The organism is Rahnella sp. AN3-3W3 (assembly GCF_003263545.1).
Taxonomy (GTDB): domain Bacteria; phylum Pseudomonadota; class Gammaproteobacteria; order Enterobacterales; family Enterobacteriaceae; genus Rahnella; species Rahnella variigena.
Window position 1 is genome coordinate 1 of sequence record NZ_JYDG01000023.1, and the last position, 45533, is coordinate 45533.

Sequence of the window (45533 nt, forward strand, 5' to 3'; positions counted from 1 at the left end):
CTTTGCTGTGCCTGTTGCAGATAATAGTCAGAGCTGCCGGACGCTGCACCCTGGACACTTTCTGTCGGCGCCTGTGGTGCCTGACCGGAACAGCTGGCGAGAAGCATAGCCACGATAATGGCAGGGAGTAAACGTCCCGAACGGGTACGAAAGGTCATTGAGGAAGGCATTCAGTTTCCAGTGATGTTTTTTCAAGATGCTCAATATTAAATCGGCAATCCGGATGAAACAATGAATCAAGACGATCAAGCAGATATTTCTGCCTCAACGCTGTATATCGTACCGACGCCAATTGGCAATTTAGGGGATATTACCCAACGCGCGCTGGCCGTACTGAACAGTGTAGATTTGATTGCCGCAGAAGACACCCGCCATACCGGATTGCTGCTGCAACATTTCGCGATCACCGCCAAAATGTTCCCGCTGCACGATCATAATGAACAGCAGAAAGCCGAGCATTTGCTGTCAAAATTGCAGGAAGGCCAGACCATTGCGCTGGTGTCCGATGCCGGTACGCCACTTATCAACGATCCAGGTTACCACCTGGTGCGTCGTTGTCGTGAGGCAGGTATCCGTGTGGTGCCGTTACCGGGTGCCTGTGCGGCGATCACCGCATTATGTGCCGCAGGTTTGCCTTCTGACCGTTTCTGTTACGAAGGATTTCTGCCTGCCAAAACCAAATCACGTAAAGATACGTTGCAGGCATTAATCGAAGAGCCGCGCACGTTGATTTTCTACGAATCGACTCACCGTCTGATCGACAGTTTACAGGATATGGTGGAAGTGTGGGGGCCGCAGCGTTATGTGGTGCTGGCGCGCGAACTGACTAAAACCTGGGAAAATATACACGGTGCGCCTGTGGGCGAACTGCTGGCCTGGGTACAGGAAGTTGAAACGCGCAGACGCGGTGAAATGGTGCTGATTGTTGAAGGGCATAAACTCGATACCGAAGCGTTACCGGCGGAAGCCTTACGCACACTGGCGTTACTGCAAAAAGAACTGCCACTGAAAAAAGCCGCCGCGCTGGCCGCGGAAATCCACGGCGTGAAAAAGAATGCGTTGTATAAATACGCGCTTGATGAGCAAGAGGGTGACAAATAGGACGTAATACCCTATTATCCGCCGCGGAGTTGACCAGACAGTCGCCGCTTCTTTGCCGTCCCTTTCGGGGGAGACAGAAGGAGGGGAGGAAAGTCCGGGCTCCATAGGGCAGGGTGCCAGGTAACGCCTGGGAAGCGCGAGCTTACGACAAGTGCAACAGAGAGTAAACCGCCGATGGCCCGCGCAAGTGGGATCAGGTAAGGGTGAAAGGGTGCGGTAAGAGCGCACCGCGCGGCTGGCAACAGTTCGTGGCATGGTAAACTCCACCCGGAGCAAGGCCAAATAGGGGTTCACATGGTACGGCCCGTACTGAACCCGGGTAGGCTGCTTGAGCCAGTGAGCGATTGCTGGCCTAGACGAATGACTGTCCACGACAGAACCCGGCTTAACGGTCAACTCCCTCGTCAAAAGAAAGCCCGCGTAGTTAACACTACGCGGGCTTTCGTCTTTTTCCCGTCATCATTTGGGATACACCCACTTCTCTTTTTTTCTCTTCAGGACATTTTTTGTAACCGGTACCTGCCATTCTTCAAAATCACTTTATAATCGCCGAAAACTCTCTGATCAGCACTGGCATAGACTGTTTTTCCGTTATACCTCACCATCACTTTTTCCTGACCGGCTATTTCAGTCACCAGCATAATTCTCGGTACGGAAATTGTCGAAACACTGACGTCGGCAGCCTGCCAGTATGAAACATCGGAAGATGAAAGCAGCTTCGCCGCGTCCATTGCCTGTCCCTGATATATCAACTCAAAATGCAAATGTGGCCCCGTGCTGCGTCCGGTATTACCTGAATAAGCGAGGATATCGCCGCGAGCTATCTTCTGTCCGGCGATAACGTTTAGTCTGGTCAGATGCAAGTAGCGGCTTCTCCACCCCTGCGGGTGGCTTACCACCACGTAATTTCCGGCGGTGGGATGATACATCGCTTCCACGACAATCCCTTTTTCCGTGGCGAATACCGGTGTTAAAAGCGGAGCTGCATAATCAGTGCCTTCATGCCGGGAGAAACGATGCATGATGGGATGCCAGCGCAGACTGAATGCGGAAGTGACCCGCAAAGGAATATTCATTGGCGAGAGAAAATGCGGGTAGCGAATCGGTGAGGTTCCTGTTTTTAGCAGACTTGCCTCTGATGTTTTCTCTTCTCTGGTCGTAAGCAGCGTCGTCGGAGAAAAATAATTATTATTCACCTCCAAATCGGAACGCGTAGCATGAATCAATGCCAGCGTGACAGCCGCATTGCCAGCAGCCTGTGCAAACAACGGAATGAGCAGCAGGAAAGGCAGTGTCCGGTGCATAGCTTAAAGTTGCTCAATAAAAAATATCACCAGTCCGGCCATGCAGATTGAAGGGCCGAAAGGGATGTAATGCTTTTCAGCGGTGGGATTATCTTCATCCAGCGACCGCCGCTGGTTCAGCAGTGTACAGAGCAGATACACCATCATTCCTGAGGCCGCCGACCCGATAATCAGTTCCGGGATTTTTTCCATTCCCAGCCAAGCGGTGATTGCAGCTAACAGTTTGACATCGCCATAGCCCAGCCCTTCACGCCCGCGCAATTTCTTATATGCCGCCATCACGACATAAAGTAATAGCCATGCTGCCACCGCGCCAAAAATAGCAGAGCGGGGTTCGATATCGGTGATACCTGATACTGAACAGAGTAAGCCACTCCATAGCAGTAAAGACACCAGACTGTCTGGCAAAATCAGATGCTGAAAATCAATCACCGACAAGCTGTAGAGCAAACAGAAATACAGAAAGAAACTGCAAATCTGAATTTCTGTGAACTGCGGCAGAGCAATAATTGCCATGCCGGTGAAGAAGACTGCACACAGGATTTCGGAAATCAAATACTGTGCGGAAATTGCACTTTCGCAATGGCGACATTTTCCCTTAAGCCATAACCAGCTCAGAACTGGAATATTGTCACGCTTCAAAACCCGCGCACCACATGCCGGGCAATGAGAGGGGGGCCACCAGAGACTGACTTTGACAGCATCAGGCTCAGTGCCGCATTGTGCAAAAATCATTAACGGTAACCGGTAAATTAACACATTAATAAAACTGCCGATAAACAGGCCGAAAATTAATGCCATGAACGGATAAAACCACAGATAAAATGTAATCATAATAATCTCATGCTATTTCGATAATTATTTATCGCGGTGTGACGTCAGTATGTAATTCCATAAAGTCAGTATCTGTGTCAGGTCCACCAGATAGCGTATGGATCCTAAGACGTGAAGAAAATAGCTGCGTCCCGTTAGTGTCACATATATAGGCATTATTAGGTGACGGTGGTTTATCAAACATTTCTTCAAATCTGAATCCTTTTCTTCCCTCCGGAAGGTAGTATTTTTTCTGCTGTTTTATAATTGTCTTTAAAAATGGATCCGGGTATTCAAACTTTGATAAATCAGTATAATCATCTACAGAATCTTTACCTTTGGCACCGTTCATACAAATAAAGATATCTCCTCCACGTGCCCATCCCAATGATTCATGCCAGAGACTTGTCCATTTCAATCCTCCCCCAATCCGTGTATGAACTGCAGCAACTTCATTAATAGGCACAGACTCATTCATTTGTTGGTTCAATAATCCTATACCAATGAAACCATTAAACGCATCAGGGTTTCCGGTTGAGACAAATGCTGGAGCGGGATAATGGCTCTGACTGTTACCCTCAGGCCCTTTATAATAGGTGAAGCTTTCACCGTCATTACTTTTTAATGTCCATGCAGTGAGTACCTGATGCATACCCGACGTTCCTTCCAGTAATATCGCCTCCAGATGGATCAGTGACATATGTCTGTGCGGAAGGTAAACCACTAATTCATGCCCCTCGCCACCTGTACCGATACTACTGGTAGAACCCTCAGGACCTGCAGAAGCGCGTGGAAAAACCAGGGTGCCAACCCACAAGGTCTTATTTTGTTTTGTCGCAACATCAAGAAGTTCATCGTATAAAGAAAGTGTGCGCGAGCCTGAAGTCATGCCGGGCTTACATTTGTAACGCTGTTCTTTAAGTGTTGCCGGCGTCCCGGAACAGGCGGTAATCGCCGGAAACGGATCATTTTTTGTATAGGGTTTTGCATTAATAATGGGCAATCCCCAGTCGCTTTCCTTACCTCCGCTGACCCAACTGTATTTATCACCTGATGCATAATGAAGATAATGTTGTGAAAAATCATAATTGTCATCGGTGATCTCTGGCAAGCGTGATGCAGGGATTTGCATGTCATCTGATTCGATATACATAATATTGACAGCGATCGGAGAGGAACTTTTTTCATCATAATAATAAGAATTGCCACTCACTGCATAACCAAAAAAATTGGCAACAGGCAATGCCAGCGGCATGTCCAGGGGGTGTGCGGCTCCGCCACCCCCATCAGCTTCAGTAAATTTGAAAACGCCACCCTGAGGTATCGTTGCAGAGAATGCACTGATCGGCAGCAAACAGAGTGTTGCGAAAATAAGCGTTATTTTTCTCATAGTATAATCCTTTAAAAAGAGCCGCTTGCACCCATTTTTCCCAGTGTGTCTGACAAGGCGAAAAGGGCAGCAAAAACCCAAACTACACATCCTCCCAGTATCAATGTAGAGAGTGACTTCAATAACCCGGATAACTTTTTTATATATTCCTGAACATGTTCACGGGATTTAGCCGAGACGGAACTCAGTACTTCATTAAATGACGGTAACTCGGCGTACAGGCTAATATTTAGCAGTGTTTCAGGTCCAAATAATCCTGTGTTCAGCGCTTCACCGTAACCCAGCCCATTTGCCATGTTCTCGCGCATATTATTAATGTGATGTTTTAACCATCTGTTTGAGTTTAATAAAATAATGGCGAGGCCGTCATTTAAAGGGATGCCGTTCTTCAGCATCAGAGCCAGATTGTTTATAAAGATCGACGCCACAATTTGCTTGTATGTAGAGAAAGGGAGTATCCGATCAAGGAATTTGTTTCTAAGCGATCCGCTGAAATTTGAGATGACCATTTTAATGGTAAATACAACTGCTGCGATAACAATAATGATATAAACCCACAAGCCCGCCACTAAAGAATTTCCGAATGTATATAATGATTTTGTTATTCCGGGCCATTTACTAACAGGAACCACACTTTCAAAAGCAGGGAATACTTTCATTGAGTATCCTGCAATAACAATAAGAGACAAAATTATCATAATGACCGGAAAAAGCACTGCCGAGATGAGTTTACTCTTTAATTCGCTGTTATAGTTTATGATATTAACTAACGTCATAAATCCATCAGCAAGGCTTCCGCTTTGTTCGGCTGCATTAATAACACTGAGTTCGCTTTGCGGAACAAGCCCCTCAAACATCACAGCAATAGATGCCCCTTTAAGTCCAGCCTTCATATTATGAGTTAAATTGGCGATATTTTTGGCAAAACCCGCACCTAATAAGCTCTTGCCCTCAAGCTGAAGTTTTACCAGAGAATCATAAAGAGGTAACTCTGTCCTGATCATGTCAGCACAGAACTTATAAAGAAATAGCCTTTGTTTTTTACCGAACTTTGCCATGGATAATCTCCCTATTATCTTTATCTACATCGCCAAATTCCATATTGAACCAAGTCGCACACACCCGGCCTTGCAGAACCTCAGCAAATACCTTTTCTTTTATTTCAAAGCCTTCGCTCATTCCTGGTGCCGAAAGGCGTTTTTCCCGCCATAGCGTGTAGACTTGCAACCACTCTTGCTTAGATATTGCGGCCAGCTCATCGTAGGTCGGTCGCATATATTCCATCACCAGTTGCCTGCCACTGATGCCGGTATATTTACATCTCTCACAGCCATCCTCATATTGCTCGTACAGAGACATCAACTCCCCACCGAATGATATATCGACAGGGCGATGACAATGGGAGCAAATAACGGGGACAAGTTTTTGACATTGCAGTCCGGCAATGAACCCTGGCGTGGAAAGCTTATCGCTGGTGATACCCATGGCAGATAAGCGTTGTAATAAGGAGACAATATTCCCCGCATGAACTGTGGTGAAACAATAGTGACCACTTTCCACAGCCCCGGCCAGAGCGTTGGCAGATATGGTGTCGCGGATTTCGCCGACCATCAGAACATCTGGATCACGTCGCAATGCGGATTTGATGGCTGAATGGAAGCCGCCTCCTTCAACACTGACCACTGAGCTTTGTTTCGCTCCGTATATCTGATATTCGACAGGATCCTCAACCGTGAGAAAGCACCCTTTATTGCCATAACGATTGATTTGTAACCACTCCATCAGGTTCTTCAATGTTGTGGATTTGCCCGATCCCGTGGTTCCTGCAATAAAATAGGCACCATAAGGGTTACTGAGGATCTTTTTGAGATCGTCTAATTCTTCATTCGATATGCCGAGTTTATTAAGATTGGCGACTGCACTTTTTGACAATCCGGAAGGAATAATACGCAGCACCGCGTGGTAACAATCGTTCGTTTCACCAAAAATCGGAAAGTGGGCATAGCGGAAGCGAAAGCTTAATGCGTTCAGCGTATAGAGAATATTGGCACTTTGCGGAATAGTGCGGTTCCAGGTGGTATCGCGGGTACTGGCTTGTACGTTATACAGAACAAATACCAGCTCATCACATTTGCTGGCAGGCATCTGCATCATGGGCAACAGCATACCGTTAACCCGAACCTCCAGTTGCGCAAGAATATCATTGCGTGTGATGTGAAGGTCACTGGCCCCCATATTCACGGCTTCAATCAGTATGGCTTCGAGTTCTTTCTGCGTTTCACTAATATCCAGCGCGACACGACTCAGTTTCTGCAAAGAAACCAGTTCATAGATTTTGAAATACACGGCCTCGGTGACGCCCCCGATCCCAGCAATCTTATGATGATGGATATCATTCATCTTACGAACTTCATACTGCAGAATATGCAGCTCTTCGATTAATGAACGCTGAGAAACGAGATACTCCTGCGTACCCGTGCGGGCAAGCAGCATACGATCTTCAATTTCAGCAAAAATCCATTCGCCACTGTGAATGGAATCCTCCGTAAGCCGTATGAAATCCAGGATCACCGGGAGACTTCCCTTACAAATGACTGTTGCGCGTTACTGCCCTGATGGACAGCATAGCGCTTACCGTTCGCCGTAAAAATTTCGCCAATACGTACAAATACGGTTTTTGAACCTACAGCTACTGCGGCTTGGGTGATGCCCGCAATCTGCGATAACATCATAATTCTGGGCTCTGCGGCGGCAGGTAACGGTGTGGGTTGAATATCTTTGTCCGCAGATTCATTATTCATATTGAGGATTGGCCCTTGTGTCAGGTCGGCCGCCTCACTTTTTATTTTTGCCATTTCGAGGCGCAACTTGGCGAGTGTCAGCTGCTGTGAAAGCTGATGCTCGGCCTGATTAAACGCTACGTCATCTTCCATCAACCTCGATATATGCTCCTGAATGGGCGCAGGAAGCCCCCCGGCATTCTCGACAGTGGCTTGAATGTCATCGGCAAAACTGCCAGAAGAAAACAAAGTCATCAGTGCAGTTATTATTAATTTCCGGTTTTGCATACCATAACTCCTGTAATTTTATTATCCTTAACGCTGTCTATTTTCTGGATGATGAAAGCATCCCTGAAAGCTTGTCTCTCTAACAGGCTGGCGGTGTACAATAGCGCCATATAGTTTTTAGACTGTTTAGGGATTTCCATTTCCCAACTCAGTACATTAATCCCATAATTTTTCCCCCTCCCTTTTGCTGCTATTTTATTTTCGATAGCCTGTACAGCAGAGCCTGGTGGTGAGACGATCTTCACGATTTTCCTGGGGTCAGATACTGAGTTATAAGAATAAAGATAGTTCAGCACATCACCGCAAGAGGGCGGATAAATATCCTTTTTATTCTTGTATGCAGACAATATCGGGTTGTCATCCAGTCCTGATTTAATTCCTGTAAAATCAATGGAAGTATCTGAAAAACTGGCAGTATAAACTTCATCAAAAAATATTTTTTGTGCGAGCGTAAACACACTACCTTTTTTTAATTGATAACTGAATGAACAATTTTTTGCATCGCAGGTATAGACTTCATTGACGTAATTAAAATCAGACAGAATACGCTGACTTTTGGAAATCTCTGCAGCTAATGTTGTAAGTTTTGAAATGCTCCCGCCTGACAAATTACTCAAATAGAATTTATCAACCGTACTTATGTCATTAGCTAACTGCTGCGCTTCGCGACGTTTTATCTCATCTCGTTGTTTCGCGGGTTCATAAGCAAAAAAATACCAGCCTGCAATACCGCCGGCAATGAGGAGTAATAGCACTCCGATGGCAATCCCAGCTTTGATTCTGCGGGAAACAGGCCGGGAATTTTTGCGTAATTTAAGTCCCTTTATCATATCGTCATCCAGAAATTATACTGTACAAAAATATTGAAGATGCAATGAGTAGAATTAATACACCACAGGCAACACCGGACCAGAACAGCCTTTGTCTTTTTTTATAAATTAGTTGGTTTTCTTTGCATGATTCAGCTATGCAGTCCAGTTGTGCCGGCGTGATTTCCGATACCTGTAGTCGTGAGTATTTCGATGTGGGTAAGGTTTCCACGATTTCAGTAAAAAAATTCTCTGTAATGATGCAGTCGCTTCCACTAATGATGATGCCATCCATAATCATTAATAGATAAATTTTATGATCACCTGCATCGAAATGATAAATACCATCGCCGTAAAGGTTTCGGAGATGAACTGCAAAAGATTCGCAGCCTGGTGCTGTCTTTACAGAATAGCCAATCAGTTCATTTGTATTAGCTTCATCCTGTACGCGGTAAACATACATGCGGTGACTTCGCCGTATATTCACCATCCACCTCATATAACCGGCATCCATATTGTCGTGACCGGATGGTTCCCAGATTAACCCTGTCAATATATTATTACGTGACAATGTATTTAACATGATAGCCATCTCAATAAATTAACGATTTAAAGGCGCACGGTAATAGTCAATTCCTACGACCATGACAACAGTATGTTCATTGTCCTCAGCACTTTGTCCATAACCCAACATCTGGTACTGTTTATTTTTATTCAGTTCGTTCATTTCATATTTTGCAACCATGAGTAAACTGCCAGGGTTAACCGCCGTGGAGTTAAACATTTCCGTCGTTGTCACATTAGGTAACTGTACGGTATCAAATACATCTATCGAGTTTAACTGGCTCTTGGTAAATCCACTGGTGACTTCCACACGGCCATCCGTCATGACACGCGGAGTGATAATAAAACTGGTGCCGGTGATTATTTCAGCTGTTTCGATCTCGACATCTTCATCACCGCTGTCTTTATTCACCGTCCGTGTACGTCCGGAGACATAGTGCTGAGAATTGGTCATATTGAGCGGGATTGGGGTGTTATTCCGTGTTACAAATGAACCACTTTGCAACACTTTGCTCCCGGTAAGTGAATACAGTGCGTTCAGTTTAGCGTCGATGCTCAGTGCGCGATCAGCCCCGCCCGCGATGGTCATGCCCCCTCCCAGCATATCCATTATTGCTGTATCGATTATGACGCTGCTGCCCCCATCAACGTAAGACATATTCAGGCCGGCACCATATTCTTCCATTTTTTCTTTATTAAGAGTGAAGATTTTGTAAGTCACGACGAATTGACGGTTATTATCATCCTGGTATTTTTTTAATACATCACTCAATACCTTATATTCTGACGGGCGACCGGTCAGCGTAACGATTGAAGCATCCTTAAAGACGCTGTACATGCCGCTTGAAACATATTTTTCTGCCATATCCTCGACATCATCCCAGAATGAGGATTCAAACTTAGTTTCAGATTTTCCTTCCAGGCCACCGCTACTGACTGCGTCATTGGATAAGTCCAGGCTGGCTTCGAATTTGTTATTTTCGCCGTAAAAATCAAGCTTGATAGCATAAACACTAAACGCATCAATCTTAAGAATATTATTCTCATCCAGATTGGTTTTAACGTCATAAAGGGCAGAGATATAGCGCATAAATTCCTCAAAGGTGCCAGTGAAATTAATGCTATGCGCTTCAATATTGACTTTTCCGGCATCGGCACCTTTTACACCCGGGATGTCTAAATTAACACGATGGCTGACTCCTGTTTGTGCCAATAAAATATCCAGAACGGTGTTCAGGTCTGTAGGTTCATAAGAGTTTATGGCGACTTTTTTAGCAAGCAAGTGCTGACGTGTTGAACTGTAGTCAACTTTCTTTCCTAAATAAGCTGTGTCATATTTAATATACGGTTTGACCTTCATTTCATCTGCGGACGTCGCACCCGGCAAGGCATCTTTAACATTGCCGCGTGAAAAATGTTTATTAAAACTTCCCGCGCAGCCCTGCAAAAGAAGAGTCAATATCATAAATCCAATTTTGGTTTTCATATCCCTATCCTGAACTTTTCAGTTACATATCATCAATAATTAGTACGCGATTCTTCTGATAGTTTTTTATAATCAATCCATAGTTTTCAGAAGAAAATAGCTTGCCTAGCTCTGTCAGTACTTCGTCATCATCTTTACCGGCGAGAATGATGTGGCTATAAATCAAATAATCATTTTTGCTCTGCCAGAGAAGCTTATATCCCAGACTGTCTGCCCATCTTTTAATTCCCTGACTCAAAAGTTCACCACTGTTGAGTGTCAGAGGAAATGTCAATGGAACCGGTGCGGGCGACAACATCGTTGTAGTAGTCGTTGAAGTGGCTTTGGCAGCGGCATTCTCTCCACCAGAGAAAGGATTGTGTGGTGTCTCTGGCGAGATATTTGCGGGAACGGGCGTCAGGTTTAAGTCCGCATTAACCGCTGCCTGAGCAAATTGCCCGAGGGACAGTAATAAAGTAATAAACCATCCCAGTAATCTAATTTTCATTTTCTTCATCCTGAAATTTTCAAAAATATACTTACAACCCGTTGGTGATATTCAATCAATTTGGCGGCATGGGTATGGAATCATTTAACTCTGGTTGTTTTATCGAACTACACCATGAGGTCAGTACAACGGAAAGTGAACTCGGGTTAATAACGCTAACACCTTGCCCCGTCACATTGTCAAAAACACCGCTGGTTGCACTGATCACCCAGTAATCGCCTTTGGCATCATCTTTAATAAGATTTACTTGCACGGCGACGCCACTTAAATGATCTAATACACCTGTAGTGGTTCTCCGGTTATCTTCACTATTGGAAAAGTCGGTGAAGTCTCCACCGTCTTCATCTTCGCCTTCTGATGTTTCCAGCTTACCCACATCAGCCGCTATAGAAGAAATGGCGGCAGCCATTCTTGGATAAAGCTGTCGCGGCACTTTCTGCGGGTCAGCGGGATCGGGCGGAGCCTGAGGGCAAGTTTGTACGGGAAGCTTGATGTGGCCTGGTTCATCAGTGACTTTTTTATTGTAATCATCCGGGTCATTAACAATGACATCATTGGTACCGATGTCCTTTTTATTGCCAAAGGATTGGTAGGAAACCACCGGGCTGGTCATTAATGCGACGACATTCCCTTTTTCCGGGTCAAATGCCTCACCTTCAAAAATGACATTGGCCATCAACGTACCTGTGACTATCTGATTATTCGCATTTTTAGCTGTCAGATGCATCACGCCCTCATCCTGATTGCGTCCTGAGCCGTTCTCAACTTCAAGACAGTGAGTCATCATATTTTCTTGATAATTCCAGCACAGTTTGTTTACACCGACTGAGCCGTCCGGCTTGACGTTTTTCCCGACGCCCGCCTTGAAACTGAAACGGACGCCCATTTGCCCTATATTTTGATTAATATCATCCAGATAAGACGCCATATTGCCAAATGGAACGGCATTATCTGCTGCCTTGGCATTATTTGTTTTTAACAACTTCCAGCCGGTACCAAAGTTTGTGGCTTTTGTATTTTTTTCATCGTTACGATAGAGATAGTCGGCCTGAATGAACGTCAGATCGTAATGGGAAAATGCCTTGCTAAAGGCGGTGGCATAATTTTCGATGGAAAATTTATCAACATCACTTTTACCATTACGTCCTGGATGAAAACTAATGAAAAAATCTACCTGATCAATGGCACGTGAGTCATTCGGACCGATCAGATCGACGCGTTCAAGTACTAAATATCTGTCCTGACTGTCCGCAGGTTGCTTACAGGGCAAGTCCTCCGTATTGAATTCGTCATCTGCAACTTTCTGATTCGTTGAGCTGTAGCAGCGGTGGCTGGTGAAATAACCTCGTGCCTGAGTATTGTCCCATTTAATGTAATCATTCTTATCACCCGGTTCTTCATTCGGCTTATTATTAAAACGCGTAGCGTAAGCTTTTCCTTTTTCATCGGAAGTTAAAATGTCAGGGTTATAGAGAGGGTTAACGATAAAATCTAATTCACCATCCGCATCGCTATCCGTGGTGAGTTGCAGATTATCTTTATTAACAAACTGTAAGAAACCATGAATTTCACCTGCGAGTACATTGGTTAGGTTCTCCCTTGCAACCGATTCGATCTGTTTTTTCTTATAAAGAGAGAATGAGGTGAATACGACACCCATAATACCCATGACGATAATCATTTCCAATAAGGTAAACCCTTTACTGTTTCTTACCCCTGGCATACACATTCTCATCATTTCAATGTCATCGAAAATGAGCCTGCAACAATAATCGCGGCAGGCTCCTGTTTTAATAAAGGATAGTTTTAACGCTTTACTTATTTACTGCCTAACACCAGCGCGTTGTCTGAACCGACGGAACTATCACAAAAACCAGTGCCAACAATGGTTTCTGGTGTTAATTTGTCTTCAGTCAGTGTCTTAAGAATCGGCGCTGTAGCTGTGCCTGATAATGACGTTGGCGCCGATGCTAAATCTCCACCTGCAGCAACTTGCGCGGAAGCAACATAATCCCATTGTCCGCCAATCTGAGAGGCAATATTACGGCAATCTTCTGTATCAAGGCCATTAATGACAAGGTAGAAACCTTTCATCTTCGTATCAGCAGTCGCGTACTTAACGCCACCCAATTCGAACGGGTCATTTGATATACCATTGAAAGCTTCCCCAACCGAAATTTTACCCATTTTAACCAGAGTAGAAATGATTGAGCCTGTTGTATCGGTTGCACTACCGATATCCGATTTAGTCAGTGACGCCGCAGACGCAGTAGCCGGATATTCAGCGCTGTCTTTATAAGCTTCTGTTGTCCCCACGCGGACTGAGTTAGTATTATCGGCTAATTCACTGATGTCCTGTGCTGTGAAGGCACGGTTTGCCAACACAACTACACCGGCTGCTATAATACCGATAATGCCCAGAACGATGATGATTTCCAGTAAGGTAACACCACGCTGTTTTTTAAGTTCCTGATACTGATTTGCTTTACGCTTTAATGCAGTAATTGCATTTTTCATACCTTAATCCTTAGGCTTGAAATAAATTTTATAAATCACGTAGTAATACGATCCCGCTGGAAAAGAGCAAGATTCTTATAAATAAGAAATATATATACTAACGTCTTAATGTTATTACTAACGTTTTAAAGGCAGTAGTTCATGGCCATTCCCTTTATAAAAAATCAATCCCATTAACCAGCGCCTGAAATCATAGAGCAAAAAAAAGAATGCGTATAGATAATAAATCGGATCAAACGAATTAAATGTTATTCATATGAACTATTAGGAGGTGTTAATAATAAGATCATTTTTATGAATATTATATCTATAGTCATTGCCTGACATTCAAATATAATTTTGAGTGATCATTCAGGGTTGGCCTTCACATGAGGACAAGGTTTTTTTTGTGCGGTATTATCAATGGGATAGAGGGTTTTTGATTCGTTTTCTCATTCCGTTTGAACGAGTGAGTCTATCGGGTAACGACTGCTGTCAGATGACTCATTTATTACGTATTTTCATCACTCTTTTTATGGAATAATGTTATTTGAGCATTTAAAAAACGCCGGACAGGTTGCCCTGCGCGGCGTTTTATTTTCTTCGTGTTCCTCAAAATTCATACCGGCATATCAATTAGCAGTGCGCGTAACGGTGTAATGGCGGAAACCGTCAGACTGTTTTCCTGATGGATAAATGCGCCATCACCACAGGCCAGTTTTTGTAGCTCGCGGCTGACCGAACCCTGTGCATCTATCTTCCCGTGAATCGATTGCAAATAGGCGCGCGGTCCGCGTAACGGCAGCGTGATTTGTTCACCCGCTCCTAAATCCAGATGATGGATCCACACGTTTTGCCGCAGTTGCAGGCTGCCCTTTTCACCGTCCGGTGAGGCCAGCAGAAAATGCGTGGTGTCCGGCAGCGTCATTTTCTGGGTGAGTGCATTTTCATGCTCGGGACAGGCATCCAGCCACAACTGCATCCGCGTTAGCGGCTGACTGGCGCTGGTGTTCAGTTCGCTGTAACTGACATTGGGCTGTGTCGATAATAATGCCGCTTCACCGGCTTGCGCCCGGATGCTGTTGCCTGCGCTGTCGCGATATTCCGCGGCGCCCTGCAGGATGATATTCAGAACATCAACTCGCGGGTAGGTACGTGGCTGGAAACTGGCACCCGGCGCCAGCACTTCCTGATTCAGGACGCGCAGTGACGCATAGCCCATGAGCTTCGGATCAAAGTAGTGGCCAAAGGAAAATGTATACCGTGCCTGGAGCCAGCCAAAGTCAGCGGTACCGCACTCTTTTGCCGTTCTGCTGGTGATCATGGCGGTCGCCTCTCTTAAAAATTTCGATGTATAAATGGTAAGCGTCTGGACGTGTGATTGTTAGCCAGTTAATCTGGTCGCTATATTCAAATTTCCTGAAAGAGAAAAGAATGGCTAAGGATCGCGCACTCACACTTGAAGCCTTACGGGTCATGGATGCCATTGACCGCCGGGGCAGTTTTGCAGCTGCCGCCGATGAGCTGGGCCGCGTCCCGTCTGCATTGAGCTATACCATGCAGAAGCTGGAAGAGGAGCTGGATGTGGTGCTGTTTGACCGTTCAGGTCATCGGACAAAATTCACCAACGTAGGCCGGATGCTGCTCGAACGCGGACGTGTGTTACTGGAAGCAGCCGATAAGCTGACCGTCGATGCCGAAGCCTTAGCGCGCGGCTGGGAAACCCACATCACTATCGTGTGTGAGGCTTTATCGCCTGCTGCGCAATTGTTCCCGCTGATTGAAAAGCTGGCGCTGAAAGCCAATACGCAGGTGTCATTGATAACTGAAGTGCTGGCCGGTGCGTGGGAGCGTCTCGAGCAGGGGCGTGCGGATATCGTCATCGCGCCCGATATGCATTTCCGCTCTTCCACCGAAATTAACAGCCGCAAGCTCTACAAACTGGTCAGCGTGTATGTTGCTGCGCCGGACCATCCCATCCATCTCGAAGCCGAGCCGTTATCTGACGTCAGCCGGGTCAAATACCGTGGCATTGCCGTGGCGGATACCGCCCGTGAGCGTCCGGTGCTCACCGTTCAGTTGCTGGATAAACAGCAGCGCCTGACCGTCAGTACCATTGAAGAGAAACGCAAAGCGTTGCTGGCAGGATTAGGCGTGGCGACGATGCCTTATCCAATGGTCGAGAAAGACATCGAGGAAGGGCGTCTGCGGGTGGTCAGCGCGGAATATAACCGTGAGACGGATATTATCATGGCGTGGCGCCGTGACAGCATGGGCGAGGCAAAAGCCTGGTTCCTGCGTGAAATTCCAAAGTTACTGGCGACGCGGGAAGTGAAGTAAATTTTCCTTCCCCTTTTGTGAAAGGGGAAGGCGCAGAACTCAATCAAAAACGCGTATCGCGGCCGTGTTCAGACTCTAAATCCTGTGCCGGTCCGGTCGAGATTATGCCGTAAGGATTGATGGTCGCGTGGCTGCGGTAATAGTGATTACGGATATGGGCAAAATCCACCGTGTCACGAATGCCCGGCATCTGGTAGATATCGCGCAGGAAACCGTACAGATTCGGGTAATCGCTGATCCGGTAGCGGTCACACTTGAAGTGCGTGACGTACACCGGATCAAACCGCACCAGCGTGGTCCACAAACGGAGATCGGCTTCAGTCAGCTGATTACCGGTCAGATAACGGTGTTTACTCAGCAGTTCCTCGGCCCGTTCCAGCGCCGCGAAAACACCGTCAACCGCTTCATCGTAAGCGTCCTGAGACGTCGCAAAACCCGCCTTATACACACCATTGTTGATCTGCGGATAGACCCACTCATTAATCTCATCAATTGCCGGACGTAACGCCCCGGGATAATAATCTCCGGCTTTTGCACCCACGGCATCAAACGCGCTGTTAAACATGCGGATGATATCGGCGGACTCATTGCTGACGATGGTTTGCTGTTTTTTATCCCACAGGATCGGCACGGTAACGCGACCCGTATAATCATTCTGCGCCCGCAGATAGATCTCATAGGCATAGTTGAGATGATACAAATCATCGCCGGTTGCCGCCGGGAAATCAGTGCCGAAAGTCCAGCCATGTTCCAGCATCAGCGGATGAACGACAGAAACCGGAATAAACTCTTGCAGCCCTTTCAGCGTGCGCATCAACAATGTGCGGTGCGCCCACGGACAGGCCAGTGAAACATACAAATGGTAGCGGTCGCGCTCTGCGGCAAAACCGCCCACGCCGTGCTCGCCAGGAGTGCCATCCGGCGTTATCCAGTTGCGAAACTGTGCTGCTGAACGTTTGAAATGACCGCCGGTCGACTTGGTGTCGTACCAGGTGTCCTGCCAAACGCCATTGACGAGTTGTCCCATATTTCCTCCTTCCCCGTCATCCTTCGAGCCGTAACCCGAATGATTCAGGCGAGATTTACAGATAACTAATAAAAAAGGGCGAGGTGATAAATCACATCGCCCTGCAGGTCACTCTTTTGTCTTATTTAATTATAGCGTGGATGTTGCTCCCTGGTGCCGGGGCAATTACCAGTTTTTCTTGATCAGACGGTCGATGCTGAATGCGCCCGGGCCGGAAGCGAACAGTACGAAGAAACCACCGGCGATGGACAGGTTTTTCATGAACATCATCTGGTTCACGCCCTGTGCGAAATCAGTGTGGAAAATCAGTGCAGTCAGAATGGTGAAGATTGCAGTGATCAGCGCCGTAGTACGGGTGAAGAAACCAAACAGAATCGCCAGACCGCCGCCGAATTCAAGCAGGATAGTCAGTGGCAGGAAGAAGCTTGGCACGCCCATAGACGTCATGTAACCCGCAGTCGCGGTGTAACCGTTGATTTTGCCCCAGCCTGCAACGATGAACAGGATTGGCATCAGAATACGGGCAACCAGCAAAGCAGTGTCTTGTAACTTGTTCATTTTCTACTCCAGATTAATATGCCCAAGGCGGGCTAAAATGTTACCGGTCCGGTCAGAAAATGTTTCATGCCGTTACCGCATCAGTTGATGACGAGATAATAAGTCGGATGGTTACGCTTTGTTAGCAAGTAAAACTGTTGGAATGCTTCAAATAAATTGAACAGCTGAGAGATTGTTATTCAAAAAGAAAAGGGCTGATTGTTTTCCAATCAGCCCTTTTAACAGGAGGAGGTTGAGGCTATTTGTTGCCGATGGTTTTACGGAACAACCTGACGGTGCCCCAGATGCCAAAAGCACGCCGTGACCAGCGGACGACCGCACTGGGATGGCGGATACCATAAACTGCCAGCAGGCTTGAGCCCACGACCAGATATTTACGTATATCTACCAGTTTTACCCAGTAATGGTCTACTTTCGCGGTGGCCTCCAGCCAGTCAGAACCGGCCTGAGAAAGCTCGCCACGCTGACGCTCGATTTTGCGCAGCAGTCTGACTTTTTCGATAGCGCGGTCCGGAATACTCATTGCTCGTCATCCTTTTCCAACAGGGCGCGATCAACGTCCAGTTGCTTGCGGGTGAGGCTGAGCAACGTGGAGCGTTTGGCTTTCGCCAGCGTCATTGCGCCAAGGATCACTGCCAGAAGCAGCAATACGCCCGTCGTCGTGGCTATCGCCGTAAGACGATAGGCCGGATCGATGGCCCAGAACAACACCACCAGCAAACTCATCAGACCAAAAGCGGTAAGTATCAGGGTAATCCCGACCATGAGCAGTAATTGGAAAATATTGGCCTTTTCCTCTTCCAGCTCGATAACGGCCAGCCTGACACGCGATTCAACAATGCTCACCATGACAGTAGCGATGCGTGAAACGATGTCAAACAACCCTTTTCCTGGTCCTTGTGGTGCAGGTTTAATTGGCTCAGCCATAATTAGCGGCGGGCTAACAGAACGCCGATGACAACGCCGACTGCGGCACCAATACCAACGCCAGTCCAGGGTTTTTCATGTACGTAATCGTCGGCTTTACCGGCAATTTCTTTAGTCTGATAGGCAATCTTATCGCCCGTATCGCTCAGACGTTCGCGGGTATCTTTAAGCAGGGATTCTGCTTTGCCACGCAGTTTATCGAGTTCAGCTTTCGGCTTATCGGTAGAGGTCTGAAGAACTTCTTCCAGCGTATCTGCCAATGACTTGAGTTCAGCGCGCAGTTGTTCTGATGTATTACTAGCCATGTGTAAGTCACTCCATACGTTAACTGATTCGAACTTTTAACATAGCGGATATTCAGGTTATCGCAAATACGAATTATCTGTTAACACCCACAGAAACCCTGAAAAATCCGCTATATCGCGGTAAATCTAACTACGGAAATCGACTCTGGCAGAAAGGATTACTTCGCTTCAGCTTCTTTCAGTTCAGACTTCGCTTCGTCCAGTTTATGCTGCTTTTTGATGACTTTGTCATGATCGCCTTTCGCCTGAGCTTCTTTCAGCTCCTGCTCACGTTCTGCGACTTTTTCACGTTTTTCTTCAATTTTTTTCTGCTTTTCAGCTTGCAGACCGGCTTCGGTGCAATGTTCTTTATTCTCGCGCAGCGCTTTCTCCAGTCCGTCTACACGGTTCTGATTGTTGTGCGCACGAGCTTCGTCGATTTGCTTCTGGATTTCGTTTTGCTTAGTGGCGCAGGTTTCTGGCTGCGATGCCGCAAAGCTGGCCGTGGTGAACAACAGGGCAGGGGCGAAAACGAGGGCGGTTAATGTCAGTTTCATCTTGTAGCTTCCTTTTAATGATTAAGTGAGTGTGGCACTTAATTTCCTAAATGATTAGTTGAGTGAATAACTCGCTTTGAATGATATCACCGCTGAATGGGCGGTGATATCAGATGAATCCCCTTTTGTCGCTAAGGGAATTATCCAAATTTCAGACGGTCGCGATCCAGTTTATGGATCCACGCTTTAGCGGTCGGCTGCTCGTAGTACTGAATCATAAATCCCGGCGGCAGAATATCCTGCAAGGCTTCTTCTGCCAGTTTGCGCTCAGATGAAGAATCAAGCTGAACCACCAGCCCGTCATTGAGCGGCGTAATGCTTTTGATATGGATGCCCCGCTGACTGAGGCTCTGGTAAACATAAAAGCCGTCAGGCAGTGACGTCCCGGTTCTGGCAGGGCGAATTTGCAGTGCGCTGGCAGGCACCGGCAGGTGCCATAATGCCAGTCCGAACATGGCCACAATCGCGACCAGCATCAGCATCCCCGGCCAGATGAATGACCGGCTTTTCAGCCTCTGGCTCATGATGCGCTCTTACCTTTGTTCTGACGGTCTGCATGTTTTTTCCGCCACAACACGACGATTGATCCCACCAGTCCGCCGATTAACAACAGCACTGGTAACAGCATCAGGCAATTCATGACCTGATCTTCATACTTGAGGAACAGCGGCGTTTTACCGAGGAAATATCCCAGCGAGGTCAGGATCAGGATCCACAACAAGCCGCTGACCCAGTTGAAAAACTGAAAACGACTGTTGCTCAGTCCTGACAGGCCGGCAATCGTTGGCAAGAGTGTGCGGACAAAGGCCAGAAAACGGCCCACTAACAGCGCCGAAAGGCCGTGCTTATGGAAAAGAGCATGCGCGCGTTCGTGATAATGCACGGGGAGATGTGCCAGCCAGCTTTGTACTATTCGCGTATTCCCCAGCCATTTTCCCTGCGCGTAACTGAGCCAGCAACCCAGGCTCGCCGCACTGGTGAGCAGGAACAGCGTTAACGGGAAATTCATCGCGTCTTTGGCTATCAGAACACCGACCAGGATCAGCAGGCTGTCACCGGGCAAAAAAGCCGCAGGAAGCAGGCCGTTTTCCAAAAAAATGATCATGAATAAAATCAGGTACAGCGCCCAGACCAGTGAAGGGTCCGCGAGGGTTTTATAATCTTGTTGCCAGAGGGCATCGATGAGTGAGGTGATAATTTCCATCTGTCTTGTGAAACTCCATCATTTTCAGTGAGTCAGCAAAAGCATCAGCGGAGAAAATGTCTCGACGCTGCCTGCCTGGCTGATAGGGTAGCCAAGTCCCTGGCGGGTTATTTGTTCTGATGCCGTTGTTTCTGATCCCATTAGTTTTGATGGCATTGTATTTACGCGCCATTTTGCTTTCTGAAACGTGACCCAAACGGGTAAAAAAAGTGGTCTAACTGTAACAAAATACCAATAGCTCAGACAGGTAAATATAGCGCGTTGAGGCCGATCATTTAAGTCTGAAGCGCGTTTGGGAAAGGGTTTTACATTGGCTGACACTACTCGACAGTGTCTGACAGGTTCTGCGGGCGAGCGGGGAGAAAGTGTAAAACGGCAGGTTGGGGAAATTAACCTGCCTTAAAGGGAATTATTTGGTGTTGAGCAACGGCGGATCGAGATGCACGACCGGGTTTTCTGAGTACAGATAACGGTCTACGTTGAACTCGAAATCATCACTTGTGGCGCGGAAAAGCATTTGCTTGGTGTTTTCCAGATGCTGCCACATCGCCAGTTTCGCCGCGTGCGGATCACGGCGGATCAGCGCTTTCAGGATCAGGTCATGATCTTCGCACCAGCTTTCAATCGACTTCTCGTCGATATGCTCATGCAGTTTGCGCCAGTAAGGATTGTGTAATCGCTGGCTCCACATCTTCTCAACAATGGTCGCCAGTGCGCTGTTTTGTGTCGCCTGTGCAACCTGCACATGGAATTTCAAGTCCCACTCAGAATCACGAAAACGGTCTTCCTGCCGCGCATGTTCCTGAATTTCCATCAGACGCATGATGTCTTGTTTCGTCACCTGAGTCGCGGCGAATTCAGCGATGTTACTTTCTATCAGCTGACGCGCCTGTAAAAGCTCAAACGGACCGGAGGTTCCAAACTCACTACCACAATCCGGCACCACCAGATGGCGCTGCTGGTTTGACATGACATGAATGCCCGACCCTTTACGCACTTCCACGTAACCTTCAACTTCGAGCATGATAATCGCTTCACGCACCACGGTGCGGCTGACATCCATTTCATCAGAAATCAGTCGTTCGGCCGGTAACTTCTCACCAACCGGGTACAAACCTGTTTCGATGCGTTCCTTGAGCGTAGCAGCCAGTTGTTGATAAAGGCGTCTGGTGTCTGTGGATTCCATATGAGTGCTCTTTAAAGTAGTGAAACCTGTAAGAAGTAAGTGTCGGACAGACCTGTGAACTTATTATACAAGTGCCAGTATACGATTTACGAAAGGCTGTTGCACCGTGCATTGGGCAGAAAGGCTTTGGAGAAATGTCAGAAAACAGCAAAGCCCGGTAAAAGCATTACCGGGCTTTATTACGATGGATCAGGCTTTTGCGGTTTTGAGCGGAGCCGGAGCCACTTCTGCTGCTGAGCGGTTTTGCAGCACAGTCCAGATGATGATTGCACCGAGCAGGTCAAAGACCGCGAGCGCTGCAAACAGCGGGCTGAAACCAATGGTATCGGCCAGCGCACCCACCACCAGAGCGAACATGGTACTTGCCATCCAGGCCGCCATCCCGGTCAGGCCGTTGGCTGTCGCCACTTCGTTACGACCGAACACGTCAGAAGACAAGGTGATCAGCGCACCGGACAGTGACTGGTGAGCAAAGCCACCGATACACAGTAAAGCGATGGCTGCGTAAGGGCTGGTGAACAGGCCGATCATGCCAGGGCCAATCATCAGAACCGCACCCATGGTGACCACCATTTTACGGGAAACGATCAGGTTAACTTTGAAGTATTTCTGGAATAACGGTGGCAGATAGCCGCCCAGGATACAGCCGAGGTCAGCAAACAGCATCGGCATCCAGGCAAACATCGCGATTTCTTTCAGGTTGAAGCCATACACTTTGAACATGAACAGCGGGATCCAGGCGTTGAATGTCCCCCAGGCAGGTTCAGCCAGGAAACGTGGCAGCGCGATGCCCCAGAACTGACGGTTACGCAGGATCTGCATGGCAGACATTTTCTTGCCGTTGTCAGTCTGATGCTGTGCTTCCTGACCTTCCAGAATGTAATCACGTTCTTCAGTGCTGAGTTTCTTCTGATCTTTAGGATGCTTATAAAACACCAGCCAGCCCAGTGCCCAGACCAGGCTTAACGCACCGGTAATGATGAAGGCCAGCTGCCAGCTGTGCATCACGATACACCAGACGACCAGTGGTGGCGCAATCATCCCGCCGATTGAGGAACCGACGTTGAAGTAACCGACGGCAATTGAACGCTCTTTGGCCGGGAACCATTCGCTGCTGGCTTTCAGACCGGCAGGGATCATGGCGGCTTCGGCCATACCGACCGCACCACGGGCGATAGCCAGGCCACCCCAGCTGCTTGCCAGCGCGGTTGCCATACAGAAAATGGCCCACATGATAGCGAACATCGCGTAACCGACTTTGGTGCCCATTACGTCGAGCACGTAACCCGCCACCGGCTGCATCAGGGTATAACAGGCGGAATAGGCGGCGATAATATAAGAATATTGCTGTGTGCTGATGTTCAACTGGCTCATCAGCGTAGGTGCTGCGGCGGCAATAGCGTTACGTGTCAGATAACCCAGTATCGTGCCGCAGGTAACCAGCGCGATCATGTACCAGCGTAACCCTTTAATCTTAGCCATTTAACTCTCTCCCAGTAAATAATCCGGCGATGACAGCGACAGGCTGTCAGGGCGTTTTTCGCACCACCTGAATAAGCGTGGGGTTCTGGCTTTCCTTAACGTTTTCCGGGTACCACGCCGCCAGAAGATTTCACTGGGAGCTGCCCGATGCTTAACGCACTGCTTTATTGTTATTTGTGCGTTTGGATCCGATGAACGTCCTGGACACCAGAAAGATTGCTTCGCCATGGTCTGATTGAGCCCGGGAAGTGATTTGCCCGGGCAACAGCGAAAGGACGTGGCAGGTAATCTCTGACGCTCTTGTCCGAGCGAAGCAAAGATAACTTGTCATACAGATTTAAAATTTGAATGACATCACAAAACCACATTTATATTGTGTGGTTACTTAACTTTTTTAACTACAGAGTTATTTACTTGATTTTACAATGAAAAGTGCATTTAACATGATGCGCTTCACATTTTTCAGAAAGTGATTAACAAAGATATCGAAATTATCGAAACGAAATTGGTGTAACAACTTTACCGAATGATCACATTTAATCTGAACAGTTAATGAACAGGATTGTTTTTCCAAAATGACTGATAAGTTGTCGGTAAGAGTAAAAATGCATTAACAAAGCCCTGAGCAGCAGGCTTCTGGTGCGATATGAAGCGCAGACGGGAAATGAGTAAGGGGCAAAACGCTGATTTGTCACATCCGGTAAGAATTAACTTGTCATACAGATTTAAAGTTTGAGTGACATCACAAAATGACACTCTGATTGTGAGGATAATAGGCCACAGCGGTTTATAGCTTTAACGCTATTATTTTACAGAGAGTTAGTGGGTTTTTATGGTCTCGGATCGCCCGCTTCTGCAGGGTTAACCCCCTAAAAAGAGCTGGACGACAATCTAAATTGGTGTGATAACTTCGCACCATTGAGTGATAACTCTACAGAATTCATGATGAGGAACCTAAGATGGCGCAGTTTTTAACGGAAGACTTCCTTCTCGACACAGAATTCGCACGTCGCCTGTATCACGACTATGCGAAAGATGAGCCAATTTTCGACTACCACTGCCATTTGCCGCCTGAGCTGATTGCACAGGACTACAAATTTAAAAACCTGTATGACATTTGGCTGAAAGGCGATCACTACAAATGGCGCGCGATGCGTACCAACGGTGTGCCTGAGCGTATGTGTACAGGTGATGCCAGCGATCGCGAGAAATTTGACGCCTGGGCTGCAACGGTTCCTCACACTATCGGTAACCCGCTTTACCACTGGACGCACCTTGAATTGCGCCGTCCGTTTGGTATCACCGGCAAACTGCTTTCCCCGTCTACCGCGGGTGAAATCTGGGAACGCGGTAACGAACTGCTGGCGCAGGATGACTTCTCTGCCCGCGGCATCATGAAACAGATGAACGTGAAAATGGTCGGCACTACTGATGACCCGATCGATTCTCTGGAACATCATAAAGCGGTGGCACAAGATCCCAGCTTTGATGTCAAAGTGCTGCCAAGCTGGCGCCCGGACAAAGCCTTCAACATTGAAGCGGGCACGTTCGTCGATTACATGAAGAAACTGGAAGCGGCGGCAGATGTCTCCATTACCCGTTTCAGCGATCTGCGTGATGCCCTGAAAAAACGAATGGATCACTTTGCGGCGCACGGTTGCAAAGTCTCTGACCATGCGCTGGACGTAGTCGTTTACGGCGAAGCGGACGACGCGACGCTGGACGGTATTTTGTCCCGTCGTCTGAACGGTGAAACGCCGACAGCGCAAGAAATTGCTCAGTTCAAAACCGGTGTTTTGCTGTATCTGGCTTCTGAATATCAGCGTCGTGAATGGGTACAGCAGTATCACATTGGCGCGCTGCGCAATAACAACACCCGTATGTTCCAATTGATTGGGGCAGATGTCGGTTTCGACTCCATTAACGACCAGCCGCTGGCAGAACCGCTGTCAAAACTGCTGGGCGCGCAGGGTCTGGCCGGTGGCCTGCCAAAAACCATTCTGTACTGTCTGAACCCGCGTGATAACGAAGTGATCGGCACCATGGTCGGTAACTTCCAGGGCGAGGGGATGCCGGGCAAAATGCAATTCGGTTCCGGCTGGTGGTTTAACGACCAGAAAGACGGCATGCAACGTCAGATGACACAGCTTGCCAACCTGGGCTTACTGAGCCGCTTTGTCGGCATGCTGACCGATAGCCGCAGCTTCCTGTCCTATACGCGTCATGAATATTTCCGCCGCATCCTGTGCCAGATGATCGGTCGCTGGGTGGAAGATGGCGAAGCACCGGCAGACATCGAACTGCTGGGCAATATGGTGAAAAACATCTGCTTCGACAACGCCAAACAGTATTTCAAGATCGAACTGAACTGATCTGCATGAACTAAGCAGTCATCACTAAACAGTAACGGAGCGCAGATCCCTGCGCTCCTGAAACAAAATCATAAATAACAAATAATTATCCCAACAAAGAACGACGGCCACGGGGCAATTTTTCCGCCCTCAAAGACCGGAGTCTGAGCAAATTAAGGTGAATGTGAGATGCAAAGGTTAAATCGCCGTGACTTCCCTGGCCGTCAGCACCCGGACAAAATTATTCAATTTGGTGAAGGTAACTTCTTACGTGCGTTTGTTGACTGGCAAATCGACCTGCTGAATGAACATACTGATCTCGATGCCGGTATCGTAGTGGTGCGTCCGATTGATACTGATTTCCCGCCTTCACTGAGCACTCAGGATGGTTTGTATACGACCATCATCAGCGGTTTGAACGAGCAGGGTGAAACAGTGCGTGATACCCGCATCATCCGTTCCGTTAACCGCGAAATTAATATCTACCATCAGTTTGATGAATATCTGGCGCTGGCCCGCGACCCGAATATCCGCTTCGTGTTCTCCAACACCACCGAAGCCGGTATCAGCTATGTCGAGAGCGATCGTCTGGAAGATGCACCTCCGGCAAGTTTCCCGGCCAAGCTGACCCGTTTGCTGTTCGAGCGTTTCACGCATTTCTCCGGTGCGGCTGATAAAGGCTGGGTTCTGCTGCCTTGCGAACTGATCGACTACAACGGCGAGGCATTGCAGGAACTGGTGCTGCGTTACGCGCAACAATGGTCGCTTCCGGCGGCATTCACCCAGTGGCTGGAAAACAGCAATACATTCTGCTCAACGCTGGTTGACCGCATCGTCACCGGTTATCCACGCAGTGAGGTCGACAGCCTGCAGGAAGAACTGGGCTATCAGGACAGCTTCTTTGACAGCGCGGAGCACTTCTACCTGTTCGTCATTCAGGGGCCAAAAAGTCTGGCTCAGGAACTGCGTCTGGACAAACTGCCGCTGAATATCCGTCTGGTTGACGACATCAAACCGTACAAAGAACGCAAAGTGGCGATCCTCAACGGCGCGCACACTGCGCTGGTGCCGGTGGCCTTCCTGGCAGGACTGAATACTGTGGGCGAGTCGATGAATGACGCGCAAATCAGCCGCTTCGTCGAACTGGCGATCGCCGAGGAAATCTCGCCGGTGCTGGACCTGCCGCAGGATGAACTGACGTCGTTTGCACAGGCGGTGCTCAGCCGTTTCCGTAATCCGTTCATTCAGCATCAGTTGCTGTCGATTGCCCTGAATGGCATGACCAAATACCGCACCCGTATTTTGCCGCAACTGCTGGCGAGTCAGGAAAAGAATCAGCTTCTGCCTCCTCGGCTGACCTTTGCGCTGGCGGCGTTACTGGCGTTTTACCGGGGTGAGCGTAACGGTGAAGTTTATCCGCTGCAGGACGATGCACACTGGCTGAGCCGTTTCTCCGGCCTGTGGAGTGATGTGCGTAACGGCAGCCTGCCGCTGATCGGGCTGGTCGAAACTGTGCTGGCGGATGAAGAACACTGGGGACGTGACCTGAATACCGTGCCGGGTCTGACCGCGAAAGTGACCGAGCAATTGCAGGCGATTGATGATCGCGGCATGCGTGATGCGTTGGCGGCTTACAGCTAAGAGAGCAACTATGCAAAGTATCATTCAAATTCATACCGCTGATAATGTCGCTGTGGCCTTACGCGATATCGACGCGGGCGAGCAGGTTGAAGCGGGCGGGTATTCTGTTGTTCTGGCTCAGCCTGTGGCGCGTGGTCATAAGTTTGCCCTGCGCCCGATTGCGGCCGGGGAAAACATTGTTAAATACGGTTTGCCGATCGGGCATGCGCTGGCGGACATTGGGGCGGGTGTGCATATTCACTCGCAAAATGGCAAAACCAATCTCAGCGATTTGGACGAATACCAGTATCAGCCTGATTTCGCCACTGTACCTGAACAGATGGCGGATCGTGATGTGCAGATCTACCGCCGTAAAAACGGTCAGGTCGGGATCCGTAATGAACTGTGGCTGATCCCGACCGTTGGTTGCGTCAACGGGATCGCCCGTCAGATCCAGACACGTTTCCTGAAAGAAACCAATGATGCGGAAGGCACCGACGGTGTTTACCTGTTTACGCATCCGTTTGGTTGCTCGCAACTGGGTGATGACCATGTGAACACCCGCACCATGCTGCAAAACATGGTGCGCCACCCGAATGCGGGCGCAGTGCTGGTGATCGGCCTCGGTTGTGAAAACAATCAGGTGGATGTGTTCCGTGAAACGCTGGGCGACGTTGACGAAGAGCGTGTGCGTTTCATGACGCTGCAAAAATTCGACGACGAAGTGGAAGCAGGACTGGAACGTCTGCGCGAGCTGTATGCCGTGATGCGTGACGATAAACGCGTGCCCGGCAAACTCAGCGAGCTGAAATTTGGCCTGGAATGCGGCGGTTCTGACGGCTTGTCAGGCATCACCGCTAACCCGCTGCTGGGACGTTTCTCTGATTACGTGATCGCCAACGGCGGGACTTCCGTGCTGACAGAAGTGCCTGAAATGTTTGGTGCGGAACGTATTCTGATGAGCCGTTGCCGCGATGAAGGCACGTTTGAGAAAACCGTTCACATGGTGAATGATTTCAAACAGTACTTCATCGAACATAATCAGCCAATTTACGAGAATCCGTCTCCGGGTAACAAAGCGGGTGGTATCACCACGCTGGAAGAAAAATCGCTGGGCTGTACGCAGAAAGCCGGTCAGAGCCCGGTGATGGACGTGCTGAAATACGGCGAACGTCTCACCACGCCGGGGCTGAACCTGCTGAGTGCGCCGGGTAACGATGCCGTCGCCACCAGTGCGCTGGCGGGTGCCGGTTGCCATATGGTGCTGTTCAGTACCGGCCGCGGTACGCCATACGGTGGTTTTGTTCCGACGGTGAAACTGGCAACCAACAGCGAACTGGCGGCGAAAAAACCGCACTGGATCGATTTCGATGCCGGACAACTGATCCACGATGTGAGCATGGATCAGCTGCTGGGTGAATTTGTGGATCTGATCGTGGCGATCGCCGATGGCCGCAAAGCCAAAAATGAACTCAATGATTTCCGTGAATTAGCCATCTTTAAAAGCGGTGTCACATTGTAACCGCTCAGGTTTATCGTTAGGATGAAACGGCGTTTCAGTTATGAAGCGCCGTTTGCTTTTGCAGCGCAAGACCTCCACGTATGAGACTCCTGACAAATGACGTATTACTGGTTTGCCCAGTCAGTTGGTGTTGTGGCCTTCGTGGTCGGCATCACGATGTTTTTCAACCGCAGCGACCGTCGCTTCAAACAACAGCTTTCTGCCTACAGCGCCATCATCGGCGTGCATTTCCTGATGATGGGCGCAGCCCCCGCAGGCATGAGCGCCTTACTGAATTCCCTGCGCACGCTGATTTCACTGCGCACCCGTAATCAATGGATCATGGTAGTTTTCATTGTGCTGACGCTGGTGTTAGGGCTTAGCCGCGCACATCATTGGGTAGAATTATTGCCGGTCGGCGCGACAGTGGTCAGTACCTGGGCGCTGTTTCGCACCAGCGGGCTGACCACGCGCTGCATTATGTGGTGCTCAACCTGCTGCTGGGTAGTGCACAACATCTGGCTCGGTTCGATTGGCGGATCGCTTATCGAAGGCAGTTTTTTGGTCATGAACGGCTTTAACATCATCCGCTTCCGCCGTCTGCAACTGCGCGGTATCGACCCGTTCGAGGTCGAGAAGAAGATAGTCCAGAAGATGGATGAAAATAAAGCAGCGGAGTGAGATATCACTCCGCCAGAAGCGGATTTACTCGTCTAGTTTCAGCGGCGGTAACTGACCAAAAATGCTCAGCAGGCCTTCGCCCCAGCCTTTGCGGATCATGTCGAAATACGGGTGCGTTTCGGTGATGCGGTGCTGTTGCGCGGCGCTGAAGCTGTCGGTCTGGTAGGTCATCACATCCAGCGGCAGGCCGACGGAAAGATTACTGCGCAGCGTCGAATCCATCGAAATCAGCGCACATTGCATCGCCTGATCCAGCGCGGTGTCGTAGCTCAGCACGCGATCAATAATCGGCTTGCCGTACTTACTTTCACCGATCTGAAAATACGGCGTGTCGTGTGTGGCTTCGATGAAATTCCCCTGCGGATAAATGTGGAACAGCCGCAGCCCTTCACCCTTAATCTGGCCGCCGAGCAGCAGGTTGCAGCTGAAATCCGTGTTGCCGCCCTGATTCGCGCCGCTGTCCCGTGCAATCACTTCACGTACCGTTTCACCCAGCAGGCTGGCGGCATCGTACAGCGACTTCACGTTCAGCAGGTTTTCCCGTTCATCGTCTAAGCAGCGGCGATGCAGCAGGCTGATAATGCTTTGTGTGGTCGCCAGATTTCCGGCGCTCTGGATCACCAGCACGCGTTCATCACTTTGATGAAAAACATGCAGTTTACGGAAGGTGGAAATATGGTCCACTCCGGCATTGGTGCGTGAGTCTGACACAAACACCAGGCCTGAGGACAAGCGCATGGCCACACAGTAAGTCATAAAAAATTTCCTCAGGCGTCAGGTTTATTGTGGTACGTCGAGCATGGCAACGGCCGCGACAGTGCGCATGTCTTCGCTTCCTCCACCCAACCGGATACCACGGACCGGGCATGCATCAAGATAATCTATGCCGATAGCCAGTTTCAAATGCTGATTCGGTTTACAGGTGTTATTGGTGACATCAAAGCTCTGCCAGCGGTCATCCAGCCAGGCTTCCGCCCAGGCGTGCATGGCCACGTGTGTCGAATCTTCCGAGTAAAGATAGCCGCTGACGTAGCGCGCCGGAATGCCCAGACTGCGGCAACAGGCGAGGAACACGTGGGTATGATCCTGACACACGCCGGTTTGCGCCGAAAACGCCTGCGAGGCGCTGTCTTTGACCGTGGTGGTGCCCGGGTTGTAAGGCATTTTCAGCAGCAGTTCGCCCATCAGACTGCACAGACTTTCGTGCTGCGCCTGCGGACGGTAATAACGGCTGGCGAAATCGCGGATCGCGCCGTCAGCCAGCGTCAGCGGGCTGGTGCGTAAAAATACCAGCGGCGAAAGATGCCCGCAGTTGTCATCCTCCGTATTGTCTTCAATCTCGACCACGCCGTTGGCGACGATGGTGATCGCCTGATGCGGCTGATCCAGTGTCAGGACATGCAACACATTGCCGTAGGCATCTAGCGTGCGGGTGGCGTATTCCGGTAACGTCAGATCCCATGACAAAATCTTCTGATGGCTGGAATCCTGCGGGGTCAGGCGCAGGTATTGCGTGCTGTGTTTAACCTGCTGCGCATAGCTGTAATGCGTCTGATGCGTGACATTCAGTTTCATTATTGAGCCTCCAGATAGGTTTGATGAATGCTCTCAGCGATGGTATTGGTCTGGTCAAGGAATTGCATTAACCAGGGACTGAGGCCCATCTCAACAATTTCATCCATTTCGGTGAAACGCAGCTGAGCGTGAAGGGTATGAACACGGCGGCGGGGCAGATTACCCGCCGTGCCACCGATTTCCTCCAGCTGTTCGGCCATGATTTCGACACAGGAAAGCAGTGAGCGTGGTAGCTCGCGGCGCAGCACCAGCAGTTCGGCAATGTGCTTCTGGCTGAGTTGTTGCTTGTATAACGTGTGGAACGCTTCGCGGGCGCTGACGGCACGCAGCAACGTGTCCATCCGGTAGTATTCGCGCACCGGATCTTCATCGGCATTCAGCAACTGATTTTTGGCATCAAGCAGGCGCGCGGTGCTGTCTGCGCGTTCCAGCATGGTGCCGAGGCGGATAAAGTTCATCGCATCACTGCGCAGTAAGGTACCGAACATCGCGCCGCGAAACAGATGTGAGCGTTCCTTAACCCAGTCGAAGAAAGAGTCTGCACCGGCAGAACCGACGCCCTGACGGCGGATCAGTTTCATCTCAATCCAGGTGGCATTGATGCTTTCCCAGACTTCAGACGACAGGCTGCCGCGCACGGCATGCGCATTGTTCCAGGCCATTTGCAGGCAACTGAAAATGCTGCTGTGGTTGAAACTGTCCAGTGCGAAAAAGTTGAGCAGATTGCTCATCGTCTCCTGCGGATAATGTTCACTGAATAACGTGCGCGTGCCGGTCATGGTGAGCGGCACCAGCAGATCATTGTTTTCATCGCGGGCGTTGACGTCACGGATCGACATCATCGACAGCTTATTGGTCACGTCCAGCAGGCGTGCGATATTTTCGGCGCGTTCCAGATAACGCGCCATCCAGTACAGTTCGCTGGCTGTTCTGCTTAGCATGCGTCATCCTCCGTTGGATTTTCTTCCAGCACCCAGGTGTCTTTGGTGCCGCCGCCCTGTGATGAGTTCACCACAAGCGAACCTTCTGCCAGCGCCACGCGGGTTAAGCCGCCCGGTACCAGACGGATTTCCGCGCCGGTCAGGGCAAAAGGCCGCAGGTCGATATGTCGCGGTGCTAGTCCGTTGCCGACAAACGTCGGGCAGGTGGAAAGCGCCAGTGTTTCCTGGGCGATGTAGTTTTCCGGGCGGGTACGCAGTAAATCGCGGAAGCGTTCAATTTCCGCCTTGCTGGCGGTCGGGCCAATCAGCATGCCGTAACCGCCTGCGCCATGAACCTCCTTCACCACCATTTTTTCCAGATTCGCCAGCACGAAAGACAGATCGCTTTCCTTGCGGCATTGCCAGGTCGGCACGTTATTGAGGATCGGATCTTCCGCGAGATAGTAGCGGATCATCTCCGGCACATACGGGTAGATCGATTTGTCATCCGCTACGCCGGTGCCGATTGCATTCGCCAGCACCACGCCACCGGATCGATAAACTGAAAGCAGGCCGGGAACGCCGAGCATGGAATCGGCGCGGAAGGCCAGCGGATCGAGGAACGCATCGTCGATACGCCGGTAAATCACGTCAATTTTGCAGGGGCCAGCGGTGGTGCGCATAAACACCGCGCCGTCTTTGACGAACAAATCGACGCTTTCCACCAGTTCAACGCCCATTTGCTGGGCGAGGAAACTGTGCTCGAAATAGGCACTGTTAAAGCGGCCTGGCGTCAGTACCACAACGGTTGGATCGTTGACCGGCGTGCTTTCGCGCAGGGTTTGCAGTAAGTGGGATGGGTAGCGGGACACCGGCGCGATACGCTGTTCGGCAAACAGTTCGGGGTATAACCGCATCATCATCTTGCGGTTTTCCATCATGTACGACACGCCGGACGGCGTACGCAGGTTGTCTTCCAGCACGTAATATTCGCCATCGCCGCCGCGCACCATATCCGTTCCGGCAATGTGGGCGTAGGTATCGCGATGAAGATCAATTCCCTGCATGCACGGCTGATACTGATCGTTGGCCAGCACCTGTTCCGCCGGGACGATCCCTGCTTTGAGGATCTTCTGGTCGTGGTAAATATCGTGCAGAAAAGCATTCAGCGCCTGAACCCGCTGGCAGATCCCGCGATCGAGCATTTGCCATTCGCTGGCCGGAATAATGCGCGGCACGCTGTCGAATGGGATCAGCCGTTCCGCACCATCATCTTCGCCGTAAACGTTAAAGGTAATTCCCACCCGATGGAACAACAGCGCCGCTTCCTCTTTTTTGCGCTGGACTGCCTGTTGATCAGCTTGCTGCAACCACTGCCAGTAGGCCTGATAATGGCTGCGGTGCTTGCCATCCGCCATTAACATCTCATCAAAAAAGGGTGAATCGGAAAGGTCAATCTTGATCATCATCACCTCACAAACTGGACAGGCTGCAATTGAATCGTTCAATAACAATGAAGATCAGGCATAAAGTGTGCCAGCGTGCAAAACGGGCTGAAAATCGGGGAAAAAAAGACGGAACTGCTTAATTATAGAGCGTGAAAGGGTTTCTTTGCCTGAAAATGGGGCAAAAAAAACCAGCCCGCAGGCTGGTCTGGTGCATGGCTGGCGCGAATTAACGGCGGACGGCGATGGCTTCGATTTCGATTTTTACGTCTTTTGGCAGACGGGCAACTTCAACGCAAGAACGCGCCGGGAACGGAGCGTTGTGTTCAGTGAAGAACGCTTCGTACGTGGCGTTAACGGTGGCGAAGTCATTCAGATCTTTCACGAAAACGGTGGTTTTCACGATGTCTGAAACTTTCAGACCAGCGGCTTCAACGATCGCCTGCACGTTTTCCAGTGACTGACGTGCCTGCGCAGCGATGTCGTCGGCGACCGCGCCGGTTTTAGGATCCACAGGGATCTGGCCGGAAGTGATGATCATGCTGCCCAGATCCACGCCCTGAACGTAAGGACCGATAGCGGCAGGGGCGTTTTCAGTGCTGATTTCGCGGGACATAATGTCTCCTGATTTGAGTTAAAGTGAATAAAAAATTATCCCTCAGTATAAAGGGTTAATCATTGTTCAGCACCACCTGATGCTCAAACTCTTTCTCGCAGTATTTGCATTTCAGGTGCACGCCGTCCGCACGCTGCTTGACTGCAAAGCTGGAATCCACCGGTTCAAAACGGCTGATGCAGTTGCCGTTCGGGCAGCGCAGCACGCCGACAATACGGTCCGGCAGCGTCGGCATCAGCTTCTTCACCACGTCGTAATTGTCGATGCGGTTCACCGTCGCACGCGGGGCATATACCGCCAGCTGATTGACCTGTTCGTCGGTCAGGAAGGTGTTTTCGATTTTGATAATGTCTTTGCGGCCAAGTTCGCCGGACGGCAGGTTCAGGCCGACGGTCACACGTTGTTCAGTCTGGGTGAACTTGAACAGAGACAGCAATTTAAACCCGACCTGTGCCGGAATATGGTCGATAACGGTACCGCATTTGATCGCTTCAACCTGAAGTTTATTGTCGTGCGTCATAAAGTTTTCTCCTCAAGTTTACTGTGCAGTGTCTGCGTTCAGAACCAGCGCCAGCAAAGCCTGACGCGCAAAAATCCCGTTTCCGGCCTGCTGGAAATACCAGGCGTATGGCGTCTTATCCACATCCGGCGTGATTTCATCGATACGCGGCAGCGGATGCAGCACTTTCAGGTGCGGTTGGGCATTCGTCAGGTCGGCGGCGCGCAGCACAAACTGGGCTTTCACGTTGGCATATTCCGACGGATCCAGACGCTCTTTCTGTACGCGGGTCATGTACAGGATGTCGATTTCAGAAACCACTTCATCAATGCTGCTGTGCAGGCTGTATTCGATGCCTTTCTCTTCCAGCAGGCTCAGGATATAGCCCGGCATTGCCAGCGCATCCGGGGCGATAAAGTAGAAGCGGTTACCGTTAAATTTCGCCAGCGCCTGCGCCAGGGAATGTACCGTGCGGCCATATTTCAGGTCACCGACCATGGCGATTTTGATGTTGTCGAGACGGCCCTGCGTTTCCTGAATGGTGAACAAATCCAGCAGGGTTTGCGTCGGATGCTGGTTCGCGCCGTCACCGGCGTTGAGCACCGGAATACCGCCGGAGAATTCGGTTGCCAGACGTGCCGCGCCTTCCTGCGGGTGACGCATCACAATCGCATCGACATACGTGCTGATGACCGAAATGGTGTCGGCCAGCGTCTCGCCTTTTTTACCCAGCGACGTGTTGCTGCTGTCGGAGAAACCGACCACCGAGGCACCCAGACGATGCATTGAGGTTTCAAACGACAAGCGGGTGCGGGTTGAGGCTTCGAAGAAACAACTGGCGATCACTTTGTGTTTCAGCAATTCAGGCTGCGGGTTGGCTTTCAGGCTGGCAGCGGTATCGAGAACCAGCTCCAGCTCTTCGCGACTGAGATCGTTGATCGAAATGATGTCTTTCTGATACAGCGGATTGGCCATAGTCATTCTCCTGTTCTTTACGCGTAAAAAAGTGGGGCACTCAAATTCCGGACAAAAAAAAGCCCCTCAATGAGGGGCTTTCAATAAAACGGTAATACCACGGAAGAACAACGGCAGCGGGCTGCCTGATGGCACGGCGTTTGGTCGATCATCTGAGCACAAAACGTGGCGATTGTTCATGGGTTCTCCCGGCAAATTGTGGCGCATTATAGGCGGCTCACTGTCGGCGTCAAGCGGAAAAATGGCCTAGGGCAATCGGTTGCTGCTGTGGTTTTCCTTTATCGCCAGTATCCGCCTGATTGTCCTGCAAACTCTGTCGAGCGCTGTCGTTTCCCGTGGTGCTACCAGCACGGAGGTGCTCGACGCGATCACCCCGAGCACCTCCGGCAAACGGTGCTGATCGATAATCCGTCCCACGGCGCGGCCATAGCCCGACATGACATGGACCACCACAAACTGAGGGTTGTGATCCACATCGGTGACCATTTCACTTACTGACCTCAGGGCATCAGGAACAAGCTGAGACTGCTCATTCAGGGCATAAATCTTTTTGCCTTTGGCATTCTGCACCTTCATCACACCTAGCGTTTTCAGTAATTGTGAAATGGTGGACTGGCCGATCTTCCGGTATCCCGCCCGCTGGAATTCCTGCCGCAATTCTTCCTGTGATGAAAAACTCCGGCTGGCAATCAGCTGATGGCAGAGGATCAGTTGCTGGTGTTCTTTTTCAAGTGCAGACAACGTTCTTTTCATGATTATGTTCCCGGTAAATAAAAGGACGTCAACATGGCAAAAAAATCATTTTCTACAAAGACTTAAATCAAAGAACCGAGACTTAACGCTAACATCAGTAATACCAGTAATATCCCCAGTAAAGGTGCGACCCATTTCAGCCAGCGGACATAAGGCACCCGCGCGATGGCCAGACCGCCCATCACCACGGCGGAGGTCGGTGTGACCAGATTGACCAGGCCGGAGGCGGACTGATACGCAGTGACCACCAGTTCACGGCCGATATGCGCGAAATCGGCCAGCGGCGCCATAATCGGCATGGTCATCACCGCCAGACCGGAAGAAGAGGGCACCAGAAAAGACAACACCACTTCGAGCAGGAACATGACGTTGATGAAGATCACGTTGGATAATCCGGAAACGATGCCTTCGGCGCTGTGCAAAATAGTGTGGGTAATCATGCCGTTGTCCATGATGACCACAATGCCACGGGCAATACCGATGATCAGCGCCACGCCGAGCAGGTCGCGTGCGCCATCGATAAAGGTGGAAGTCAGCTCCTCTTCACTCATCCGCGCAATCAGCCCCACCAGGATCGCCGCAGCCAGGAAAACGCCGGAGATTTCCCCCATCCACCAGCCTTGTACCGATACGCCATAAATCATCACCACAAAAGCCAGTGCGAAGATCAGCAGGATGATTTTGCGCACGCCGGTAAAGGGCAGCAGTTCATCGCTGCGGTTACCGAGAAAGTGGGCGCGGTTGCTTTCCTGCTGATCCGCCACGATGGAGAGTGAGGGATCGCGGCGCACTTTACGGGCATAGCGCATTACCCAGATCACGCAGATCAGCCAGCCGACGATCAGGATCGCCACGCGCAGGCCGATCCCGCTGGTAAAGGGGATCCCGGCGGCGTTGGCGGCAATCACCGTCGCAAAAGGATTGATCGTCGAACCGAGCGTGCCGATGCCTGCACCGAGCAGAACGGTAGCCGCAGCCACCAGCGGATCGAAACGTGCCGCCATCATCACCGGCACCAGCAGGGTATAAAACGGCAATGACTCTTCGGCCATGCCGTAAATGGTGCCTCCGGCGGCGAACAACGCCATCAGAATGGGGATCATCCACTCTTCTTTGCCCTTCAGCCGGACGGTAACCCGCTCTATTCCGGCGTCGATGGCTCCGGTTTTGGTCACGATGCCCAGAAAACCGCCGATGATCAGAATAAATAAGGCGACATCAATCGCGCCGGCCTGACCGGTGGTGTGGTTGTACAGGCCATCAATGGGCGCGAGGAAAATATCCACCAGCCCCTGCGGATTGCCGGTCACGGCGTGATAGGTGCCTGAGACGGGGACTTCTTTACCCAGTCCGGCATTCATCGCCATGTCGTACTGACCGGCGGGGATAATCCAGCTCAGGCCTGCAACCAGCGCGATAAGCACAAATAAAATGGTGTAGGCAGAAGGGAATTTGAATGTACGCATAAACGTAATCCTTAAAAAAGGCGTGAAGGCAAAACGCCTTCACGCAAGGGGCTTAGTCGTCGCCAAGCGTGGCGACCATGACCGCTTTTATGGTGTGCATACGGTTTTCGGCTTCATCAAAAACGATGGAATGTGCGGACTCAAAAACGTCATCCGTCACTTCCAGCCCTTTCATGCCGTAAGCGATTTCCAGCTCCTTTCCGAGCGTGGTTTCTTCGTTATGGAAAGCGGGCAGGCAGTGCATAAATTTGACGTCAGGATTGCCGGTGGCGTTAAGCACCGCGGCGTTAACCTGATACGGGGTCATCAGGCTGATACGTTCTGCCCAGGCGGTTTTGGCTTCGCCCATCGACACCCAGACATCGGTATAAAGAAAATCGACGCCCTGTACACCTTCATCAACGTGTTCTGTCAGCAGGATCCTTGCGCCGGTAGTGCGGGCGATATCGCGGCAGACAGCGACCAGCGTCTCTTCCGGCCAGAAGGATTTTGGCGCGACCAGACGGATGTCCATCCCCATTTTCGCCGCGCCGACCATCAGGGAATTGCCCATATTGTTTCGGGCATCGCCCAGATAAGCGAAGCTGATCTGACTGAGTTCTTTGCCCGGCGAGTGTTCAAGCATGGTCATCAGGTCGGCCAGGATTTGGGTCGGATGAAACTCGTCGGTCAGCCCGTTCCATACCGGTACGCCGGAGAATTCCGCCAGCTCTTCCACAATCTTCTGCGCAAAACCCCGGTATTCGATGCCGTCGTACATTCTGCCCAGAACACGGGCGGTATCTTTCATTGATTCCTTGTGTCCGATCTGGCTGCCACCAGGGCCGAGATAGGTCACGTGTGCGCCCTGATCAAACGCGGCGACTTCAAACGCACAGCGGGTGCGGGTGGAGGTTTTCTCAAAAATCAGCGCAATATTTTTCCCGCGCAGGCAAGGGCGTTCCTGACCCGATTTCTTATCGTCTTTCAGCGCCAGCGCCAGGGTGATCAGTTGCTGAATTTCTTCCGGCGTGAAATCAAGAAGCTTAAGGAAATGACGGTTTTTCAATGTAGTAGTCATAAAATCATCCTGAAATAATGAGATGGGGACGGGTTATTCCGCGCGGATACAGGTGCCTTTGAGACCGGCCAGAATGGCTTCGCCATCTTCCAGTGCGCCGATCCCCGCCAGCCCGTGACAGGCATCGACAAACTGGCAGGCGGCATTGACTTTCGGCCCCATGGATCCGGCATCGAAGGTCATGGCGGCGAGATCCCGCGGCGTGATGTGATGCAGCGGACGCTGCTCCGGCGTGCCCCAGCCGAGGTACACCGCATCGGCATCGGTCAGGATCAACAGCGCGTCGGCCTGTAACTGACGCGCCAGCAGCGCCGCCGAGAGGTCTTTGTCGATGACGGCTTCCACGCCTTCCAGCCCGTCATTGGTCTGATGAACCGGCACGCCGCCGCCGCCATTGCAGATGACCAGGTAGTGCTGATCCAGCAAGGTACGAATGGCATCAATCTCGAGGATGCGCTGTGGTTGGGGTGACGCGACCACGCGGCGAAAATGCTGCCCGTCGGCTTTCATCACCCAGCCTTTTTCGGCAGCCAGATTTTCCGATTGCGCCTGCGTATAAACCGGGCCGATGTATTTCGTCGGGTTATCAAAGGCCGGATCGAGCAGGCTGACTTCCACCTGCGTCAGCAGGGTGCAGACGCGACTTTCCGGCAGACAATTTTTCAGCGCCTGTTGCAGCAGATAGCCGATCATCCCCTGAGTTTGTGCCACCAGAATATCGAGCGGGTAGGGCGCGACTGCCGGACAGGCGCTGTTTTGCAGCGCCAGCAATCCGACCTGCGGGCCGTTGCCGTGTACCAGCACAACCCGCCATTTCTGGCATAGCGCAGCCAGCGTTTTTGCCGCCACACAGATGTTTTTGCGTTGAAGTTCGGCCTCGAGCGGCTCGCCACGGCGCAGTAATGCGTTGCCGCCCAGAGCGACAACCAGAACAGGTTTGTTCATGAGATTTCCCCGGAGTCAGTGATCAGATGTCGTCGCGTTCAAGCGGGCAGCTCATGCAGCGCGCGCCGCCGCGGCCTCTTCCCAGTTCATCGCCCGGAATGGGAAGAACGGTGATCCCAGCTTTATCGTATTTTTCGTTAGTCCAGGTGTTGCGCTCGTAGCCGATCACCACGCCGGGGCGCACGGTCAGGACGTTATTGGCATCGTTCCATTGCTCGCGTTCGGCTTCGAAACTGTCGCCGCCGGTGGTGATGAGTTTGATGTCATCAATGCCCAGCGCTTTACCGATTGCCCGCACGAACTGCGGTTCTTCGGTGCGGCGCAGGCCGCCGTGGCCGTCGTCGGTCAGCGTCCAGCACTGGGTGGTGTCGCGCACGACTTCCGGGTAAACGGAGAAGGTGTCGAAGTCGATATGGGTCATGACGGTATCGAGGTGCATGCAGGAGCGATGTTTGGGTAATTCCAGTGCAATCACTTTGGTGGCTTGCTGATGTTTGAACAGCGAACGGGCGAGGAACTCCACACCCTGCGGCGTCGTACGTTCGGATAAGCCAATTAATACCGCGCCACGACCAATGACTAATACGTCACCGCCTTCCAGTGTCGCGTGGTCATAATTAAATTCATCATCGCCAAAGTAAGTAATAAATTCGTTATCGGCAAAGTGAGGATGCCAGCGATATATGGCTCGCAGATTATTGGTTTCCCGTTTACGCGCCTCTTTTGCCATCGGATTCACCGATACGCCGTTATATATCCAGCAGGAAGTGTCGCGGGTAAATAAATGATTGGGTAATGGCTTAATCACAAAGTCATTTAACTGATGTGTATCCGTGACCATATTATGAAAAGTATCGGGGATTTCGCTGTAAGTTAATCCGCCGCTCATAAACCGGGCCGTTTGCCGGTGGGGTAAATCTGCCAGCCAGCCGCGGATTTCTTCGGCAAATTGTGGCCCCAGCCGGTAATCCGAGATTTGCCGGCTGAGCAGCCAGTCTTTGGCCTCGCGGTTGTCGAGGGTTTCAGTCAGCAGGTCAGTCAGCAATAAAACTTCCACGCCTTGCTGGCGCAGGGTCTGGCTGAAAATGTCATGTTCTTTCCCGGCCCGCTCAACAGACAGCACATCATCGAATAATAATTCCTGACAGTTGGAGGGGGTCAGTCGCTGCAAACTTAAATTTGGCCGGTGAAGCATCACGCTGCGAAGTTGGCCTATTTCGGATCCTACATAATGCCGTTTCATATTTATCCCTTTTAGAAGACGAAATAATGTTCCGGTCAAATTCAGCTAAATTTCAGCTAAATTTCAGCTGAATTTCAGATAAAGAAATCCCGTGGAGAATAAAACGCGTTATTCAGCCTGGAAGGAAGTGCGCCCGGAACGGAGTGAATAATATTCCGCGCAGGCATTTAATATGTGACTTCGATCGCATCAGAATAAAACCATGGTGATGGTTACCTGTTGATTGATAAACATCATTATTTTATTTATTAGCATATTCAGTAAAGTGAATAATCACCGGAATATGAGAGTAATTATTCCTTCTGACAGTGAGTGACCGTATGAGATAATATTTATTCAATCCTAATTCGCTAAAAAATAAAGGATTTATTATGAATTTGCATAGAATGGCTTTTTTTGTGATTAAAGATTTATAACTTCTCAAAAATCCTAAATAACTATTATCTGTTTTTGCTGCTTTGGATTTAATTAAATATGTGACCGGCGGGTGAGTTTTTAGAAATAGCTCGTAAGACCAACAGGATGAAAGCGGCATACTGAATATGTTCTCAGGGTTTATGCAATCTGACTGCATAACCATTGTTTCCCGGGTGCGGGTGACGTTCAGCCGCAAAAATATTTCCCATGAAGTTAAAATCTTGATCCCGCTCTGGCAACCGGACAGCAAACAGGATTAGTATTTATGAAACGCTGTTTCATTCATGCATTACAAACCCGAGGTTATGATGATCACAGGAAACATCCACGCGCTGCATCTCGTTCCTTATCTGCCCGCTGAATTGCGCGAGGCCATTGAATACGTTAAGCAACACATCACGGCGGACACGCCGCTGGGCAAACACGATATCCGTGGTGACGATGTGTTTGTGCTGATTTCCAATGATTCCACCGCGCCGCAGGCCGAACGCCGTGCCGAATTCCACGCCCGTAATCTGGATATCCAGATTGTGCTGAACGGCACCGAAGGCATGACATTCAGCAACTTACCGGCAGGTTATGTGGATACTGACTGGCTGGAAGATAAAGACATCGCGTTTCTGGCCGCCGGTGAGCAGGAAAAAACCATGATCATGCAGACCGGCGATTTTGTGGTGTTCTATCCGGGTGAAGTGCATAAACCGCTGTGCGCGGTGGGCGAACCGGCCCATGTGCGCAAAGCGGTGGTAAAGATGAACGTCAGCGCATTGTCCGCTTAATGCTTATCGTGTAGCGCTTCGTGCGTTTGATCAGCTTCATCCGCCAGCGGCGCAGTCTGCCGAGGCGTTCCGGGGCTTTAAGTTTGTGTTTGATCCACACCACCTGCCACGGCTGGAGTCGCATCTGGCCGTTAAACGCTTCCCCGCTAATCAGATCTTTCCCTTCCACTGCCAGTTTCAATACCTGCGAATGATCGCTGATATTGAATACGCAGCTGATCCGATCCTCTGTTTTGGGATCATAACGTTCCATCGCAAACAGCGATTTACCCAGATCAAACACCCGCTGCCCCGCCTGGGGCGAAAATGCCGGATGTTCGCGGCGGTGCTTAATCAGTGCCTGTAAACCGTAAAAAACGCGGGCGCTCAGACTGTCCTTTTTCTCCAGCTCTGCCTCGACTTTTCCCAGATCCAGCTTTTTACGGTTGATACGGCGGTTGATGCCGGACTGATGCATACCGTCAAGATCGTTCTCGCTGCCCAGCAGGCTGTGGATATAAATCGCCGGTACGCCGATAAACGACAGCAACAGCGCCTGTGCGGCGAGAAATTTGCGCGCTTTCAGTCCGGTATCGTCATCCGGTTCGGTCAGCGCGCTGAGGTAATTAATGTTCAGTTCATAAGGCGAATGCGTGCCATCGCCGTTGTCTTTATAAGAGACGCGGCCTTCTTTACGCAGGGTTTCCTGCGCCATGTATTTGCGTTCGTCATCGCTGAGGAAGGTTTCTGTCGGACGCAGACCTATGCCGTCGTGACTGGCTAAAAAGTTGAAATAGGTGGTGTCAGGATAACGTGCTTCGGCATTCAGGCTTTGCGCCCACTGGGTGAGCGTGGTGGTGTCCTGGCGTAAAAAGGCGTGCAGCGTGAGCGGCGGCAGCGGGAACTGATACACCATGTGTGCCTCATCGCCTTCACCGAAATAACTGATATTTTCGTGATGCGGCACGTTGGTTTCGGTGATGATCCGCGTGCCGGGGATCACTTCATCAAGGATGGTCCGCCAGACTTTGATGATGTTATGCGCCTGCGGCATGTGAATGCAGCGCGTCCCGGCCTCCTTCCAGATATACCCAATCGCATCGAGGCGGATCGACTGCCCGCCACTGGCGGCGTACTGCAACAGCACATCAATACTTTCCAGCAAAACCTGCGGGTTTTTGAAATTGATATCCACCTGATCTTCACTGAACGTGGTCCACAGGTATAACTCATTGCCGTCGGCCTTGATAAACGGCGTCAGCAGCGGCGAGGCGCGGGGGCGCACAACGCGGCTGTAATCCAGCTCGGGATTCGAGGCAATAAAGTAATCTTTGTAATAAGGATCGTCATGCAGATAGCCTTTCATCCATTCGCTTGAGCGGGAGATATGGTTGATCACGCAGTCAAACATCAGGTTGAAATTAGCGGAAAGGTGATGAATATCCGACCATCCGCCGAGATGTTCGTCGATACGCCGGTAGTCGATGACGCTGAAGCCGTCGTCAGAGCTGTACGGATACATCGGCAGAATATGGATGTCGCTGATAATCTCGCGCAGATAGGTATTGGCGAAGTGATTCAGCGTCGCCAGCGGCGGTTGTTCGCCGTGACGAATATTGTCGCCGTAAGTAATCAGATAAATGTTGGTGCCATCCACCCAATCGGTGGTGCGGTGCTTGCCGTAATTCCATTTGTCGGCGAGATGCAGGATTTTTTTCAGCAGGTCGGCGATGTGTTCCCTGGGGTAAATCCTGCTTAACAGGCTTTCCAGCCGCAGGACATACTCAAGATTAACTGAGCTCATATCGGTTCCTTCTTACTGCGTTTCTGTTTTTCTATTGAACAGGTTAAAACCAAAGCGCTTTAAAAAGGGTAGTTGAAATTGAGGTCTTCTGACGGGAACGGGCGGGATAAAGTGCAAAACGTTGTAAATATTGCGACGTGCAGAAAGTTCATCCTTACTGCACGTCGGGGATAAATCAGGCGTTGCCGAGCGTAGCGACCATCACCGCTTTGATGGTGTGCAGACGGTTTTCCGCCTGATCAAACACCACGCTGTGGCTGGACTCAAAAACGTCATCCGTGACTTCCATGCCGCCTTGCAGGCCGTATTCTTCCGCCATTTGCTTGCCGAGCGTGGTCTGGTCGTCATGGAATGCAGGCAGACAATGCAGGAATTTCACCTGCGGATTGCCGGTCAGTGCCAGCATCGCGCTGTTGACCTGATAAGCGCGCAGCAAATTAATACGCTCTTTCCAGACTTCTTTCGGCTCGCCCATGGAAACCCACACGTCGGTATACAGGAAATCAGCGTCTTTCACGCCAGCCGCAATATCTTCGGTCAGGGTGATATTGCCGCCATTTTCTTGTGCCAGATGCGTGCAGGTGGCAACCAGTTCGGCTTCCGGCCAGCAGGCTGAAGGCGCGACCAGACGCAAATCCAGACCGCATAACGCGGCGGCTTCGAGCAGTGAATTGCCCATATTGTTACGGGTGTCGCCCAGATACGCCAGACGCATACCTTGCAGCGGCTGGCCCGGTAAATGCTCCTGCATGGTCAGCAGATCAGCCAGCAACTGGGTCGGATGGAATTCGTTGGTTAAGCCATTCCAGACCGGCACACCGGCGTATTGCGCCAGAATTTCGACTTTATCCTGACCGAAACCGCGATACTGAATACCGTCGTACATGCGGCCGAGGACGCGGGCGGTATCTTTCATCGATTCTTTATGGCCGATCTGGCTGCCACTAGGGCCGAGATAGGTGACTTTCGCCCCCTGATCATAAGCGGCAACTTCGAAAGAGCATCGGGTACGGGTTGAGTCTTTTTCGAAGATGAGCGCGATGTTTTTGCCTTGCAGACTGGCTTTTTCGGTGCCGTTCTTTTTAGCGGCTTTTAATTCTGCGGAGAGTTTCAGCAGTGACGAAATCTCTGACGGGGTAAAATCCAGTAACCTGAGAAAATGACGTTTACTCAACAAACTCATGATGTCGCTCCATAGCGCGTAAGCATTTCGGATTGAATTAAAATTCAATTTAACTGGATGAATATGCAATTACAACCCCGCCGAGAAAACTTTCTCTTTAATAGTGGAGACGCGCCCTGCGGTGTGTGAAAATAGCGTACAAACGTCACATTGATTGAGGACAGAGATATGGCAAACCGTGAATTGCTGGAAGAACAACGTGAAGAGACTCGCTTAATCATCGAAGAACTGCTGGATGATGGCAGTGATCCTGACGCGCTTTACACTATCGAACACCACTTATCTTCAGAAAAGTTTGAAGTTCTGGAGAAAGCAGCAGTCGAAGCTTTCAAGCTGGGTTACGAAGTGACTGACCCTGAAGAACTGGAAGTAGAAGACGGTTCTGTTGTGATGTGCTGTGACGTGATCAGCGAAATCGCGCTGAAAGCGGAACTGATCGACGCTCAGGTTGAACAGCTGATGAACCTGGCTGAAGCCAACGGCGTTAACTACGACGGCTGGGGCACTTACTTCGAAGGCGATGACGACGAAGAAGGTGAAGAAGGCGAAGACGAAGATTTCGTTGATGAAGATGATGACGGGAAACGTCATTAATCTGGCTCCCTCCCCTGCGAAGGGGAGGGCTGGGGTGGGGTATT

Annotated in this window: 45 protein-coding genes and 1 other RNA gene; 9 read left to right on the forward strand and 37 right to left on the reverse strand. The window is 50.2% G+C overall.

What is annotated here, in order from left to right:
• Nucleotides 1–231 precede the first annotated feature (231 nt).
• Both rsmI and rnpB read left to right on the forward strand, forming a co-directional pair.
• Nucleotides 232–1101 carry a 16S rRNA (cytidine(1402)-2'-O)-methyltransferase gene (rsmI, locus tag UC15_RS08590; protein ID WP_112288072.1) on the forward strand — a complete coding sequence of 290 codons (870 nt, stop codon included), beginning with the start codon at nt 232–234 and terminating at the stop codon, nt 1099–1101.
• 25 nt (nt 1102–1126) lie between these two features.
• Nucleotides 1127–1505: RNase P RNA component class A (gene rnpB / locus UC15_RS08595), an RNA gene on the forward strand.
• 90 nt (nt 1506–1595) lie between these two features.
• Here rnpB and UC15_RS08600 read toward each other — a convergent pair.
• The 13 genes from UC15_RS08600 to UC15_RS08660 form a co-directional block, all read right to left on the reverse strand.
• Nucleotides 1596–2405, reverse strand: a complete 810-nt coding sequence (locus UC15_RS08600) for a M23 family metallopeptidase (RefSeq protein WP_112288073.1) — start codon at nt 2403–2405, stop codon at nt 1596–1598.
• Between the two features lie 3 nt (nt 2406–2408).
• A complete protein-coding gene (locus UC15_RS08605; RefSeq protein WP_112288074.1) occupies nt 2409–3239 on the reverse strand; it encodes an A24 family peptidase in 831 nt (276 codons plus the stop codon).
• Nucleotides 3240–3267: 28 nt separating this feature from the next.
• Nucleotides 3268–4608, reverse strand: a complete 1341-nt coding sequence (locus tag UC15_RS08610; RefSeq protein ID WP_112288075.1) for a hypothetical protein — start codon at nt 4606–4608, stop codon at nt 3268–3270.
• Nucleotides 4609–4619: 11 nt separating this feature from the next.
• Nucleotides 4620–5666 carry a type II secretion system F family protein gene (locus tag UC15_RS08615; protein ID WP_112288076.1) on the reverse strand — a complete coding sequence of 349 codons (1047 nt, stop codon included), beginning with the start codon at nt 5664–5666 and terminating at the stop codon, nt 4620–4622.
• Complete coding sequence (locus UC15_RS08620; RefSeq protein ID WP_112288077.1) at nt 5650–7179, reverse strand: ATPase, T2SS/T4P/T4SS family; 1530 nt, start codon at nt 7177–7179, stop codon at nt 5650–5652. Before UC15_RS08620 ends, UC15_RS08615 begins: the two co-directional genes overlap by 17 nt.
• Entirely contained in the window at nt 7176–7676 is a 501-nt protein-coding gene (locus UC15_RS08625) for a hypothetical protein (RefSeq protein ID WP_112288078.1), read from the reverse strand. Before UC15_RS08625 ends, UC15_RS08620 begins: the two co-directional genes overlap by 4 nt.
• Nucleotides 7658–8506 carry a hypothetical protein gene (locus UC15_RS08630; RefSeq protein WP_112288079.1) on the reverse strand — a complete coding sequence of 283 codons (849 nt, stop codon included), beginning with the start codon at nt 8504–8506 and terminating at the stop codon, nt 7658–7660. Before UC15_RS08630 ends, UC15_RS08625 begins: the two co-directional genes overlap by 19 nt.
• Before the next feature lie 4 nt (nt 8507–8510).
• Nucleotides 8511–9068 carry a pilus assembly protein gene (locus tag UC15_RS08635; RefSeq protein WP_112288080.1) on the reverse strand — a complete coding sequence of 186 codons (558 nt, stop codon included), beginning with the start codon at nt 9066–9068 and terminating at the stop codon, nt 8511–8513.
• A gap of 18 nt (nt 9069–9086) precedes the next feature.
• Entirely contained in the window at nt 9087–10535 is a 1449-nt protein-coding gene (locus tag UC15_RS08640; protein ID WP_112288081.1) for a type II and III secretion system protein, read from the reverse strand.
• A 22-nt stretch (nt 10536–10557) separates the two neighbouring features.
• A complete protein-coding gene (locus UC15_RS25920; RefSeq protein ID WP_232829847.1) occupies nt 10558–11022 on the reverse strand; it encodes a TcpQ domain-containing protein in 465 nt (154 codons plus the stop codon).
• 55 nt (nt 11023–11077) lie between these two features.
• Nucleotides 11078–12745: a Tfp pilus assembly protein FimT/FimU gene (locus UC15_RS08650; RefSeq protein WP_112288082.1), complete on the reverse strand. Its 1668-nt coding sequence runs from the start codon at nt 12743–12745 to the stop codon at nt 11078–11080.
• Between the two features lie 95 nt (nt 12746–12840).
• Nucleotides 12841–13539, reverse strand: a complete 699-nt coding sequence (locus UC15_RS08655; protein WP_013577215.1) for a prepilin-type N-terminal cleavage/methylation domain-containing protein — start codon at nt 13537–13539, stop codon at nt 12841–12843.
• 598 nt (nt 13540–14137) lie between these two features.
• A complete protein-coding gene (locus UC15_RS08660; RefSeq protein WP_112288083.1) occupies nt 14138–14842 on the reverse strand; it encodes a pirin family protein in 705 nt (234 codons plus the stop codon).
• A 110-nt stretch (nt 14843–14952) separates the two neighbouring features.
• Between UC15_RS08660 and UC15_RS08670 the strand changes: the two genes are divergently transcribed.
• Nucleotides 14953–15858 carry a LysR family transcriptional regulator gene (locus UC15_RS08670; protein ID WP_112288085.1) on the forward strand — a complete coding sequence of 302 codons (906 nt, stop codon included), beginning with the start codon at nt 14953–14955 and terminating at the stop codon, nt 15856–15858.
• Nucleotides 15859–15901: 43 nt separating this feature from the next.
• On the opposite strand, the gene UC15_RS08675 is transcribed toward UC15_RS08670, so the two are convergent.
• The 10 genes from UC15_RS08675 to UC15_RS08720 all read right to left on the reverse strand — a co-directional run bounded on the left by UC15_RS08675 (nt 15902) and on the right by UC15_RS08720 (nt 23083).
• Nucleotides 15902–16885 carry a glutathione S-transferase family protein gene (locus UC15_RS08675; RefSeq protein WP_112288086.1) on the reverse strand — a complete coding sequence of 328 codons (984 nt, stop codon included), beginning with the start codon at nt 16883–16885 and terminating at the stop codon, nt 15902–15904.
• Nucleotides 16886–17050: 165 nt separating this feature from the next.
• The gene (locus UC15_RS08680) at nt 17051–17443 is read right to left on the reverse strand and encodes a DoxX family protein (RefSeq protein ID WP_112288087.1); all 393 of its coding nucleotides are present in this window, start codon (nt 17441–17443) and stop codon (nt 17051–17053) included.
• 238 nt (nt 17444–17681) lie between these two features.
• A complete protein-coding gene (locus tag UC15_RS08685; RefSeq protein ID WP_112288088.1) occupies nt 17682–17966 on the reverse strand; it encodes a YqjK-like family protein in 285 nt (94 codons plus the stop codon).
• A complete protein-coding gene (locus UC15_RS08690; protein ID WP_112288089.1) occupies nt 17963–18370 on the reverse strand; it encodes a phage holin family protein in 408 nt (135 codons plus the stop codon). Before UC15_RS08690 ends, UC15_RS08685 begins: the two co-directional genes overlap by 4 nt.
• Before the next feature lie 2 nt (nt 18371–18372).
• Nucleotides 18373–18675, reverse strand: coding sequence for a YqjD family protein (locus tag UC15_RS08695; protein WP_013577208.1), 303 nt, complete (start codon nt 18673–18675; stop codon nt 18373–18375).
• 158 nt (nt 18676–18833) lie between these two features.
• Nucleotides 18834–19211, reverse strand: a complete 378-nt coding sequence (locus tag UC15_RS08700; RefSeq protein WP_112288090.1) for a DUF1090 domain-containing protein — start codon at nt 19209–19211, stop codon at nt 18834–18836.
• 140 nt (nt 19212–19351) lie between these two features.
• Complete coding sequence (gene mzrA, locus UC15_RS08705) at nt 19352–19735, reverse strand: EnvZ/OmpR regulon moderator MzrA (protein WP_112288091.1); 384 nt, start codon at nt 19733–19735, stop codon at nt 19352–19354.
• Nucleotides 19732–20415 (reverse strand): DedA family protein, encoded by a 684-nt coding sequence (locus UC15_RS08710; RefSeq protein WP_112288092.1) that lies wholly within the window; start codon nt 20413–20415, stop codon nt 19732–19734. Before UC15_RS08710 ends, mzrA begins: the two co-directional genes overlap by 4 nt.
• A 409-nt stretch (nt 20416–20824) precedes the next feature.
• Nucleotides 20825–21601, reverse strand: coding sequence for a transcriptional regulator ExuR (gene exuR / locus UC15_RS08715; RefSeq protein WP_112288093.1), 777 nt, complete (start codon nt 21599–21601; stop codon nt 20825–20827).
• Nucleotides 21602–21790: 189 nt separating this feature from the next.
• Nucleotides 21791–23083 (reverse strand): MFS transporter, encoded by a 1293-nt coding sequence (locus UC15_RS08720; protein WP_112288094.1) that lies wholly within the window; start codon nt 23081–23083, stop codon nt 21791–21793.
• A gap of 959 nt (nt 23084–24042) precedes the next feature.
• Here UC15_RS08720 and uxaC point away from each other — a divergent pair.
• The 4 genes from uxaC (at nt 24043) to UC15_RS08740 (ending at nt 29236) form a co-directional block, all read left to right on the forward strand.
• Nucleotides 24043–25455 carry a glucuronate isomerase gene (gene uxaC / locus UC15_RS08725; protein ID WP_112288095.1) on the forward strand — a complete coding sequence of 471 codons (1413 nt, stop codon included), beginning with the start codon at nt 24043–24045 and terminating at the stop codon, nt 25453–25455.
• Between the two features lie 168 nt (nt 25456–25623).
• Complete coding sequence (locus tag UC15_RS08730; RefSeq protein ID WP_112288096.1) at nt 25624–27075, forward strand: tagaturonate reductase; 1452 nt, start codon at nt 25624–25626, stop codon at nt 27073–27075.
• Between the two features lie 10 nt (nt 27076–27085).
• Nucleotides 27086–28576, forward strand: coding sequence for a UxaA family hydrolase (locus UC15_RS08735; RefSeq protein ID WP_112288097.1), 1491 nt, complete (start codon nt 27086–27088; stop codon nt 28574–28576).
• A 96-nt stretch (nt 28577–28672) separates the two neighbouring features.
• Nucleotides 28673–29236 (forward strand): YgjV family protein, encoded by a 564-nt coding sequence (locus UC15_RS08740; protein ID WP_112288098.1) that lies wholly within the window; start codon nt 28673–28675, stop codon nt 29234–29236.
• A 24-nt stretch (nt 29237–29260) separates the two neighbouring features.
• On the opposite strand, the gene UC15_RS08745 is transcribed toward UC15_RS08740, so the two are convergent.
• The 12 genes from UC15_RS08745 to arcA all read right to left on the reverse strand — a co-directional run bounded on the left by UC15_RS08745 (nt 29261) and on the right by arcA (nt 40733).
• Complete coding sequence (locus UC15_RS08745; RefSeq protein ID WP_112288099.1) at nt 29261–29992, reverse strand: proteasome-type protease; 732 nt, start codon at nt 29990–29992, stop codon at nt 29261–29263.
• A 24-nt stretch (nt 29993–30016) separates the two neighbouring features.
• Nucleotides 30017–30811 (reverse strand): transglutaminase family protein, encoded by a 795-nt coding sequence (locus UC15_RS08750; protein WP_112288100.1) that lies wholly within the window; start codon nt 30809–30811, stop codon nt 30017–30019.
• Nucleotides 30811–31752 (reverse strand): alpha-E domain-containing protein, encoded by a 942-nt coding sequence (locus UC15_RS08755; RefSeq protein ID WP_112288101.1) that lies wholly within the window; start codon nt 31750–31752, stop codon nt 30811–30813. Before UC15_RS08755 ends, UC15_RS08750 begins: the two co-directional genes overlap by 1 nt.
• Nucleotides 31746–33197: a circularly permuted type 2 ATP-grasp protein gene (locus UC15_RS08760; RefSeq protein ID WP_112288102.1), complete on the reverse strand. Its 1452-nt coding sequence runs from the start codon at nt 33195–33197 to the stop codon at nt 31746–31748. Before UC15_RS08760 ends, UC15_RS08755 begins: the two co-directional genes overlap by 7 nt.
• 208 nt (nt 33198–33405) lie before the next feature.
• Nucleotides 33406–33792 (reverse strand): 2-iminobutanoate/2-iminopropanoate deaminase, encoded by a 387-nt coding sequence (ridA, locus tag UC15_RS08765; protein WP_056776488.1) that lies wholly within the window; start codon nt 33790–33792, stop codon nt 33406–33408.
• 55 nt (nt 33793–33847) lie between these two features.
• Nucleotides 33848–34312, reverse strand: coding sequence for an aspartate carbamoyltransferase regulatory subunit (pyrI, locus tag UC15_RS08770; protein WP_013577172.1), 465 nt, complete (start codon nt 34310–34312; stop codon nt 33848–33850).
• 18 nt (nt 34313–34330) lie between these two features.
• Complete coding sequence (gene pyrB / locus UC15_RS08775; RefSeq protein ID WP_112288103.1) at nt 34331–35266, reverse strand: aspartate carbamoyltransferase; 936 nt, start codon at nt 35264–35266, stop codon at nt 34331–34333.
• Nucleotides 35267–35512: 246 nt separating this feature from the next.
• The gene (locus tag UC15_RS08780; RefSeq protein WP_112288104.1) at nt 35513–36019 is read right to left on the reverse strand and encodes an arginine repressor; all 507 of its coding nucleotides are present in this window, start codon (nt 36017–36019) and stop codon (nt 35513–35515) included.
• Between the two features lie 62 nt (nt 36020–36081).
• A complete protein-coding gene (locus tag UC15_RS08785) occupies nt 36082–37485 on the reverse strand; it encodes a YfcC family protein (protein WP_112288105.1) in 1404 nt (467 codons plus the stop codon).
• A gap of 52 nt (nt 37486–37537) precedes the next feature.
• Nucleotides 37538–38545 carry an ornithine carbamoyltransferase gene (gene argF / locus UC15_RS08790; RefSeq protein WP_112288106.1) on the reverse strand — a complete coding sequence of 336 codons (1008 nt, stop codon included), beginning with the start codon at nt 38543–38545 and terminating at the stop codon, nt 37538–37540.
• A gap of 33 nt (nt 38546–38578) precedes the next feature.
• Nucleotides 38579–39490 (reverse strand): carbamate kinase, encoded by a 912-nt coding sequence (gene arcC / locus UC15_RS08795; protein WP_112288107.1) that lies wholly within the window; start codon nt 39488–39490, stop codon nt 38579–38581.
• Between the two features lie 22 nt (nt 39491–39512).
• Nucleotides 39513–40733, reverse strand: coding sequence for an arginine deiminase (gene arcA, locus UC15_RS08800; protein ID WP_112288108.1), 1221 nt, complete (start codon nt 40731–40733; stop codon nt 39513–39515).
• A gap of 725 nt (nt 40734–41458) precedes the next feature.
• On the opposite strand from arcA, the gene UC15_RS08805 reads away from it, so the two are divergent.
• Nucleotides 41459–41929 carry a YhcH/YjgK/YiaL family protein gene (locus UC15_RS08805; protein ID WP_112288113.1) on the forward strand — a complete coding sequence of 157 codons (471 nt, stop codon included), beginning with the start codon at nt 41459–41461 and terminating at the stop codon, nt 41927–41929.
• On the opposite strand, the gene UC15_RS08810 is transcribed toward UC15_RS08805, so the two are convergent.
• Both UC15_RS08810 and argF (UC15_RS08815) read right to left on the reverse strand, forming a co-directional pair.
• Nucleotides 41910–43712 (reverse strand): sugar phosphorylase, encoded by a 1803-nt coding sequence (locus UC15_RS08810; RefSeq protein ID WP_112288109.1) that lies wholly within the window; start codon nt 43710–43712, stop codon nt 41910–41912. The genes UC15_RS08805 and UC15_RS08810 overlap by 20 nt on opposite strands.
• Nucleotides 43713–43887: 175 nt before the next feature.
• Nucleotides 43888–44895, reverse strand: coding sequence for an ornithine carbamoyltransferase (gene argF / locus UC15_RS08815; RefSeq protein WP_112288110.1), 1008 nt, complete (start codon nt 44893–44895; stop codon nt 43888–43890).
• 168 nt (nt 44896–45063) lie between these two features.
• Between argF (UC15_RS08815) and rraB the strand changes: the two genes are divergently transcribed.
• Nucleotides 45064–45489, forward strand: a complete 426-nt coding sequence (rraB, locus tag UC15_RS08820) for a ribonuclease E inhibitor RraB (protein ID WP_112288111.1) — start codon at nt 45064–45066, stop codon at nt 45487–45489.
• Nucleotides 45490–45533 lie beyond the last annotated feature (44 nt).

Coding starts and splice junctions, on each gene's coding strand:
- rsmI (WP_112288072.1), top strand. CDS start 232: ATGAATCAAGACGATCAAGCAGATATTTCTGCCTCAACGCTGTATATC.
- UC15_RS08600 (WP_112288073.1), bottom strand. CDS start 2,405: ATGCACCGGACACTGCCTTTCCTGCTGCTCATTCCGTTGTTTGCACAG.
- UC15_RS08605 (WP_112288074.1), bottom strand. CDS start 3,239: ATGATTACATTTTATCTGTGGTTTTATCCGTTCATGGCATTAATTTTC.
- UC15_RS08610 (WP_112288075.1), bottom strand. CDS start 4,608: ATGAGAAAAATAACGCTTATTTTCGCAACACTCTGTTTGCTGCCGATC.
- UC15_RS08615 (WP_112288076.1), bottom strand. CDS start 5,666: ATGGCAAAGTTCGGTAAAAAACAAAGGCTATTTCTTTATAAGTTCTGT.
- UC15_RS08625 (WP_112288078.1), bottom strand. CDS start 7,676: ATGCAAAACCGGAAATTAATAATAACTGCACTGATGACTTTGTTTTCT.
- UC15_RS08630 (WP_112288079.1), bottom strand. CDS start 8,506: ATGATAAAGGGACTTAAATTACGCAAAAATTCCCGGCCTGTTTCCCGC.
- UC15_RS08635 (WP_112288080.1), bottom strand. CDS start 9,068: ATGTTAAATACATTGTCACGTAATAATATATTGACAGGGTTAATCTGG.
- UC15_RS08640 (WP_112288081.1), bottom strand. CDS start 10,535: ATGAAAACCAAAATTGGATTTATGATATTGACTCTTCTTTTGCAGGGC.
- UC15_RS25920 (WP_232829847.1), bottom strand. CDS start 11,022: ATGAAAATTAGATTACTGGGATGGTTTATTACTTTATTACTGTCCCTC.
- UC15_RS08650 (WP_112288082.1), bottom strand. CDS start 12,745: ATGCCAGGGGTAAGAAACAGTAAAGGGTTTACCTTATTGGAAATGATT.
- UC15_RS08655 (WP_013577215.1), bottom strand. CDS start 13,539: ATGAAAAATGCAATTACTGCATTAAAGCGTAAAGCAAATCAGTATCAG.
- UC15_RS08660 (WP_112288083.1), bottom strand. CDS start 14,842: ATGATCACCAGCAGAACGGCAAAAGAGTGCGGTACCGCTGACTTTGGC.
- UC15_RS08670 (WP_112288085.1), top strand. CDS start 14,953: ATGGCTAAGGATCGCGCACTCACACTTGAAGCCTTACGGGTCATGGAT.
- UC15_RS08675 (WP_112288086.1), bottom strand. CDS start 16,885: ATGGGACAACTCGTCAATGGCGTTTGGCAGGACACCTGGTACGACACC.
- UC15_RS08680 (WP_112288087.1), bottom strand. CDS start 17,443: ATGAACAAGTTACAAGACACTGCTTTGCTGGTTGCCCGTATTCTGATG.
- UC15_RS08685 (WP_112288088.1), bottom strand. CDS start 17,966: ATGAGTATTCCGGACCGCGCTATCGAAAAAGTCAGACTGCTGCGCAAA.
- UC15_RS08690 (WP_112288089.1), bottom strand. CDS start 18,370: ATGGCTGAGCCAATTAAACCTGCACCACAAGGACCAGGAAAAGGGTTG.
- UC15_RS08695 (WP_013577208.1), bottom strand. CDS start 18,675: ATGGCTAGTAATACATCAGAACAACTGCGCGCTGAACTCAAGTCATTG.
- UC15_RS08700 (WP_112288090.1), bottom strand. CDS start 19,211: ATGAAACTGACATTAACCGCCCTCGTTTTCGCCCCTGCCCTGTTGTTC.
- mzrA (WP_112288091.1), bottom strand. CDS start 19,735: ATGAGCCAGAGGCTGAAAAGCCGGTCATTCATCTGGCCGGGGATGCTG.
- UC15_RS08710 (WP_112288092.1), bottom strand. CDS start 20,415: ATGGAAATTATCACCTCACTCATCGATGCCCTCTGGCAACAAGATTAT.
- exuR (WP_112288093.1), bottom strand. CDS start 21,601: ATGGAATCCACAGACACCAGACGCCTTTATCAACAACTGGCTGCTACG.
- UC15_RS08720 (WP_112288094.1), bottom strand. CDS start 23,083: ATGGCTAAGATTAAAGGGTTACGCTGGTACATGATCGCGCTGGTTACC.
- uxaC (WP_112288095.1), top strand. CDS start 24,043: ATGGCGCAGTTTTTAACGGAAGACTTCCTTCTCGACACAGAATTCGCA.
- UC15_RS08730 (WP_112288096.1), top strand. CDS start 25,624: ATGCAAAGGTTAAATCGCCGTGACTTCCCTGGCCGTCAGCACCCGGAC.
- UC15_RS08735 (WP_112288097.1), top strand. CDS start 27,086: ATGCAAAGTATCATTCAAATTCATACCGCTGATAATGTCGCTGTGGCC.
- UC15_RS08740 (WP_112288098.1), top strand. CDS start 28,673: ATGACGTATTACTGGTTTGCCCAGTCAGTTGGTGTTGTGGCCTTCGTG.
- UC15_RS08745 (WP_112288099.1), bottom strand. CDS start 29,992: ATGACTTACTGTGTGGCCATGCGCTTGTCCTCAGGCCTGGTGTTTGTG.
- UC15_RS08750 (WP_112288100.1), bottom strand. CDS start 30,811: ATGAAACTGAATGTCACGCATCAGACGCATTACAGCTATGCGCAGCAG.
- UC15_RS08755 (WP_112288101.1), bottom strand. CDS start 31,752: ATGCTAAGCAGAACAGCCAGCGAACTGTACTGGATGGCGCGTTATCTG.
- UC15_RS08760 (WP_112288102.1), bottom strand. CDS start 33,197: ATGATCAAGATTGACCTTTCCGATTCACCCTTTTTTGATGAGATGTTA.
- ridA (WP_056776488.1), bottom strand. CDS start 33,792: ATGTCCCGCGAAATCAGCACTGAAAACGCCCCTGCCGCTATCGGTCCT.
- pyrI (WP_013577172.1), bottom strand. CDS start 34,312: ATGACGCACGACAATAAACTTCAGGTTGAAGCGATCAAATGCGGTACC.
- pyrB (WP_112288103.1), bottom strand. CDS start 35,266: ATGGCCAATCCGCTGTATCAGAAAGACATCATTTCGATCAACGATCTC.
- UC15_RS08780 (WP_112288104.1), bottom strand. CDS start 36,019: ATGAAAAGAACGTTGTCTGCACTTGAAAAAGAACACCAGCAACTGATC.
- UC15_RS08785 (WP_112288105.1), bottom strand. CDS start 37,485: ATGCGTACATTCAAATTCCCTTCTGCCTACACCATTTTATTTGTGCTT.
- argF (WP_112288106.1), bottom strand. CDS start 38,545: ATGACTACTACATTGAAAAACCGTCATTTCCTTAAGCTTCTTGATTTC.
- arcC (WP_112288107.1), bottom strand. CDS start 39,490: ATGAACAAACCTGTTCTGGTTGTCGCTCTGGGCGGCAACGCATTACTG.
- arcA (WP_112288108.1), bottom strand. CDS start 40,733: ATGAAACGGCATTATGTAGGATCCGAAATAGGCCAACTTCGCAGCGTG.
- UC15_RS08805 (WP_112288113.1), top strand. CDS start 41,459: ATGATCACAGGAAACATCCACGCGCTGCATCTCGTTCCTTATCTGCCC.
- UC15_RS08810 (WP_112288109.1), bottom strand. CDS start 43,712: ATGAGCTCAGTTAATCTTGAGTATGTCCTGCGGCTGGAAAGCCTGTTA.
- argF (WP_112288110.1), bottom strand. CDS start 44,895: ATGAGTTTGTTGAGTAAACGTCATTTTCTCAGGTTACTGGATTTTACC.
- rraB (WP_112288111.1), top strand. CDS start 45,064: ATGGCAAACCGTGAATTGCTGGAAGAACAACGTGAAGAGACTCGCTTA.